56 protein-coding genes (2 of these 56 only partly in view) are annotated in these 57,671 nt (G+C 45.0%); 36 read left to right on the forward strand and 20 right to left on the reverse strand.

Translation table 11 applies throughout. The features are described 5' to 3' along the window. From B158_RS0102900 to apaG, 3 genes are all read right to left on the reverse strand, one after another. Positions 1-635, reverse strand: the 5' portion of a protein-coding gene (locus B158_RS0102900) for a YicC/YloC family endoribonuclease (protein ID WP_026309208.1). It extends 232 nt beyond the left edge of the window; 635 of the gene's 867 nt are visible here — the first part of the coding sequence; the start codon lies at positions 633-635; its stop codon lies off the left edge, out of view. Between the two features lie 125 nt (positions 636-760). Further along, positions 761-1,570 carry a symmetrical bis(5'-nucleosyl)-tetraphosphatase gene (locus B158_RS0102905; RefSeq protein WP_018623845.1) on the reverse strand — a complete coding sequence of 270 codons (810 nt, stop codon included), beginning with the start codon at positions 1,568-1,570 and terminating at the stop codon, positions 761-763. A 5-nt stretch (positions 1,571-1,575) separates the two neighbouring features. Beyond that, positions 1,576-1,953, reverse strand: a complete 378-nt coding sequence (gene apaG / locus B158_RS0102910; RefSeq protein ID WP_018623846.1) for a Co2+/Mg2+ efflux protein ApaG — start codon at positions 1,951-1,953, stop codon at positions 1,576-1,578. 216 nt (positions 1,954-2,169) lie between these two features. Between apaG and B158_RS0102915 the strand changes: the two genes are divergently transcribed. From B158_RS0102915 to B158_RS0102925, 3 genes are read left to right on the forward strand one after another with little or no spacing between them, the layout of a single operon-like run. Beyond that, positions 2,170-2,952 (forward strand): SDR family oxidoreductase, encoded by a 783-nt coding sequence (locus B158_RS0102915; RefSeq protein WP_018623847.1) that lies wholly within the window; start codon positions 2,170-2,172, stop codon positions 2,950-2,952. Positions 2,953-2,977: 25 nt separating this feature from the next. Continuing rightward, positions 2,978-3,406: an MAPEG family protein gene (locus B158_RS0102920; protein WP_018623848.1), complete on the forward strand. Its 429-nt coding sequence runs from the start codon at positions 2,978-2,980 to the stop codon at positions 3,404-3,406. Between the two features lie 2 nt (positions 3,407-3,408). Then, complete coding sequence (locus tag B158_RS0102925; protein ID WP_018623849.1) at positions 3,409-3,891, forward strand: FKBP-type peptidyl-prolyl cis-trans isomerase; 483 nt, start codon at positions 3,409-3,411, stop codon at positions 3,889-3,891. A gap of 82 nt (positions 3,892-3,973) precedes the next feature. On the opposite strand, the gene rph is transcribed toward B158_RS0102925, so the two are convergent. After that, a complete protein-coding gene (rph, locus tag B158_RS0102930) occupies positions 3,974-4,690 on the reverse strand; it encodes a ribonuclease PH (RefSeq protein WP_018623850.1) in 717 nt (238 codons plus the stop codon). Positions 4,691-4,962: 272 nt separating this feature from the next. Between rph and B158_RS0102935 the strand changes: the two genes are divergently transcribed. Continuing rightward, on the forward strand, positions 4,963-5,832 hold the full coding sequence (locus B158_RS0102935) for a DUF4382 domain-containing protein (protein ID WP_018623851.1): 870 nt from the start codon (positions 4,963-4,965) through the stop codon (positions 5,830-5,832). Between the two features lie 58 nt (positions 5,833-5,890). Here the strand turns inward: B158_RS0102935 and B158_RS0102940 are convergent, their stop codons facing one another. Together B158_RS0102940 and B158_RS0102945 are read right to left on the reverse strand one after the other, a co-directional pair. After that, on the reverse strand, positions 5,891-6,739 hold the full coding sequence (locus B158_RS0102940; RefSeq protein ID WP_018623852.1) for a hypothetical protein: 849 nt from the start codon (positions 6,737-6,739) through the stop codon (positions 5,891-5,893). A gap of 220 nt (positions 6,740-6,959) precedes the next feature. After that, positions 6,960-8,753: a choice-of-anchor B family protein gene (locus tag B158_RS0102945; protein ID WP_018623853.1), complete on the reverse strand. Its 1,794-nt coding sequence runs from the start codon at positions 8,751-8,753 to the stop codon at positions 6,960-6,962. 175 nt (positions 8,754-8,928) lie between these two features. On the opposite strand from B158_RS0102945, the gene B158_RS0102950 reads away from it, so the two are divergent. Then, positions 8,929-9,957, forward strand: coding sequence for an alpha/beta fold hydrolase (locus tag B158_RS0102950; RefSeq protein ID WP_018623854.1), 1,029 nt, complete (start codon positions 8,929-8,931; stop codon positions 9,955-9,957). A gap of 4 nt (positions 9,958-9,961) precedes the next feature. Here B158_RS0102950 and B158_RS0102955 read toward each other — a convergent pair whose 3' ends face one another. From B158_RS0102955 to B158_RS0102965, 3 genes are all read right to left on the reverse strand, one after another. Next, on the reverse strand, positions 9,962-11,155 hold the full coding sequence (locus B158_RS0102955; RefSeq protein ID WP_018623855.1) for an NAD(P)-dependent malic enzyme: 1,194 nt from the start codon (positions 11,153-11,155) through the stop codon (positions 9,962-9,964). A gap of 155 nt (positions 11,156-11,310) precedes the next feature. Further along, the gene (locus B158_RS0102960; RefSeq protein WP_018623856.1) at positions 11,311-11,910 is read right to left on the reverse strand and encodes an HvfX family Cu-binding RiPP maturation protein; all 600 of its coding nucleotides are present in this window, start codon (positions 11,908-11,910) and stop codon (positions 11,311-11,313) included. A 14-nt stretch (positions 11,911-11,924) separates the two neighbouring features. After that, on the reverse strand, positions 11,925-13,445 hold the full coding sequence (locus tag B158_RS0102965; RefSeq protein ID WP_018623857.1) for an FMN-binding glutamate synthase family protein: 1,521 nt from the start codon (positions 13,443-13,445) through the stop codon (positions 11,925-11,927). Positions 13,446-13,624: 179 nt separating this feature from the next. On the opposite strand from B158_RS0102965, the gene B158_RS0102970 reads away from it, so the two are divergent. Both B158_RS0102970 and B158_RS0102975 read left to right on the forward strand, forming a co-directional pair. Further along, the gene (locus B158_RS0102970; protein ID WP_018623858.1) at positions 13,625-14,275 is read left to right on the forward strand and encodes an RNA polymerase sigma factor; all 651 of its coding nucleotides are present in this window, start codon (positions 13,625-13,627) and stop codon (positions 14,273-14,275) included. After that, entirely contained in the window at positions 14,269-14,511 is a 243-nt protein-coding gene (locus tag B158_RS0102975) for an anti-sigma factor family protein (RefSeq protein WP_018623859.1), read from the forward strand. The genes B158_RS0102970 and B158_RS0102975 overlap by 7 nt, the downstream gene beginning before the upstream one ends. 17 nt (positions 14,512-14,528) lie before the next feature. Here the strand turns inward: B158_RS0102975 and B158_RS0102980 are convergent, their stop codons facing one another. Next, positions 14,529-14,849 carry an outer membrane protein assembly factor BamE gene (locus tag B158_RS0102980; protein ID WP_018623860.1) on the reverse strand — a complete coding sequence of 107 codons (321 nt, stop codon included), beginning with the start codon at positions 14,847-14,849 and terminating at the stop codon, positions 14,529-14,531. A gap of 123 nt (positions 14,850-14,972) precedes the next feature. Between B158_RS0102980 and fur the strand changes: the two genes are divergently transcribed. Together fur and B158_RS0102990 are read left to right on the forward strand one after the other, a co-directional pair. Continuing rightward, complete coding sequence (gene fur, locus B158_RS0102985; RefSeq protein WP_018623861.1) at positions 14,973-15,374, forward strand: ferric iron uptake transcriptional regulator; 402 nt, start codon at positions 14,973-14,975, stop codon at positions 15,372-15,374. A 319-nt stretch (positions 15,375-15,693) separates the two neighbouring features. Next, a complete protein-coding gene (locus tag B158_RS0102990) occupies positions 15,694-16,467 on the forward strand; it encodes a hypothetical protein (protein WP_018623862.1) in 774 nt (257 codons plus the stop codon). A 32-nt stretch (positions 16,468-16,499) separates the two neighbouring features. Here B158_RS0102990 and recN read toward each other — a convergent pair whose 3' ends face one another. Continuing rightward, complete coding sequence (gene recN, locus B158_RS0102995) at positions 16,500-18,158, reverse strand: DNA repair protein RecN (RefSeq protein WP_018623863.1); 1,659 nt, start codon at positions 18,156-18,158, stop codon at positions 16,500-16,502. 41 nt (positions 18,159-18,199) lie between these two features. Beyond that, complete coding sequence (gene nadK, locus B158_RS0103000; RefSeq protein WP_018623864.1) at positions 18,200-19,075, reverse strand: NAD(+) kinase; 876 nt, start codon at positions 19,073-19,075, stop codon at positions 18,200-18,202. Positions 19,076-19,229: 154 nt separating this feature from the next. On the opposite strand from nadK, the gene hrcA reads away from it, so the two are divergent. The 4 genes from hrcA to B158_RS0103020 all read left to right on the forward strand — a co-directional run bounded on the left by hrcA (position 19,230) and on the right by B158_RS0103020 (position 22,450). Next, positions 19,230-20,258, forward strand: a complete 1,029-nt coding sequence (gene hrcA, locus B158_RS0103005) for a heat-inducible transcriptional repressor HrcA (protein ID WP_018623865.1) — start codon at positions 19,230-19,232, stop codon at positions 20,256-20,258. A 58-nt stretch (positions 20,259-20,316) separates the two neighbouring features. Next, the gene (gene grpE / locus B158_RS0103010) at positions 20,317-20,952 is read left to right on the forward strand and encodes a nucleotide exchange factor GrpE (protein ID WP_018623866.1); all 636 of its coding nucleotides are present in this window, start codon (positions 20,317-20,319) and stop codon (positions 20,950-20,952) included. Positions 20,953-21,003: 51 nt separating this feature from the next. Then, complete coding sequence (locus tag B158_RS0103015; protein ID WP_026309210.1) at positions 21,004-21,651, forward strand: HutD/Ves family protein; 648 nt, start codon at positions 21,004-21,006, stop codon at positions 21,649-21,651. An 82-nt stretch (positions 21,652-21,733) separates the two neighbouring features. Continuing rightward, positions 21,734-22,450 (forward strand): YebC/PmpR family DNA-binding transcriptional regulator, encoded by a 717-nt coding sequence (locus B158_RS0103020; protein WP_018623868.1) that lies wholly within the window; start codon positions 21,734-21,736, stop codon positions 22,448-22,450. A gap of 56 nt (positions 22,451-22,506) precedes the next feature. On the opposite strand, the gene B158_RS0103025 is transcribed toward B158_RS0103020, so the two are convergent. Next, positions 22,507-24,399 (reverse strand): serine hydrolase, encoded by a 1,893-nt coding sequence (locus tag B158_RS0103025; RefSeq protein ID WP_018623869.1) that lies wholly within the window; start codon positions 24,397-24,399, stop codon positions 22,507-22,509. Positions 24,400-24,589: 190 nt separating this feature from the next. Here B158_RS0103025 and dnaK point away from each other — a divergent pair, with 190 nt between their 5' ends. Together dnaK and dnaJ are read left to right on the forward strand one after the other, a co-directional pair. Beyond that, positions 24,590-26,521, forward strand: a complete 1,932-nt coding sequence (gene dnaK / locus B158_RS0103030; protein ID WP_018623870.1) for a molecular chaperone DnaK — start codon at positions 24,590-24,592, stop codon at positions 26,519-26,521. A 357-nt stretch (positions 26,522-26,878) separates the two neighbouring features. Then, positions 26,879-28,009 carry a molecular chaperone DnaJ gene (gene dnaJ, locus B158_RS0103035; RefSeq protein WP_018623871.1) on the forward strand — a complete coding sequence of 377 codons (1,131 nt, stop codon included), beginning with the start codon at positions 26,879-26,881 and terminating at the stop codon, positions 28,007-28,009. A gap of 78 nt (positions 28,010-28,087) precedes the next feature. On the opposite strand, the gene B158_RS0103040 is transcribed toward dnaJ, so the two are convergent. Together B158_RS0103040 and purE are read right to left on the reverse strand one after the other, a co-directional pair. Beyond that, on the reverse strand, positions 28,088-29,239 hold the full coding sequence (locus B158_RS0103040; protein ID WP_018623872.1) for a 5-(carboxyamino)imidazole ribonucleotide synthase: 1,152 nt from the start codon (positions 29,237-29,239) through the stop codon (positions 28,088-28,090). Then, a complete protein-coding gene (gene purE / locus B158_RS0103045) occupies positions 29,236-29,721 on the reverse strand; it encodes a 5-(carboxyamino)imidazole ribonucleotide mutase (RefSeq protein ID WP_018623873.1) in 486 nt (161 codons plus the stop codon). Before purE ends, B158_RS0103040 begins: the two co-directional genes overlap by 4 nt. Before the next feature lie 295 nt (positions 29,722-30,016). Here purE and B158_RS0103050 point away from each other — a divergent pair, with 295 nt between their 5' ends. From B158_RS0103050 to greA, 6 genes are all read left to right on the forward strand, one after another. Then, positions 30,017-32,011, forward strand: coding sequence for an OPT family oligopeptide transporter (locus tag B158_RS0103050; RefSeq protein WP_018623874.1), 1,995 nt, complete (start codon positions 30,017-30,019; stop codon positions 32,009-32,011). Continuing rightward, positions 32,011-32,631: an arylesterase gene (locus B158_RS0103055; RefSeq protein ID WP_018623875.1), complete on the forward strand. Its 621-nt coding sequence runs from the start codon at positions 32,011-32,013 to the stop codon at positions 32,629-32,631. The genes B158_RS0103050 and B158_RS0103055 overlap by 1 nt, the downstream gene beginning before the upstream one ends. A 30-nt stretch (positions 32,632-32,661) precedes the next feature. Beyond that, entirely contained in the window at positions 32,662-33,465 is an 804-nt protein-coding gene (gene dapB, locus B158_RS0103060; protein WP_018623876.1) for a 4-hydroxy-tetrahydrodipicolinate reductase, read from the forward strand. 615 nt (positions 33,466-34,080) lie between these two features. Beyond that, on the forward strand, positions 34,081-35,259 hold the full coding sequence (carA, locus tag B158_RS0103065) for a glutamine-hydrolyzing carbamoyl-phosphate synthase small subunit (protein ID WP_051082496.1): 1,179 nt from the start codon (positions 34,081-34,083) through the stop codon (positions 35,257-35,259). A 14-nt stretch (positions 35,260-35,273) separates the two neighbouring features. Continuing rightward, positions 35,274-38,498, forward strand: coding sequence for a carbamoyl-phosphate synthase large subunit (gene carB, locus B158_RS0103070; RefSeq protein WP_018623878.1), 3,225 nt, complete (start codon positions 35,274-35,276; stop codon positions 38,496-38,498). After that, complete coding sequence (greA, locus tag B158_RS0103075) at positions 38,495-38,977, forward strand: transcription elongation factor GreA (protein ID WP_018623879.1); 483 nt, start codon at positions 38,495-38,497, stop codon at positions 38,975-38,977. The genes carB and greA overlap by 4 nt, the downstream gene beginning before the upstream one ends. Here the strand turns inward: greA and B158_RS0103080 are convergent. Beyond that, complete coding sequence (locus B158_RS0103080; protein ID WP_018623880.1) at positions 38,974-39,555, reverse strand: helix-turn-helix domain-containing protein; 582 nt, start codon at positions 39,553-39,555, stop codon at positions 38,974-38,976. The two genes, greA and B158_RS0103080, sit on opposite strands and share 4 nt — an antisense overlap. Before the next feature lie 148 nt (positions 39,556-39,703). On the opposite strand from B158_RS0103080, the gene B158_RS0103085 reads away from it, so the two are divergent. From B158_RS0103085 to B158_RS0103095, 3 genes are all read left to right on the forward strand, one after another. Further along, a complete protein-coding gene (locus B158_RS0103085; RefSeq protein ID WP_018623881.1) occupies positions 39,704-40,213 on the forward strand; it encodes a hypothetical protein in 510 nt (169 codons plus the stop codon). 176 nt (positions 40,214-40,389) lie between these two features. Next, positions 40,390-41,337 (forward strand): YbgA family protein, encoded by a 948-nt coding sequence (locus B158_RS0103090; RefSeq protein WP_018623882.1) that lies wholly within the window; start codon positions 40,390-40,392, stop codon positions 41,335-41,337. 28 nt (positions 41,338-41,365) lie between these two features. Continuing rightward, positions 41,366-42,745 (forward strand): cryptochrome/photolyase family protein, encoded by a 1,380-nt coding sequence (locus tag B158_RS0103095; RefSeq protein ID WP_026309212.1) that lies wholly within the window; start codon positions 41,366-41,368, stop codon positions 42,743-42,745. A gap of 33 nt (positions 42,746-42,778) precedes the next feature. On the opposite strand, the gene B158_RS0103100 is transcribed toward B158_RS0103095, so the two are convergent. Continuing rightward, positions 42,779-43,375 (reverse strand): chalcone isomerase family protein, encoded by a 597-nt coding sequence (locus B158_RS0103100; RefSeq protein ID WP_018623884.1) that lies wholly within the window; start codon positions 43,373-43,375, stop codon positions 42,779-42,781. Beyond that, complete coding sequence (locus B158_RS0103105; protein ID WP_018623885.1) at positions 43,356-43,844, reverse strand: nuclear transport factor 2 family protein; 489 nt, start codon at positions 43,842-43,844, stop codon at positions 43,356-43,358. The genes B158_RS0103100 and B158_RS0103105 overlap by 20 nt, the downstream gene beginning before the upstream one ends. A 263-nt stretch (positions 43,845-44,107) precedes the next feature. Between B158_RS0103105 and B158_RS0103110 the strand changes: the two genes are divergently transcribed. The 8 genes from B158_RS0103110 (at position 44,108) to B158_RS0103145 (ending at position 52,253) form a co-directional block, all read left to right on the forward strand. Beyond that, the gene (locus B158_RS0103110; protein ID WP_018623886.1) at positions 44,108-45,019 is read left to right on the forward strand and encodes an acyl-CoA desaturase; all 912 of its coding nucleotides are present in this window, start codon (positions 44,108-44,110) and stop codon (positions 45,017-45,019) included. Further along, positions 45,016-46,287, forward strand: coding sequence for an NAD(P)/FAD-dependent oxidoreductase (locus B158_RS0103115; RefSeq protein ID WP_018623887.1), 1,272 nt, complete (start codon positions 45,016-45,018; stop codon positions 46,285-46,287). The genes B158_RS0103110 and B158_RS0103115 overlap by 4 nt, the downstream gene beginning before the upstream one ends. Continuing rightward, the gene (locus B158_RS0103120; protein WP_018623888.1) at positions 46,280-47,173 is read left to right on the forward strand and encodes a DUF1365 domain-containing protein; all 894 of its coding nucleotides are present in this window, start codon (positions 46,280-46,282) and stop codon (positions 47,171-47,173) included. Before B158_RS0103115 ends, B158_RS0103120 begins: the two co-directional genes overlap by 8 nt. Further along, entirely contained in the window at positions 47,166-48,485 is a 1,320-nt protein-coding gene (locus tag B158_RS0103125; protein ID WP_018623889.1) for an SAM-dependent methyltransferase, read from the forward strand. Before B158_RS0103120 ends, B158_RS0103125 begins: the two co-directional genes overlap by 8 nt. Beyond that, the gene (locus B158_RS0103130; protein ID WP_026309341.1) at positions 48,464-49,030 is read left to right on the forward strand and encodes a DUF2878 domain-containing protein; all 567 of its coding nucleotides are present in this window, start codon (positions 48,464-48,466) and stop codon (positions 49,028-49,030) included. The genes B158_RS0103125 and B158_RS0103130 overlap by 22 nt, the downstream gene beginning before the upstream one ends. Continuing rightward, complete coding sequence (locus tag B158_RS0103135) at positions 49,021-49,794, forward strand: DUF1295 domain-containing protein (protein ID WP_018623891.1); 774 nt, start codon at positions 49,021-49,023, stop codon at positions 49,792-49,794. Before B158_RS0103130 ends, B158_RS0103135 begins: the two co-directional genes overlap by 10 nt. Positions 49,795-49,837: 43 nt before the next feature. Continuing rightward, complete coding sequence (locus B158_RS0103140) at positions 49,838-50,872, forward strand: SAM-dependent methyltransferase (RefSeq protein WP_018623892.1); 1,035 nt, start codon at positions 49,838-49,840, stop codon at positions 50,870-50,872. An 82-nt stretch (positions 50,873-50,954) separates the two neighbouring features. Further along, positions 50,955-52,253, forward strand: coding sequence for a sensor histidine kinase (locus B158_RS0103145; RefSeq protein ID WP_018623893.1), 1,299 nt, complete (start codon positions 50,955-50,957; stop codon positions 52,251-52,253). Positions 52,254-52,272: 19 nt separating this feature from the next. Here B158_RS0103145 and B158_RS0103150 read toward each other — a convergent pair whose 3' ends face one another. Then, entirely contained in the window at positions 52,273-52,959 is a 687-nt protein-coding gene (locus tag B158_RS0103150) for a response regulator transcription factor (protein WP_018623894.1), read from the reverse strand. 47 nt (positions 52,960-53,006) lie between these two features. Then, the gene (gene yhbY / locus B158_RS0103155) at positions 53,007-53,303 is read right to left on the reverse strand and encodes a ribosome assembly RNA-binding protein YhbY (RefSeq protein WP_026309214.1); all 297 of its coding nucleotides are present in this window, start codon (positions 53,301-53,303) and stop codon (positions 53,007-53,009) included. 92 nt (positions 53,304-53,395) lie between these two features. Here yhbY and rlmE point away from each other — a divergent pair, with 92 nt between their 5' ends. The 4 genes from rlmE to glmM form a co-directional block, all read left to right on the forward strand. Continuing rightward, positions 53,396-54,016, forward strand: coding sequence for a 23S rRNA (uridine(2552)-2'-O)-methyltransferase RlmE (rlmE, locus tag B158_RS0103160; protein WP_018623896.1), 621 nt, complete (start codon positions 53,396-53,398; stop codon positions 54,014-54,016). A 147-nt stretch (positions 54,017-54,163) separates the two neighbouring features. After that, on the forward strand, positions 54,164-56,089 hold the full coding sequence (gene ftsH, locus B158_RS0103165) for an ATP-dependent zinc metalloprotease FtsH (RefSeq protein ID WP_018623897.1): 1,926 nt from the start codon (positions 54,164-54,166) through the stop codon (positions 56,087-56,089). A 51-nt stretch (positions 56,090-56,140) separates the two neighbouring features. Further along, complete coding sequence (folP, locus tag B158_RS0103170) at positions 56,141-56,956, forward strand: dihydropteroate synthase (RefSeq protein WP_018623898.1); 816 nt, start codon at positions 56,141-56,143, stop codon at positions 56,954-56,956. A 23-nt stretch (positions 56,957-56,979) separates the two neighbouring features. Next, on the forward strand, positions 56,980-57,671 hold the 5' portion of the coding sequence (gene glmM, locus B158_RS0103175; RefSeq protein WP_018623899.1) for a phosphoglucosamine mutase. It continues 649 nt past the right edge of the window; 692 of the gene's 1,341 nt are visible here — the first part of the coding sequence; its start codon is at positions 56,980-56,982; its stop codon lies off the right edge, out of view.

The raw sequence follows: 57,671 nt of genomic DNA on the forward strand, positions 1-57,671 counted from the left end.
TTCTGCGCCAGGAAAACCAGCTCCTGTTCGAGACGCTCTGGATCCAGCTCGACTTCTGCTTCTTTAAACCGGTTGAGTAATTTGTCGCGCTGCCATTGCATGACCTGTGGCATCTGCTCGGACACTTTATCCACTTCAACACCAATGCCAGCCAGGCGCTGCTCAATCATTTCAGCTAGTGCTGCTCCTTCACGTTCGCGAACCGTGATCAGTTGCTTTACGGCTTCTTCGAAGGCGTTACGTACATCCTGCTCCATGGTATCCGTATCCGCTTCTTCCTGTTGCAGAATGCCAGGCCAACGAAGCAGTTGAGTCAGGTCTGGGGATTGGTTGTCCTGCGCCAGAACCTGTAATTCTTCATGAGCGGTCAGCAGCTGTTGCGCCATTTCCTGATCCAGCTTGATCTTGCCCGCACTTTTCGAGTCCATTTCAACGCGCAGCGTACAATCGAGCTTGCCACGACTGAGTTGTTTGCGCAGTACTTCACGCAGCGAGAACTCAAGATGACGGAAGGTTTCCGGCATTCTGAAGTTTGGTTCAAGGAATCGCTGATTAACGGATTTGATTTCCCAGGTTACGTTGCCCCACTCAGTCGCCACTTGTTGGCGAGCGAAGGCTGTCATGCTTCTAACCATGTATCTTAATGACCTTTTGCAGTATGTTCGGCTCAATTTACGAGCGAAAGCCCAATATTATGGGCGAAAAAGGCAATTGTACCGATCTTTGCGAGGATTGGCGATAGGGTATCCGAGAGGGCAAACTATAGCGCTTTAACACTAAAGCGCTTTTCATCTTCCAGACGAAGGGCAGTCAGCTTGTTGCCCCAGACGCAACCAGTATCGAGAGCGTGTAAGTTAGCTATCGGGCACTTGCCATTCAATGCCGCCCAATGGCCGAATACCAGCCTGGTTTGGTGGCCGATTTCAGTCATTTCGTACCAGGGGAATAGTCCTTTTGCCTGCTTTCCCGGCGAAGATTTACTCTTGAAGTCCAGGGTGCCATCGTGATGGACAAAACGCATTCGGGTCAGAGCATTAGTTATGAAGCGCAGACGTTCGATACCTTCAAGCTTATTGCTCCAGAGTGCTGGCTTGTTACCGTACATGTGTTTGAAGAAGTCTTTGGCACTAGCTTTTTTATTTAACACCTCTTCCAACTCATAGGCGCAGGCAAGTGTTGTTTTCAGCCCCCATTGTGGTGGCACCCCGGCATGAGTCATAAGTGCGTTCAGGTTCTTGTCGTAAATCGCCATCGGCTGTTTGCGCAGCCACTTCATCAGTTGCTTGATGTTGGGGGCAGCGAATATGGCATGCAGATCGCTTTTCTTAGGTAGTTTGGCTTTGGTGTAAAAGCTGGCGAGCATGCTTAAATCATGATTGCCAAGAACCACCTGACAAACATCCTGATGCTCATAGACGAACTGCAACACATCCAGTGATTTGGGGCCACGATTAACCAGATCACCTGCTAACCATAGAGTGTCGTGTGCTGGGTTAAATTGAATCTTTTTCAGGAGCAGGCGGAATTCATCATAACAACCTTGAATATCGCCGATTGCATAGGTCGCCATAAAATCTAATGAAGTGCTCCGGGCGCGGCCAGGCTAAATACTGGAATCGGGGTATCAAATTGGGTGCCGCTATCGGTTTCCATCTGATAGCTACCCTGCATGGTACCAATAGGAGTATTAAGCACTGCACCGCTTGAGTATTCGTAACTTTTTCCGGGTGCAATGTAGGGCTGTTCACCAACAACACCCTGACCTTTGACTTCGGTCACTTCGCCGTTGGCATCGGTGATCACCCAGTGGCGGGCATTCAATGTCGCACCATGTGAGCCAGTATTAGTGATCTGGATGGTGTAGGCAAAAACATAGCGTTCGTTCTCTGGCTCGGACTGTTCTTCAATATATTGCGTCTGAACGCTAATCTGAAATTGATATTCTTGAGTCATTATCTATTCTGTGTCTTATTAATTTACGAGAATGTGAAAGTACGAATGAGCAATGTGGGATTACTCTTTATAACTGCATTGTCTATGGTTCATGGGGATGGCGCAACCCTCGATCAAGAGTTCCGTTGCCCTTGTGGAGGGATTTGCCGATGTGAAAGCTATAAGCCTGTGCTAATATTCGAGCAATTCACTGTGGTATTAGAAGAGTAGTAAACAATGAGTGATCTGAAAGATAAAACGGTAATGGTTACTGGGGCAAGCTCTGGATTTGGTCTGGCCTGTGCAAAATCATTTGCTCAAAAGGGTTGCAAAGTCATTGCAGCAGCCCGTCGGAAAGAACGATTAGATGATTTGAAACAGGAGCTAAAGCAGGAGCTTGGCGAAGATAGAGTATTTGTTCTGCCATTGGACGTGACATCGGAAGAGCAGGTTAACTCCATGTTTGATGCCATTCCTGAAGAGTATTCTAAAATTGATATTCTGGTTAACAATGCAGGTTTGGCATTGGGGCTTGAGCCTGCGCATCAGGCTGATTTAACTGACTGGAACCGCATGGTGGACACCAATATCAAAGGCCTGTATCTGATGACCCGGAAAATTCTGCCTGGCATGGTCGAGCGTAAATCGGGGCATATCATCAATATCGGTTCAATTGCAGGTAATTATGCTTACCCTGGTGGTAATGCATACGGTGCAACCAAGGCATTTGTTAAACAGTTCAGCCGCAATCTTCGTGCTGATTTACTGGGCACTCAGGTGCGCGTCACTAATATTGAGCCCGGCCTTGCTGAAACGGAATTTTCCTTGGTGCGCTTCCATGGCGACAAAGATAAGGCAGACAATGTCTATAAAGGTGCCAACCCACTGACTGCTGAAGATATCGCAGAATCGGTGTTGTGGGCTGCTGAGCAACCACAACACGTCAATATCAATAGCATCGAGTTAATGCCAACCTCGCAGGCCTGGGCTGCGTTGGCGATTGATAAAGTGCTTGGTTAAGACTCCTCAAAAGTAAGGAATTAAAATGATACAACCAATCATACTACCACTGGTTGCGATGGTTTTTTTAACACTGATCGTTGCCATTGTGATGTACCGTCGCCGCGTTAGCTACATGAAAGCTGAACGAATTCATCCACAGAAGGTACACTCAAGAAAAGGTGGACTTGAGCATTTCGCCGACACTCGCGCGTCGGATAATTACATGAACCTGTTCGAACTACCTATTCTCTTTTATACCGCTATTTTTACCATCATGCTGACCAATAACAGCTCGACCTTGATGGTGGCATTAGCTTGGGCTTTCGTTGCTTTTCGAATTGCTCACAGCGTCATTCATTGTACCTACAACAAAGTCATGCACCGTTTTACCGCATTCATTTTAAGCTTTATTACGCTGACAGCTTTGTGGCTAGTGTTGGCATCTAACCTGATTTTAGGAACTCAATTTTAATTATGAATATTGAAAAAAATACCGTTGTTGAATTGGACTACAAATTAATGGATCAGGAAGGGCAGGTTTGGGAAAGCTCTGCTGAAGGTGGGCCATGGGTTTATTTACATGGTTATGGTGAAGTGATGCCTGGACTGGAAAAGGAACTGACCGGCAAAGCCATTGGCCAAAAGGTTAAGGTCGAACTACCACCAAATGAAGCTTACGGTGAATACGAAAATGATTTACGCACAGAAGTCCCGCGCGAAGCTTTTGCCGAAGTTCAGAATCTGTGTGAAGGTATGCGACTGGCGGCAGAAAGCAGTGATGGAGTACATGCCGTAGTGGTTCGCGAGATTCACGACGACAAAGTGGTGATCGATGCCAATCACCCTTTGGCCGGCCAAACCGTTAAAGTTGAAGTAAAAATTCTGTCGGTTCGCAAAGCCTCAGATGAAGAAGTGGCACATGGTCACGTCCATCATCATGGTCATTGTGGGGAGTAGGAAGATTATTATTTGAATGAGTTGGTAGGGGCAGGCCAATGTGCCTGCCCAGTATTTTGTCAATATCAGTGTGATTTGAATACTAAACCGCAACAGACTTGCGTTGCAGGTCAAAAATTTCACGAATACCCTGTTTGCCTAATTCCAGCATTTGCATCAATTCATCACCAGAGAAGGTTTCGCCTTCGGCAGTGCCTTGGATCTCAATAAAGCCACCATTTTCATCCATAACCAGATTCATATCGGTTTCGGCCGATGAGTCTTCGATATAATCCAGATCAAGAATTGGGGTACCTTTATAGATGCCTACCGATACTGAGCCAACCATATGACGAAGAGGGTTGGTTTTAATCATGCCTTTTTTGCGCATATGGAATAATGCGTCATGAAGGGCAATGCTGGCACCAGAAATTGAAGCGGTACGAGTGCCGCCATCGGCTTGAATGACATCGCAGTCGACATAAATAGTATTTTCACCCAGCTGACTAAGATCCACTGCTGCGCGCAGAGAGCGACCAATCAAACGCTGAATTTCCAGCGTGCGCCCGCCCTGTTTGCCTCGGGAAGCCTCTCGGTCCATACGAGAATGGGTTGAGCGTGGCAACATACCGTACTCAGCAGTGACCCAGCCCTGACCTTTGCCTTTTAAGAAGCGTGGAACACCTTCAACCACACTGGCATTGCAAAGCACTTTGGTTTCACCGAACTCGATCAGAACAGAGCCTTCTGCGTGTTTGGTGAATTGGCGTGTGATGGTAATTGGACGAAGTTGATTGCTAGTGCGGCCACTCGGTCTCATGTGAATCCCTATATTTGGATGGAGTTAAGTGGCGCAATTATACGAAAAAGCCAGTGATATTCCTATGGTAAAAGGAATAAGGTTTGGGCTCAAAGTAGACTATAACAGTGATATAAGTTTTTGTTTTGTGAGGTTGATTGTCAGTATTTTTGACATTGCTCACAGTTTTAGTAGCAAGCAAGGCGGGCTCTGTCGGCTTTGCGATTTGTATCACAATGTATCCAAATCTGTTGCGCTAACCTAGCCCTCACTCAAAAGTGGAGGTAAATAATATGAAATTTAAACATGGCTTAGTACTAGCCAGTGTTTTATTAGCGTTGGCTGGTTGTAAATCAGAGGACCCTGACAAGGGTAAATTGGCTGTTGCGATCACAGATGCTCCAGTAGACGGTGCGGAAGCGGTCGTGGTTGAGTTTACTGGCATAGAGGTTCAAGGACCAGGTGAACGCTTGAATTTCGATTTTGATACGCCAAAAACAATCGACTTACTGCAACTTACAGGTGATGAATCACTTGAGCTAATGCCTGAGACAACTGTTAATGCGGGCCAATATCAATGGATTCGTCTGAAAGTGAACGCCAATCAGGGTGTGACTGACTCGTATATCGATATTGATGGTGCTCGTTATTCGCTTTATGTACCTAGCGGTGCGCAAACTGGTTTGAAGCTAAATCGCCCGTTTACTATCGCAGCTGGTGGTATAACAGACTTTACGATTGATTTTGATTTAAGAAAATCAGTACATGAACCACAAAACGGTAGCGGCGACTATTTCCTGCGCCCAACCTTGCGTATCGTAGATAATTTAGAGGTTGGCCATATCAATGGCTTAGTTGACGAAACTCTACTCAATGCAGAAGGTTGTTCGGAAACCAGTGGTGTATACCTGTTTGCTGGCTACGATGCCGAAACAGATGACATCGATGCTAATGAGCCAGAGCCAATTACAACGACAACCGTTGAGATGAATACTGATGGTTTGTATGAATATGAGATTGGTTTTGTTCAGGCCGGTGATTACACTCTAGCGTTTACCTGTGAAGCAGCTAATGATAATCCGGAAACGGACGATACCATTAACTTTAGTGTTACACAGAATGTTACTGTGACTGTGGATGAAACGGCAACCGTTGACTTCTAGTTAGTAGCTGTAACTATTGAAAAGGTCGGTATTTACCGACCTTTTTTTATGGCTAGTTCTAATGGTATTGTGAGTTAGGGGAGCCTCTGAGCAGCCCACGTCCTGAGCGGTAGATGAGCCACAGGAAAAACAGTGGAAACAGAATCGTTTGCACTATAAAAACGGTGATTAGCTCAATCACATTCTGACTGGCGCGTTCGGCTGCGTCCTGATATGCCTGAATTTGCTTTTTAATATCCAGCTGGCTTATCGCATTACTAAACCACTCTTTTGCGCCTTGATAGGCAGACTTTTCCTGTTGACCTGCGGCATCCTGTTCTGGTGTATTGTTCTCAATGGTCTGGCTGACCCCCTCTAACTCCGTAGTCGCCTGCTGGTAGTTAGTTGCCAGAAATAACTGATAGAGTCCTTCGTTAGTTAGCGCCATGGCTGGTGTGGCAAATCGAACCAATATTAGAAATATAACGGTTTTATGCCATAGCGGGTGCAGGCCTTTTGGATTGTTTCTTTTTAGGATCAGCATGACGCCATAAATGAGCCAGAAGCCGATCACCAAATAGTTAAACAGGTCCCAGGCGGAAATGGATAGCAGAAGTTTTTGTACGCCGATGGCGGATGCGGCCACCAGCATCACCAATGAAAAGCGTTCGATAAGGTCATTCACCGGATCAAGAATTTCTCCAGGTGACACATTTAGCCCAACCCCCGCTGGCTGCATGGCAATTTCAGCCTCCTGGGCCACTGAAATAAGCCCATTGAGAGTGCGGGCAACTGCAAAAGAAATTAAAGCACGTTTTAAGGCTTGGTCGGCGTATTCTTCGCCGAAATGATCAAGAGCCTTGCTACCAGCTAATAATGAAGCCAGCAATAAACCTAAAATATAAATAGAAAGATTGAGTTTTTTCATAGATTTACCTCGCTATGATGAGAATATCCTAGCAAGAGGTCATGCAGAATTCCTTAAAAAGCTTTAGGGATTGAGCAGCAGTTTTGATTTGAGAAAAGCAAAGAGCAACTGGGGCCGCGCTGCTACCCATCCTGCCAGAGGTTTGGAGGGGTAGGATTTCCAGCAATGGATAGCAGCATAATGCGGCGCTTCCCAGACTTGCTCCTCCTTGAGGAGATGGTTACTGCGGCATAAGTTTCCGTCTTAAGCCGAACAGTGTTAGTCCTAATAAAAGCCATAATGACGTGGAACCACCGCCGCCACCGCCAGAATCAGGCTCAGGCTGGGGCACTGGTGGCGGTTCTGTGCCACCAATCTGGCTATTATCTTTCAAAACAAATAGACCATTGGAAATATCGCTAACCAGAATATTGCCACTGGGCAAATAGGGATAAGCGCCCCAAGCTCCATCAAACTGTGGATCGTTTGCTTCTGGAATTGGGTAGGTATCAAAGAAGCCAATTTCTTTTGGAGTCGCAGGGTTTGATACATCGAGTATGGTTAAACCGCGCTTATAGTTGGACATATAGTACTTATCACCTAAGGTGAAACCATTATGATCGATGGCTGGAGTGGACCCAACATAAGAGCCAACGACGCGGGGCGAGGTAAGATCTTGAATATCCATGACGTAAAGTGTTGTGTTTACGCCACGATTGCGCTCATCCAGTTCGTCTTGAACAAAGACATAGTTTTTGTCATCTGAATACCAACCAGAATGGGTATAACTGGCACCAGCATAACTGGTGCTGCTAATTTTGAAGGGGGCAGACTTGTTGGTGGTATCCCAGATATCAACGGTGTTCTCATTGAAATCAACGAAAATCTCGCAAGGATTATGTCCATCAGAACACTGTGCCGTTCGAGCATCATTGATGATCAAATTAGTTGCATCATGCACATAGCCGGCAGAACTTGGGGTTGTGACAAGTGCTGGATTGACCGGGTCACTTAGGTCAAACACTCGGTAGGAGCCGTTATCAATATTGGAACCAGCGATGTACAGGTAGGCTTCATGGCCATCTAGAGCCGTGCCATTAGCATAGTCGATGTTGCCAAGGTAAACATTATGGGCTGTCTGGAAAACATTGATGGTATTAACCAGCTCAATAGATTCTGGTGCGTTACTCAAGTCGATGATTTGTAATCCGCCCTGGCCTTCGGTAGTGACGTAGGCATAGGCTTTGTATTGTTGGGCAGCATCGTCGAAATATTGATAGACTTTAACGTCACGCCAAGTGCTATTTGCGCCAGTTACCGTATCTACCTCGACCGGATTAACCGGATCACTGACATCAATTAATACCGTACCGTTGAATAGTCCCATCACTGCATATTCACGGTTATTGTTCAAATCCACATAACCCCAGATATCATTTGCACTGGAGGGGCTTGAGCTTAACTGACTTAATGGAAGGTGTGACTCTAGATCGACGTTGTAGCAAGGATATTCACCTGCCTGACCACCTGAACAGGTTAATTGCTTTTCAACGCTGGTGGTGATTTTCTGATAGCGATCGAGTAGCTTGAGGTATTCGGGCTTGAGGCGCTGTTCAGGAAGCCCCTTAGCGTCCTGCAACAAATGAAAACCTTTGCTATCTAATTTTTCGCGGTACTCGGCAGGTATGCCAGTAATGGTTGTCAGGTTCTTTTCAGGATTTTGTTTGGCGAACTGGTCCTTGGTAGAAAAGCCACCTTTCACTGCCACCATGTCATTCAATAAATAGAAGATATCCATCTCGCCGGCATGGTAAGTGCCTGATGCGACATAGATCTTATCGCCTTTGCTGGATTGATTAACCGCATAAGCAATGCTGGCGCAAGGCGCTGAAGGTTTGGAACAATCACCCTGATCGGTGCCGTTGGCTGCAACATAACGCACCGGATGCGAGCCGCTATGGGCCGAAACTGGTGGGTGCAGTAAAGAGATGAGTACTAACCCAAGACTTCCTGTGACTGTAATTATTGATTTCATGTGAGCTACCCCGCTTCTATCATGTCAATTTATCGGAGAAACTTTATCCGTACTTACGACAATATCACATTAAAACAATTAGACGCTGAACAGTTACAATCTGTTACAGAAATCTGCATTAAATCAGAGGCTTAGTACATAGAATGATGACTGGAACAGAAGTTCGGAGTTGCCCATGGTGCGCGTCATATTTTTAGTTATGTTTGTACAGTTAGCAGGACCGGTTATAGCAGCAAATGAATCAACCGATAAAGCAGAGGTTTTACCCCAAGGCAGTGAACTGATAAATCTTAATGGTCACAGTCTGCACATTCGGAAATTAGGAAATCCTATAATTTCAAAGCCTTATCTATTGTTATTATCGGGTCCAACCGATAACTGGCATAGCGATAGTGGCTGGTGGGCGTTAGCGCAAAATGTGCTGGCAGAAGATTATTACACGGTTGCCATAGACCGTGCCGGGCACAGCTGGTCAGAACCCGTTGCTAAACCCTCCTACCAACAGTTTGGCAAAGACGTATCAAGTTATATCAGACAACAGCGAGAGCCGGTCATTATTGTGGCTTTCGCAAGTTCAAACTTGTCACTGCACATGGCAATGCAAGATACAGAAGCAACTCAATACATCAAAGGTGCGGTACTGATTGATCCGGATGTATTGACTGACCACTCCATTAATCATTATTCAACAGAAACTGAGCGCTATCGTGAAGGTTGGCAAGAGATAGAGCAGTACATAACATCGGGTCAGTACGATGAAAATATTCAACAGAAAATTATTGCTGAGAAGGAACATTTAAAAACGATAATTCCGGAAGCGTTTGAAAACCATATGGACTGGGATTATTACGAAGCCGTAGAAGCGATTCGAAACACCAGAAGTTTTCAGCTGGAGAAATTTCGAGAAACAACTCATTACCGAAACGATCTATTGCAAGCGAAAAAACATCCTTTGCCGGAAAGTTTACCGCTGGTAGTGATCGATAGTGATTTTGAGACGGCTTATTTGCCCAAGATTGAGGATGAATCAGTGAAAGCCTCTATCGTCCAATGGCGAGATGAAGGAAGAGATTGGTTTTTTAAATTAGCACAGAATAGTCAATGTGGTGCTTACTGGCCACTAGAAAGTCAGGAGCACTTAATTATGATGGAACAGCCCGAGCTTATCACTCGGGCTGTAGAGAAATTGCTGCTATGTGAATAATGAATTAAAGCGGACGCTGAACGCCATCTTTGATGGCTTGTTCTCTAACTGCTTCGGCAACTTTCTGCGCCACATTGCGGTTTAGCGGATCAGGTAACACATGGTCTGCTGCCAGGTGATTTACCGCATCAGCTAACGCATAAGCAGCGGCAATTTTCATGGCTTCGGTAATCCGTGTTGCGCGTGCTTCAAGAGCGCCGCGGAATATCCCCGGGAAAGCCAAAACATTATTAACCTGGTTTGGGAAGTCACTGCGACCCGTGCCAACCACTGATGCTCCGGCGGCTATAGCTTCATCAGGCATGATTTCTGGAATAGGATTTGCCATTGCCAGGATAATCGGGCCTTGGTTCATCAGCTTGATATCGTCACCAGTCAGCAGGTTGCCTTTTGATACGCCGATGAATACATCGGAATCTTTCAAGGCATCAAGCAATTTGCCACTGCGATTGTGACGATTGGTATAAGCCAGAAGCTTTTTCTTCTCGTCGTTTAAGTCGGAACGATCAGGCGAAATGATACCCTGTGAATCACAGACCAGTACATCCTCGACAGGAATACAGGCGGCTTCATCATGACCCACGCAGCGCAGCAATTTGGCAATTGCGGTTCCAGCTGCTCCAGCGCCATTAATAACCACTTTAAGTTCTTTAATGTCTTTACCAGTGACTTTGCAGGCGTTGATTAAGGCTGCCAGCAACACGATCGCGGTGCCGTGTTGGTCGTCATGGAAAACTGGGATGCCAATATCCTGCAAGGCTTCTTCAATTTCGAAGCACTTGGGTGCAGCAATATCTTCAAGATTGATACCACCAAACGTTGGTGCGATGGCTTTAACCGCAGTGATAATTTCAGCAGCACCTTTGGCATCAAGCACTAACGGCACACCGTCAATATCGGCAAATTCTTTAAACAGAATGGCCTTGCCTTCCATCACCGGCAAGGCTGCTTCCGGACCAATATTGCCAAGTCCCAATACTGCCGAACCATCCGATACGATGGCTACTGAATTACCTTTCATGGTGTAGAGGTAACTGGAGTTTTTGTCTTTTGCAATATGATTGGAAACAGCGGCTACACCCGGAGTGTAGGCAATGGAAAGGTCTTCACGGTTTTGCAATGGGACCTTGCTTTTGATAGCCCATTTGCCACGTAAATAACGATGAATATCTAAAGATTTTTTGAAATAGTCGCTCATAAGTTAGCTTGGTTCGCGATAAATGGCTGCAATGATACGCTTATTGTAAGGTATTTGTGGTCGGATTAGCAGGTAATGATCGTGATAGTGGGTAATAAATCAGATCAATGCAAAGACTGGTTATTTATTGATCTTTGCACTGACCTGTATATAACTTAATTTGTCTGCTGTTTCTTGGGAAAGATTTTGCTCAACCAGTAGTCAGCTGAGAAGTAACGCCCAGCTCCGGTAAAGAACAAGGATAGCAACACGATAAAGTAAGTTGCTGCAAATTCGATACCATTTTGCAGGATTACGATATTACCCTTTTCGGTTAACCAGCTGTAATTACCATGGTCTTGCAGAATAGTTCTTGCCCTGGCCAGTCGTTCTGAAATTTCAGGATCGGTTGATTGGGCAATCGCAAACCAGCCGTTATCCCAATGCACAGCAAAAATAGCGACCAGCATGGTTATCATCAGTGGGATGGTAATCCAGCGAACAGCCAGACCAACCAGTAGTAAAATAGCGCCGACTGTTTCGGTACTCGCTGCAAGAAAGGTCATCACTTCAGGAAAAGGCAATCCTAATCCCCATTCGCTATTGCCAAACCAGTTAGCTGTACTCTCAAAATTGGCAAATTTGCGGGTTCCTGCTTCCCAGAAAGGAAAGAATAATAATAGACGAAACATCAGAGGGGGTAACCCATCAAGGTGCTTGACTGAGTTACAGACTGCCCCAGTAAAACTGTAGTACTTATCCGCTAGCGTTTGCATTGATTAGCTCCTGTTTATAGATTCTTGGTCGGAATCTTGTTCTCTTGATAAGGATGAACCTTATCAATTGGAGTCGAAAGGCCGGATTCTGTTACAACCCGCATGTGGTGACGTTTAAGCTGACGTGGCTCCTTGACGCCGCAGGAGTGCGCAATCATGCCCACCGCTTTCACCATATTCTTGTGATAATGATGAACGCGGACTGATTTGTCTGTGATGTCGAGCCCCTTTTGTAAATCCGGATTATGGGTGGTGACACCGGTTGGGCAGGTGTTCTTATTGCATTGCATGGCCTGAATACAGCCAAGCGCAAACATGAAACCGCGTGCAGATAACACAAAGTCGGCACCCATCGCCAAAGCCCAGGCGACCATGGATGGGGTAATCATCTTTCCTGAGCCAATGACTTTGATACGATTGCGGAGCCCTTGCTGTTGCAAAATATCAATTACCATCGGTAAGCTCTCTTTTAGAGTCAGGCCGACGTAGTCAAACAGCGGCTGCGGGGCAGCGCCAGAGCCTCCGTCTGCACTGTCGATAGTGATGAAATCGGGTGCGAATTCAATACCTCGTTTATGAATTTCGGCGCACAGTTCATACAGAAAATGCTCGCTACCCAGCACAGTCTTAAAACCAACCGGCTTGCCAGTAATTTCGCGGATATGATTGATTAAATCCAATAAGTCACCGACGGTATGAATTTCTCTGTGACCGTTGGGACTGATGGAGGCTTCGCCTGCTGGAATGCCACGAATTTTTGCAATTTCTTCGGTGACTTTCTCAGCAGGAAGGATTCCACCTTTGCCAGGCTTGGCACCTTGGGCCAGCTTTAGCTCAATCATTTTCACTTGAGGATGCTCGGCAACTTCCTTGAGCTTATCATCACTCAACTTACCCTCAGCATCTCGAACCCCATACTTTGCAGTGCCAATCTGAAAAACCACATCGCCACCACCGGTTAAATGATAAGGAGAAAGACCGCCTTCACCGGTATTGATCCAGCAACCGGCTCGAGCCGCGCCTCGTGCTAAGGCTTCCACTGCGACTTTAGAAAGGGCTCCGTAACTCATGCCGGAAATATTGAAAAAGCTTTGTGCCAGATAAGGCGTACGACAATAGGGACCAATCATGACGGGTGGCGCTTCTACCGCATCCTCCTCCTGCGTCGGAAACTGATCATTCATAAATAGAACGGTACCCACCTGGTTTAAATTGCGGGTGGAGCCAAAAGCCTGAGTGCGACTGATATCTTTCGCCGCGCGATAAACCCAGGAGCGCTCAGCGCGATTAAAAGGCAGCTCCTCTCGATCCATGGAAAAGAAATACTGGCGGAAGAATTCGCCAAGGTGTTCGAACCAATAGCGGAAACGACCAATCACTGGGAAGTTGTGGCGAATGGCATGTTTCTTCTGGGTTGAGTCAATGATGTAAAAAACAATGATTGTCAGAAGCAGTAAGATAATCGCGACCACGAAGAGTCCGGCTATCCACTCCATAGTGGTTTTGACAAACGACATAAAACCTTCTGATTGCATAGTAGTCCTTTGGCTGATTTGCGATAGGCGCTGACAGGATGAAGTATTCAATATACTATTGATAATGAAAACTGCAATTGCCAGCTAAATGTAATAACTTGGAATATTGTTACTCTAGTACCGTTATTACTGTGTGAATGATTGCGGATAGTTGAAGTAGAAAGCAAAAGAATGGCCCAATGAATCATAAAGATCGATCCACAACCCAAGAACTACCAGAAGAGTCTGAGCTCGTTCAGAGGCTTATTGCCAATGATCAGCAGCTGTTTATGGCTGTAGTCAAAGCCTGGCACCCGTCGCTCTATGGTGTTGCTGCGGCTATTGTAGGACACTCAATTGCCGATGAAGTGGTGCAGGAAGCATGGGTCTCCGTTATCAAGGCACTGCCAAAGTTTGAGGGGCGCTCTACACTAAAAACTTGGGTCACGCGAATTGTGGCAAATGAAGCCAAAAACCGATATCGCAAAGAATCTCGCTCTGTATCTATGGAATCTGTGGATGAACACTGGGCGACCGACTCAAGAATAGCGACCGATCCACGTTTTGATAGCAGTGGACACTGGAATCAACGAAACCCAGCATGGGATATCGGCTCCCCCGATGAACTACTGGCTGCAAAAGAACTGCAGGATTGTGTGGATAAACATCTAAGTCGTTTACCAGAGCAGCAGAAATACATTATGGAGCTGCGAGATACAGCCGGAATGGAATTTGAAGAAATTTGTAACATTCTGGAGGTTAGTTCATCCAATGCCAGAGTGCTGTTGCACCGGGCTCGCGATAAAATTCAGCAGGTAGTGGCAAAATTTCAGAGGACAGGCGAATGTTAAGTTGCAAACATCTGGTCGAGCAGGCCAGTGACTACATTGATGACCAAATGACTATGGGCAAAAAAATCCAGGTCAAAATGCATCTGTTTGTCTGCGTGAGCTGTCGCCGATATTTAAAGCAACTGAAACTGACCATCGCAATGTTGGGCCGTAGAAATCAGCATGATGCGCCTGAAGCCATGTGCCATCATTTACTGAAAGAGTATCAAAAAACCCTGCCGAAGCAGGGTTCATGAACGAATATATTTAAAGCTTATTCTTCAGTTTCAGGCTTGATAGTACCTTCCATTGATCGCAGAACATCACCGTTAAAGTGCAGAATCAGACGCTCTTCACGCTTCTCGCCGCTTGATGGCACCATGTAATACAGATAGTACCAAGTGTCTGAATTAAGATTGGTGTTTAATGCAGGATTCCCTAAAACATAGGAAATCTGATCCTTGGTCATGCCAGGTTTAATCTTATTCACTTCAGACTGTTCAAGGATATTTCCCTGCTGGATGGTGGGTTTATAGACACAAGCACTTAATAAACTGAAACAAAGCAAAAGCGCAGATAGAAAAATAGTTTTCATGAAAATCCTGATAGTTAGTGTTTTTTGCTGAAATCACCATTCACAAGTATACTGAATGGCTTTTCATAAATTCTTGGCATAGTATAATCATTTTGCCGCGCAAATCTATTGGAGGATGAGTTTTTGGAAAATCAGCAATTAAAAAAAGCCGGATTAAAGGTCACCCTACCGAGGGTTAAGATATTACAAATCCTGGAAAGTTCCGATGATCGTCACCTCAGCGCGGAAGACGTCTACAAACTATTGCTCGAAGCCGGAGATGATGTCGGCCTTGCAACTGTCTATCGAGTTCTGACCCAGTTTGAGTCAGCAGGACTGGTCACTCGCCACAACTTCGAAGGTGGCCATTCCGTCTTTGAAATTGACGATGGTGAGCACCACGACCACATGGTCAATGTTGATGACGGTACCGTCATCGAATTCTTCAGCGAAGAGATTGAAGAATTACAGCACAAGATTGCTGAGAAGCATGGTGTGGAGATCGTAGACCACAGTCTCGTCCTTTACGTCAAAAACAAAAAATAACCTTAAACTTGTCTTTTCTTTCGATAACTTTGTTAAAAATCTCTTCTAGGCTAGTCATTTACAGGTTGTAATCTCCTAGCCTCTCATCATTTTTTGCCTCGTTCTCGAAAGAAAGTCCTGCGTTTAAGACTATGAATGGACAGTCGCCTCCGATTTTTCGCCACTTACGCCTTGCTCTTGAGTCCGATTGTAAAATCTCCCTTAATTGATTGATTTTTGTACAGTTGTAAGTATGCTTATGGCTACTTTGGTGTCGATTTGATGCCTGTAGCTTGTGCTTGTCTGGGGATGGACTAAACAACTAACAAGGAGTTTTACCATGTACAAGCAGTCTCTCATAAAGCTCGCGATCATCGCGTTCTTCGCTTTATTATTAAATCCATTAATTGTATTTGCCGCGGAGGAAAAACCACCTGAGCTGGTTAATATGTGGGTGATGGAAGTAGATTCTGATAATTTTGAAAAGTTTGAAAAAGGATTCAAGGAACACATCAAGGATAGGGTCAAGGCCGGTGATAAATTTAACTGGCAAGTCTATACGCCTCACACTGGCTCAAATATGAATAGCTACATTATTCGTGCCTGTTGTTTCAAATGGGCTGAGATGGATGATTACGCTAAATGGGCGAATGACTCAAAAATCATGGATGGATGGAGTAAAGGGCCGGGTCAATATGTAGAGAAGTACCATCATCAATACAGTTGGATTGATATGAAAAACAGTCATTGGAAAGATGGTGCTAAGTATAAGTATGTTGGTGTCACAAAATACTATCTCAAACATGATGCAAAGGATGTTGATAAATCCGTTAAAGAAATCAGCGATCTGGCTAAAGATATTAAATGGGATATGAGCTGGAGCTGGGAATCTGATGTAACTGGTAAGGGTGATACTCTGTATGTTGCGTTTGGGTTTGAAAATTTTGCTGCCATGGATCCGTCTGGTCCAAGTTTTGGTGAATTAGCAGAAAAGCATCTGGGATCAAAAGAAAAGGTTGATGAGATTTTTGACCGTTTTGCAGAAAAATATAAAGGTACGCACTACGAGATTTATCGTCATAGGCCTGACCTGTCGATGCCATCAGACAAGTAAGAAAGTGAAAAGAGCGGGATTGCCGCTCTTTTTTATGCTGTTTTGAGAAGTTCTTTGGCGTGTTGGCGAATGGTGTCTGTAATTTCGATACCGCCTATCATGCGGGCAATTTCTTCGATGCGCTGAGTTTCGCTGATTTCTAGCAGCTGGGTTTGAGTGGCTTTTTTGTCCTGCGACTTGCTGACCTGCAGGTGGTGATGCCCTTGAGCGGCAACCTGAGCCTGATGAGTGACGCAAAGGATTTGTGCTTTTTTGCCAAGTTCGGCCAATAACTTTCCGACTATTTCTGCAGTACCACCACCAATACCAACATCCACCTCATCAAATATCAAAGTCGGTAGCTGGGTCGTTTGAGCATTAATGACCTGAAGAGCCAAACTGATGCGAGACAATTCACCGCCGGAGGCGACTTTGCGCAATGGCATCGGTTTCTGGCCCGGGTTGGTGCTGACCATGAATTCAGCGGTTTCAAGACCTGTGCTTTTGAATGAGCTTGCATCCTGTTGATTAAAAGCGACTTCAAATACGCCATTACCCAAGCCAAGTTGCTGCATTAATTTTACCACTTCCTGGTTAAGCTTTTTGGCTGCGGCTTGACGTTTGGAGCTCAGAGTTTTTGCAAGTTCTTGATAATGCTTTTCTAGTTTGTTCAGTTCCTTTTCCAGATCGTCGAACGTTTGCTCATCGCCTTCTAGCTCTTCCAGTTCCTGTTGTAACGCCTGTAAGGTCTGCGGCAATTCTTCCATACTGACCTGATGCTTGCGTGCCAGATCGTGTAGCGCTGCAATCTGCTGATCCAGTTCATGATAGGCCTGTGGATCGATATCCAGGCTTTCCAGATAGTCGCGCAGTTCGTGACTGGCTTCATCGATTTCGACCAGTGCCGATTGCAAAAGGTCATGAGTATTTTTTAGGCCTTCATCAACCGCCAGCATGTCGCTGATCTGGTGAACGATTCGTCCAAGGTTCGAAGAGAGGTTATCCTCATCTTCGCTTAAAGCGGACAGGCTTTGCTGACCTTTTTCTAACAGACGGCTGGCGTTAGCGGCTCGCTTATGTTCCAGTTCAATATCAGCGGCTTTATCAATCGGTGCCTGCTCCAGCTCCTGCAACTGAAAGCTGATTAAATCCTTGCGATCATTTTTGTCTTTTAAAGCAGTTTGAAAGGCTTTTAGTTTTCCGGAGATGCTACTAATTTTGCTGGCGACTTTGGCCAGTTCGGCGCTTTGTTCGGTGAGTCCTGCGTAGCGATCAAGTAGCTGTAGATGTACTTGTGACTTAAACAGGGATTGATGTTCATGCTGGCCATGAATATCGACCAGAAAATCGCCGAGTTCGGAGACCTGCGCCAGATTTACCGGCTGACCATTAACGAAGGCCTTGGAACGACCATCATGGTTAATAACCCGGCGCAGAATGCAATGGTCATCATCATCCAGCATCTGTTCTTCCAGCCAGTCTTTAACGTGTGGCAACTGCTGGATATCAAAGTAGGCGCTGATTTCAGCGCGCTTGGCGCCATTGCGCACCACGCCGCTGTCGGCGCGTTCGCCGAGCGCGTAAGACAGGGCATCGACCATGATCGATTTACCGGCACCGGTTTCCCCGGTAATGACGGTCATGCCGGATTTCAGGTCGAGATCCAGCTGGTCGATAATGGCGAAATCTTTGATATGAATACTGGTTAGCATAGCGTGTTGTCAGTTGTTATAGCCGATGATACAAGCCCGGTTTAGAGCTTTGATCCCCAGCCTAATTTGGTTCTGAGTAAGCGGAAGTAATCATAATCTTTTGGATGTAATAACCACAAGTCTTCTTTGCGTTTACGCACACAGATTTTCTCACCGGGTTGCACCGGAAAGCGGACCTGCCCATCGCAGCTCAAGCGCGCTTCATGGGGATTCGATTTGCTGAAAACGATCTCTACTTTGCTGTCTGCGTCTATTGCAATCGGGCGGCTGGACAAAGTGTGCGGAAACATGGGGACTAACGAGATGGCATTAATCGAAGGCGATAAAATCGGCCCGCCAGCGGATAAAGAGTAGGCGGTGGAGCCGGTTGGCGTTGAGATAATGAGACCATCGCCGCGCGCGCTGTAAACGAATGAGTCATCAATGTAGACTTCAAACTCAATCATGCGCGAAATTTCACCGGGATAGAGCACGATGTCATTGAGTGCATCACTGTATCGATCATCGCCATCGATGTTAGCCTCCAGCAGGAAGCGGCGTTCTTCGGTGTAATCACCTGCCAGAATTTCACTGACTTTTTCAGTGACCTGCTGCGGCTGGATATCCGTCAGGAAACCGAGATAACCGCGATTCACGCCTAACAGCGGTTTATTGTATTGTGCCATCAGGCGCGAGGCATACAGCATACTACCATCACCACCGACCACAATGATGAGGTCACACTCTTCACCCAGAGTTTTCCAGTCGCACTGAAAGTCTTGCGGCACTGACAGGTCATTGGCTACGGTTTCTTCAACTCGCACCGAATATTGCTCCTGCTGTAAAAAGGAGAATAGGGTGACAATGGTTTCGCCAACTTCGTGATGTTTTGGCTTGCCCATGATGCCAATGGTTGCAAAATTCAGATGTGACGGCATGATAAGTAGTCAGTAACTTGTAATTGTCATATTGAGCCACATTTAAGAATATATGGAGCAAATAGGCAAGCCGTCTGCCATAATTTGTGGTTTTATCGATAGGGTATGCCTCTATGCCTTGCTCTTACTGGGAATTTTGAATTGATTAGCAACTATGTCTAAATTTGATCAGCGCGCACAAACACTGATGAAAGCACTGGTGGAATCCTACATTGCCACCGGCCAGCCCGTGGGCTCGAAAAAGCTGCTTGAGCAGACTGGATTGGCGGTCAGTCCGGCCACGGTGCGCAATGTGATGCAGGATCTGGAAGCCATGGGCCTGCTAACGGCGCCACATACTTCCGCCGGCCGAATTCCGACCGCGCAAGGCGTGCGCGTATTTGTCGACCAGTTGCTGACGGTTTCTAATGTTGAGGAAGTTTATTTGCAGCAATTACAGCAGCAATTGGGGCGTGCATCAGAAACCGGTGAAATGCTGGCCAGTGTTAGCCGTATGCTGTCCAACATGACCAATATGGCGGGGCTTATTCGCGTGCCAAGCCGAGATGTTACTCGGGTTAAGCATGTAGAATTCCTGCCTTTATCACAGAACAAGATTCTAGTGATACTGATTCTGGACGACGGTGAAGTTCAGAATCGAGTCATTCAGCTGGATTCAGAAGTGTCGCGCGATGAGTTGCAACAGGCCTCCAATTACGTGAATCATCATTTCGCTGGCAAAGAGCTGAATACGGTTCGACAAGAGCTGTTACAGGAGTTGAAAAGTGACCGTGCACAGATGGATGCGATGATGGCTTCGATGATGGAAGTCGCCGAAAAAGGCTTTTCCAAAGACGACAACGATGACGAAGTGCAGGTGACCGGCAAGTCTCAGTTACTGAATTACACTGGCGATATCTCCGACCTGAAGTCTCTGTTCGATGCTTTTGCCGAAAAAACTCAGATGCTGAGCTTGCTGGATAAATGCTTGAGTGCCGATGGGGTACAGCTCTTTATCGGTGAAGAATCGGGGTATGATGTCTTCTCACAATGCAGCGTGGTGGGTGCGCCTTATTCGATCGAAGGCAAGGCAGTTGGAGTGTTGGCAGTAGTAGGGCCCACTCGAATGGCCTACGATAAAGTGATACCCATGGTCGATATCACGGCCAAATTAATCAGTTCAGCCTTGAAAAAGGGCAGCTAAACCCTAATATATCCGCCAATTACGAATTTCATTGAACGCATAGTCGGAGAGAGTGCTAATGTCTGAAAAAGACAATAAAAATCAATCGGTTGAAGAACAGCTCGATGAGAAGCTTGAAGAAATTAAGAATGCTGCTAATCAAGAAGCGGCTGAAGCTGAACAGAATGAAACCGAGCAACCAACAGTGGATGCCGGTCAGGTATTTGAAGATATGACTGAAGAAGACCGTCAGATTGCCGAACTGGAAGCTGCTCTGGAAGCTGCTCGCCAGGAAGCTGCCGACAATAAAGATTTAGCGCTCCGCACTAAAGCCGAAGCGGAAAATATTCGCCGCCGCGCAGAAAACGATGTAGTCAGCGCGCGCAAATACGCGATTGAGAAATTCGCTGGCGAACTGTTGGCGGTAGTTGACAGTATCGAGCAAGGCTTACAGCTCAAAGCAGAGAATGATGAAAGCAAAGCGATTCAGGATGGCATGGAGCTGACTCTGAAAATGATGCTCTCAACCCTCGAGAAATTTGGGGTTGAACAATTGAACCCACTTGAAGAAGTGTTCGACCCGCAACTGCACGAAGCCATGACCATGGTGCCAAGCCCAGATCATGAATCGAATACTGTAATTGATGTCTTCCAGAAAGGTTATACGCTGAATGGGCGTTTGATTCGTCCGGCGAGAGTGGTTGTTGCTCAGTAGTTGACTAACTTTCTGGTCAGCTTTAGCTGCTGAAAAAACTAAGGATATTGATTGTTTACCATAATACCTCCTCAACGGTTCAAGCAGATCCCTTGGAAAAATGGCAAAGGAATGACCACTGAATTAGCAATCAGTGATGGTGGAGATGTAAACGATTTTGACTGGCGGCTGAGCATTGCTGGTGTGACTGAAGATGGCGCTTTTTCAAACTTTACAGGTATACAACGCTATCTATTTTTACTTACCGGAAATGGCATCAAACTTACCCATCAGCCCAGTCCTAAGTCTGATAATGCTGAACAGGTAAGCTCTCACTGCTTGTTAGAACCCTTAGATTTAGCCACTTTCGATGGTGGCTTCATAACTAACGCTACTTTAACTGATGGTCCTATCACTGACTTTAACCTAATGGTGAAGCAAGGTGCTTTTGAAGTTTATACACAAGTACTAACAGATATTGGGCGGATAGAAGACTTTCCACTAGCAGATGTTAATTTTGTCTATGCAGTTAACGGCGATTGCCAAGTGAGCGGTCCACAACAAGAAGCTACTCCAGAAAAGATACTGTTACAATCAGGTCACTTGTTGAAAATAGAGCCGAAGATATCGCATTCAGATAAGCAATCAATTGATGTTGATGGTAAACAAACCATTGTGGTTGCGTTGAAAAAAGTTTGCACCAACCCCGCAGAGGAGTAAACTTCGGTGCTTCAAGCAGGGCGCAACTGTGTAGCGCCACGACTAATTAACACCAATATATTTTAAGTAAAAGGTATCAATAATGGGACGCGCTTTCCAGAACCGCAAAGAATCTATGGCTAAAACCTCGGACCAAAATGCCAAGGTTTACAGTAAATACAGCCGCGAAATCTATGTTTGTGCCAAACAGGGCGGCGTTGAGCCAGAAAGTAACTTGGCCCTACGCAGCTTGATGGACCGCGCCAAACGGGATCAGGTTCCGGCGCACGTTATCCAAAAGGCTTTGGATAAAGCGCAGGGCGGTGCTGGTGAAGACTTCGCCGTAGCGCGTTATGAAGGTTATGCGCCGGGAAATGTGATGGTGATTGTGGACTGCCTGACCGACAACCCAAACCGTACCTTTGGTGAAGTACGTCAGTGCTTCGTTAAGACCAAATCCAAGATTGGTACTGAAGGCAGCGTCATGCACATGTTCGACCACAGCGCGATTTTCGTCTTTAAAAGCGATGATGAAGAAGGCGCACTTGAAGCTTTAATGATGGCTGACGTAGACGTCACTGACATCGAACACGAAGAGGGCAAAATCACCGTCTTTGCTCCGCAAACCGATTATTTCAAAGCCAAGCAGGCGTTACAGGAACACTTTGGCGATATTGAGTTTGAAGTGGACGAAATTCAATTTGTACCTAAAGTCATGACACAAATTTCAGGTGAAGACCTGGAAATGTTCGAGAAATTCCTCGACATGGCCAATGACCAGGACGACGTGCAGAACATCTATCACAACGCTGAATTCTAACCATAAAAAAGGGAGGCTTGGGCCTCCCTATTACTTTCAGTACCACTTAATACACGTTACTTTGTTATTTCATTAACAATATCAGTTACCAGTTGTTGATATCCTGAACCACGAGTATTGGCACCAAGTGCTATGACAAGATCAGTATCAGGGTATATTCTTAAGTAGTTCCTTCCACCAGTCTGGTCTCCTGCCTTGGCGTACCAATTGATGGCAGCTCCATCTGTACCCGGATTTACCGCCCACCCATTAGCATATCGGTTTCCACCTCTACGCTGACCATCTGGTGGTGTAATCATATCGTTCTTCTCACTTTCACTTAAAAGCTTTCCTTTTTCCAGTGCTACTCCAAATCGTGCAATATCATAGACACTGGCTTCCATACCACCACCACCACATTTCCACTCGATACTTTTGGCTGATACTTTCTTTAAATTACCATCAAAAATACTACTTCTTTCTGAACGGTTTTTATCCAGATCTTCACACTGAATATCAATTCCGAGAGGGTTACTGATGTAGGTTGCTAATAGGCTGTTGAAAGATTTGTTGGCCTTACGTTCATAAGCATTGGCAGCGATGGTATAGCCATGTGTTGAATAATATAAATCACCTACGTCAGCGCTAAAGTCTTTCTTATAAAACTTTTTTACGCCATTCCACATACTATTCTTATCTGACAAGTTAATATTGGTTCCGTCGTACCCATCGCAGTTGTCATCATAATGACAAACACCTGAGCGAATAGACAGCAGTTGCTCAAGTATGTATTGATGGTCTGAAGGTAGAGCGGATACATAATCTCTTATTGGGGTATCCAGCTCTAAAATATTTTTACGCTCTAATATATGCCCCAATGTTCCTGTAATAGCCTTACTAACAGATGCTAGTCGATATAAGGTTTTTGAGTGAGCATGCTTGCTTGTACCTTTGTCGGTATAACCCCAGCCTTTCATAAAGCGGTATTTTCCATCTTGATATATGACAAGAGAAAAGCCTTGGGCAGGGTTATCTTTAAGGTAATCATCGACCAGCTTCTCGACAGCTGCTTTGTGCTTCCATCGGGTTCTTACCGGATTATTTTCAATCCAGACACCGGCATAGCGAGTGCCTCCTTTACCTGAATAGACCTCAATGTCTTCAAGTCGATAGCCCGCGTCGCGATACTTTGCCCAGTAACTATGAAAGTTGTCGCTGTCCATATCTCTACGAGCAGCCCACCTTAGAGAATTGCGTGGTTTAACCCAAATGGTGGCAAAGTACAATTCGGACTTATACTTATAGGCGTTTGTATCATACAGGCGGTAGCCTTTATCACTCATATCTTTGAAGTGGGAAGAGAAGTCTTTCTGTTTAATATTACGCTTTATCGACCAGCCGATATTGGCATCATTTTTAACGAATATTCCTGAAAAGCGTAATTTGCCGTTGACTACATAACCGTCAACATCAATAGGCATGCGACCCTTGCTTTTGTTTTCACGGTATTTTTGGTTGAATTCATCGCTGGTCAAATTTCGATAACTAGCCCAGGACGTTACAGAATCCTTTATCCATATTCCTGCATAGTACTGTTTGTTTTTATAGGTATAAGACTCAAGATCAATTGGACGATATCCCTTATCTTTGTACTCATTCCATTTTGCAGAAAAGCCATCGTGGGTAAGCTGGGTATGGATAGCCCAAGGAACACGAGCGTTATCTTTTCTCATAATCAGAGAATAAGATCTTTGTCTTCCACCATCAATTTCAACATCGATAGGCCGGTAGCCTTTTGCTTTATATTCGTTCAGGTATTGATCATAGGTGGATGTCGAAAGATTGCGCCAAGATGCCCATTCCAAAGGCCCATCAGGTTGATCCAATACATCTGCAGAACTAATGAATGAAGTGCAAAAAAGGCATGAAAAAATGATAAGTGAACTCTGTAGACGAGCAAAAATAGACATTATTACCTCCTTGTAAAATTAAAATGCCAACCCCAGAATACTCCTGAAAGCTAAAAAGGCAACAATTTTCGCTATTTCCTTGTTTCCACTCTATTAACCCCAAAAAAAGTAAGTTGAAGGGGTTGATCTCTAAAACCCGCCCCCCATATATGTTTCAAGCAAGTTTTAACGTTATTTTTGGAGTAGTAACATGGCCAAAATCATTGGTATTGACTTAGGTACAACAAACTCATGTGTTGCCGTTATGGACGGTGACAAGCCACGCGTTATCGAAAATTCAGAAGGAGCGCGTACAACCCCATCTATTATTGCCTTCACTGATGGCGAGACTTTGGTCGGCCAGTCAGCTAAGCGCCAGGCGGTAACGAATCCGCAAAACACCTTGTTTGCTATTAAGCGTTTGATCGGTCGTAAGTTTAAAGACGACGTCGTTCAAAAAGACAAAGGTATGGTGCCATACAAAATTATCGAAGCTGATAATGGCGATGCTTGGGTAGAAGCCAATGGCAAGAAAATGGCTCCGCCACAGATTTCTGCTGAAGTTCTTAAGAAAATGAAGAAAACAGCGGAAGATTTCCTGGGCGAAGAAGTCAAAGAAGCGGTAATTACAGTTCCTGCTTACTTCAACGACTCACAACGTCAGGCCACTAAAGACGCTGGTCGTATTGCAGGTCTTGATGTTAAGCGTATTATCAATGAGCCAACAGCTGCAGCCCTTGCCTACGGTATGGACAAAGAACGCGGTGACCGCACGATTGCTGTTTACGACTTAGGTGGTGGTACTTTCGATATTTCAATCATCGAAATCGCTGAAGTAGATGGCGAGCACACCTTTGAAGTATTGTCGACTAACGGTGATACTTTCCTGGGTGGTGAAGATTTCGATATGCGCGTTATCGAATACTTGGCAGCTGAGTTCAAGAAAGATTCTGGTATCGACCTGAAGGGCGATGCATTAGCCATGCAGCGTTTGAAAGAAGCGGGCGAAAAGGCAAAAATCGAATTGTCTTCAAGCACGCAAACAGAAATCAACCTGCCTTACATCACAGCTGATGCAACAGGTCCTAAGCACTTAAACTTGAAATTGACTCGCGCTAAATTAGAAGCGTTGGTTGAAGACTTGATTGAGCGCAGCATGGAGCCAGTAAAGCAGGCGCTTAAAGATGCTGGTCTATCAACTTCTGAAATTAATGACGTCATTCTAGTGGGTGGCCAAACCCGTATGCCTAAAGTACAGGAAGCGGTAGCTGGCTTCTTCGGCAAAGACCCACGTAAAGACGTTAACCCAGATGAAGCGGTTGCCGTAGGTGCTGCGATTCAGGGTGCGGTATTGTCTGGTGATGTTAAAGACGTATTGCTACTGGACGTAACACCACTATCGCTTGGTATTGAAACCATGGGTGGTGTAATGACTCCGCTGATTGAGAAAAACACAACGATTCCAACCAAGGCATCGCAAACGTTCTCAACAGCAGAAGATAACCAGACCGCAGTTACCGTTCACGTCTTACAAGGTGAGCGTAAAATGGCTTCTGAGAATAAGTCACTGGGTCGCTTTGACCTGGCGGACATTCCTCCAGCGCCACGCGGTATGCCGCAAATTGAAGTGACTTTCGATATTGATGCGAACGGTATCATGCACGTATCTGCGAAAGACAAAGCAACCGGTAAAGAGCAATCGATTCAGATTAAAGCCTCTTCAGGTTTGAGCGACGAAGAAGTCGAACAAATGATTAAAGATGCTGAGGCGCATGCTGAAGAAGATAAGAAGTTCCAGGAGCTGGTCGAAGCGCGTAACCAGGCTGATGGCTTAGTTCACGCAACTCGCAAGTCGCTGAAAGATGAAAACATCACTTTCGAAGATGGCGAGAAAGAAGCTATCGAGAAAGCTGCTGAAGAGCTGGAAGAAGCTATCAAAGGCAATGATATTGAAGATATCAAAGCTAAAACTGAAGCGTTAAGTCAGGCATCAGCCAAGTTAGCAGAGCGTATGTACGCTAATGCTCAGGCCCAAGCTGAAGCTGGCCAACAGGCTGGTGGTGAGCAGGCGCAAGGTCAAGGCGCTGCTGATGATGTGGTCGACGCGGAGTTTACTGAAGTTAAAGACGAAGACAAAAAGTAATTTCTAACTAGCCCTTTTTGCTTCTGACTTTGTTGCAATGTTGGTTTCGATGCTCAGGCACTATATGTGCATTCCGCGTCTCAACCAACATTGCGTCGCGTCAGAACCCAAAAGTTCTTAGTTAGAGAGTGCTAGAGATTAAAGTTAGATATTAAGGCGAAAGTTATGTGAAATCTCGCCTTGCTCTCGAACCAAAAATTTCTGCATATTGGGAGCTTGCATTTAGCTTTGAGTCGAAAATGGAACAACGATAACGCAGGATAGGACCCTTTGGGATACCGTCCTGCGTTTGCTGTGGTGAGCTGTTTAAGTCAGCCAGAGTTCATCAAAAGAGATAAACAACCAAAGTAGTTAAGTATGTCAAAAAGAGATTATTACGAAGTATTGGGTGTATCAAAGTCCGCCGATAAAGCCGAGCTGAAAAAGGCTTATCGCCGTTTGGCTATGAAGAATCATCCGGATCGTAACCCTGATGACAAGGAAGCCGAAGCGCGTTTTAAAGAAGCCAAAGAGGCCTATGAAGTTCTAACTGATCCACAAAAACGTCAGGCTTATGATCAGTATGGTCATGCCGGCGTTGATCCGAATATGGGTGGTGGTCATGGTGGATTCCATGGCGCTGACTTCGGCGATATTTTTGGCGATGTGTTTGGTGATATCTTTGGTGGAGGTCGCCGCGGAGGCGGTGGTCGTCGTCAGGCTCGAGGCTCTGACTTACAGTACAACATGGAAATTACTTTGGAAGAAGCGGTAGCCGGTGTAACCAAGACTATTCGCATTCCAACCATGGTTAACTGTGAAACCTGTGATGGTTCAGGTGCTAAGGCTGGTACGGGCACAGCAACCTGTAGTACCTGTCATGGTCAAGGTGCAGTGCGTATGACGCAAGGCTTTTTCTCGGTGCAACAGACCTGTCCCGATTGTCGCGGTACTGGCCAGATCATTAAAGATCCTTGTACTGACTGCCATGGTCAGGGACGCGTACAGAAAACCAAAACCCTACAGGTTAAAATCCCTGCCGGCATTGATACAGGTGATCGTATTCGTTTATCTGGCGAAGGCGAAGCGGGTGGTCCAGGTGCTGCAACGGGTGATCTGTATGTACAGGTGCATGTTAAAGAACATCCAATATTTGTTCGTGATGGCGCCAACCTTTACTGTGAAGTTCCGGTTAATTTTGTGACGGCTTCGCTGGGCGGTGAGATTGAAGTGCCCACATTGGATGGTCGAGTGTCACTAAAAATTCCGGCCGAGACACAAACCGGTAAAATGTTCCGCCTCAAAGGCAAAGGTGTAAAAGCCATGCGCGCTGGCTACACAGGCGATCTGATGTGTCGTGTGGTATTGGAAACTCCGGTCAGCTTAAGCAAAGAGCAGAAAGAACTGTTGAAGCAATTTGGTGAAACTTTATCGAGCGGCAAGAACAGCCCAAAAGAAAAAGGCTGGTTCGATGGGGTGAAAAAGTTCTGGGAAAATATGACCAGTTAACATGATTGCTTTATGGAATAAAAAGCCCGCTATTGAGCGGGCTTTTTTGTGGCTAGCATTTAGAACTGAATAAACTACTCAGGAGTCGCCATAAATTGCTTCGAGTGTCTGACTTAATTTGGACTCGACGGTCGATAGCTCAGCATCATTAATATTGATATGACCCACTTTACGACCAGGTTTGACCGATTTGTTGTACCAATGAACCTGCAATTCGCAATCGCGCATCTGTTGTTCGCTGGGCGTCTCACCGAGTAAGTTAATCATTGCAGAATAGCCTTTGTTCGGAGCTGGAGCGACGAACTGGCCACTGATGGCGCGGATATGATTTAAGAATTGCGAAGTATTACAACCTATCTGCGTCCAGTGTCCACTGTTGTGTACGCGAGGTGCAATTTCATTAATTAGAAGTTCTTCACCTTTCAGGAAAAACTCAATGGTCAGGACACCAATATAATCAAGCTGTTCCAGCATCGCAGTGGCAATGGTCTGAGCCTGTTCAATAACAGCCGGACTCAGGTCTCTGGCAGGTGATATGCTGTAATGCAGGATACCGTTTTTATGAACATTTTCGGTAAGGCTGTAATGCATGACATTGCCATGACGATCGCGGGCAGCAATCATTGAGACTTCTTTATCAAAGGCAATCATGCTTTCGGCAATTAAATCTTCATCAGGCCCAGCCTCTTCAACAACCGGCTTGGCCTCTTCAAAATTGCTGACACGCCATTGCCCTTTCCCATCATAGCCCGTTGAACAGCGCTTGATGATCAATGGCCAACCCAGGCGCTCGCCTGCTTCAGCCATAGCTTCAACGGTATCGGTAGCAGCCCATGGCGCTACTTTAAATCCCAATGATTCAGCAAAACTTTTTTCACTTTTGCGATTTTGTGAAACGCCCACTGCATCGGGATTCGGGTGGACTGGACAAAATTGTGTAAGAGCTTTTAATAGCTCAGTATCTAAATCCTCTTTTTCAACGGTTATGACATCAGGCTTGCCCAGTAACTGATAAATTTCTTCAGCAGACAGTTTGGAATAATCGGTTTGTACCAGATGGCCTAAATGATTGACTGGTGATGGATCATCGCTTGCTTCACACAGAAAGGAAAAACTGAAACCCATCGGAATGCCGGCAAGTGCCATCATTCGAGCAAGCTGGCCAGCGCCAACTATGCCGATTTTGTACTCGGGTGAGCTAACCAGTTTTCCGCCAGTGGTTGTGCTCATCGAGCAACCTCCTCAGCAACTGAAGCCGTCTGGTTTGCTCTCCAGTCTTGAAGCGCGCTTCTAAGCTCAGGATCCTGCAATGCCAATATTTGGGTTGCCAATAAACCGGCATTAAAAGCTCCGGCATCACCAATCGCCTGACAGGCAACGGCCACGCCTTTTGGCATTTGAACCATAGAAAGGAGACTGTCCATGCCTTTGAGCTGCTTGCTCGACATTGGAACGGCGATTACTGGCAACCAGGTCATTGCTGCGGCCATACCCGCCAGGTGAGCAGAACCGCCAGCACCAGCGATAATCACTTCAATACCACGGTCAGCAGCATCATCACAAAATTCATACAAACGCTTTGGCGTACGATGGGCGGAGACAATTTTTGTCTCGTAAGGTACTTTTAGCTCATCCAGTACCGTTGTCGCATGTTGCATGCTGTTCCAATCGGACTGAGAGCCCATGATGATGCTGACTTTAGGGGAACTCATGTTTTTCTCCTAACTGAAATGTAATGTGTATACCAGGCCGCAAAATATGTTCGTCCAGAAGACTTTGACAGGAACGTGCCTGTAGGCCGCCAAACAGGGGCATAAAGATACCATATTTGGCCAAAAAAGTACCTCGCTGTTTATTGATTTATCTAGCTTTTAGTCGCTTTTTGACTGCTGGAAGCCTCATTTAGTATCCATTAAACACCTAACCAGCCAGTTTCTGATTTGACAGAGCAGTTAGCCGTCTATTTAATAAGCCACATATCAATGAAGGCTTTGAGAGGAACCACCCTTGCCACAGAAGAATAAAGGCTTAGATGCCAAAGCATATGTCCCTTTAAAAGAGGGAGAAACCTATAAGCCGTATGTTCCGGCCGAAGAGAATATCGCAGAGTTTACATTTAAGGCGGTTGGGCTTGGGATTCTATTTGGCATCATATTTGGAGCAGCTAATGCCTACCTGGGGCTCAGAGCGGGCCTGACCATCAGTACCTCGATTCCGGTTGCGGTGATGGCGGTGGCGGTATTTAAGATTCTATCCAAGTTCGGTATCGGTAGCACGATTCTGGAAACCAATATTGCGCAAACCACCGGATCGGCATCTAGTTCGCTGGCCAGTGGCGTAATCTTTACCTTGCCGGCACTCTTCATGTGGGGGGTTGCACCTGACTTGTTACAGATGACCATTCTGGCGATGAGTGGTGGTGTGATAGGTATTCTGTTCATGATTCCGCTGCGTAAGTTTCTGATTGAGCGGGAACACGGCAAGCTGCCATACCCTGAGGGTACGGCCTGTGCGGAAGTGTTGGTCGCCAATGAAGTCGGTGGTAATAAAGCGAAATACATCTTTTATGGAATGGGGGCGGCAGCGCTTTTTAAGACGCTGACTTCCTGGATTAAGGTCATTCCTGATTATGCGGCGGTAAAAATCCCTTTCCTGAAAAAAGGTGCCATTGGCATTGATCTGTCAGCCGCCTTATTTGGTGTGGGTTATATTCTGGGTCCTCGTATCGCATGGGTCATGGTTGGCGGCGGTCTGCTGTCAGCGATTATTATCATTCCGGCAATTGCCTACTGGGGCGATACCCAGACCACGCCTTTCTTTCCTGAAACCGTTAAGCTGATCTCAGACATGTCGACCGGTGAAATCTGGTCACGCTATGTGCGCTATATCGGTGCTGGAGCGGTTGCGACGGCGGGAATCATTACTTTGATTAAAAGTGTTCCGGTGATGCTGGAAAGCTTTAAAGTCGGTGCCAAGAACATTGCCAAACAGGTAGATGAAGAAACTCATACTTCAAAAGCAGACGTTGCCAAAGAGCCGCGCACCCATCAGGACCTACCGATTAAGGTCGTCTTTTTTGGCATTCTGGCTGTAGTGTTGATGCTGACCTTTATGCCTGGTGTCTTTGGTGCAGTGGGTGGCATTGATACCCGTTTACTGGCGGCTATCTGTGTTGCCGTGTTCGCGTTCTTTTTTGTAACCGTTGCCTCGCGCATTGTGGGTTTAGTTGGTGTTACTTCTAACCCAACTTCCGGCATGACCATTGCTGCTTTACTAGGGACAGCCACAATATTCCTGGCAATGGGCTGGACCGATACCAGTGGCAAGGCTGCGACTCTGATTGTCGGTTGTGTGGTAGCGATTGCTGCATCCATTTCTGGCGATACTTCGCAGGATTTGAAAAGTGGTTATCTATTGGGGGCGACCCCTCGCAAACAGCAAATGGCTGAGCTAATAGGTGTTTTGACCTCAGCAACCTTTGTCTGTTTATCAGTTCTGTTACTGGCCGAAACTTTTGGTTTTGGTAGTAAGGAATTGCCAGCGCCTCAGGCAACACTGATGAAACTGGTGATTGATGGCGTGTTGGAGCAGAACCTGCCTTGGTTACTGGTGGCAATTGGTGTTGGTATTGCGATCATCTGCGAGCTGGTGAGAGTGCCATCACTACCGTTTGCCGTAGGAGTCTACTTGCCGCTATCGACCATGACACCTATTCTGATTGGTGGTCTGATTCGTCATTGGGTTGAGTCGAAAACTAAACGTGATGATGAAAAAGAAAGTCGTCGTGAAAAAGGTATTCTATTGGGCAGTGGCTTTGTTGGCGGCGAAGGTCTATTGGGCGTTGCCATTGCGGCGATGGCCTTTATTGAGGGTAGAAAGCCGGATGGTATCGGTACCGGCTGGATCGGTAGTGATGTGATGGCGATGATCCTGGGTGCCATTTCCTTCACCTTGCTAGTGATATGGTTCATTAAATTGCTTAAGAAAAGAGACGTGGCTTAATGAAGTTGTTTAAGCAATATCTATTCATACTTGCTGTATTGGTTGCAGGGCTGCTGTTAAGCGCCTGCAACGAACCCAAATTAAAGCCTTTGAGTTCTGGAGCAACCATTGTTGCCTTTGGTGATAGCCTGACGGAAGGGATTGGCGCATCTGAAACTGCCAGTTACCCAAGTCAGTTAGCGCAGATGACTGGCCTTAATGTCGTTAACGCTGGAATTTCAGGCGAAACCACAGACCGCGGGTTGGCGCGCTTTGAGGATGTGCTGGAACAACACAATCCTGAGCTGGTGATTTTATTGGAAGGCGGTAATGATATCTTGCGTAATCACAACCAGATCCAGACCAAGCAGAACCTGTCAGAAATGATTGGTATAGCCAATCGGCGCAATGTACAGGTGCTGCTGATTGGTGTACCAGAGAAAAATCTGTTTTCTGCGGTAGCCGATTTTTATGATGAGCTCGCCGAACAACATCAGCTTGCTTACATGCGAGGCGAGCTGTCCGACTTGCTGAAAACATCAAAATATAAATCCGATCAGATTCACTTGAATGCTCAGGGCTATCGCGTATTGGCCGAAAAAATAGCCGAGACACTCGAAGCGGAAGGCGCTATAGAGTAACCGACAAGTTGGTAACAGGAATAAGATGAAATGACACCGATTATAATTAATGCCTGCACCGGAAGAATGGGGCAGGAGTTATTAAAAGCCGCAATTGACGATAGCCAGGTTGAGATCGTTGGCGCAATGGCTCGTGAGCAACATAAAAAACTGGGCACCGATATTGGTTATCTGGTGGGCAAGGAGCCGCAAGGAGTTTTTGTCGGTGACGACCTATCCGTAACCTTAAATGAGCGAAAGGTTCTGATAGATTTCAGTCTGCCTGACCATTCAATTGAAACCTTATCTCATGCGGTGAGTGCTAACTCACCTGTGGTTATAGGAACTACCGGGTTTAACGAGCAACAAAAGGCAACTATTAGCGAAGCCGCAAAAAGCATTCCGATTGTGTTTGCGGCTAATTATAGTGTGGGCGTTAACAGTCTACTGGGGCTGGTCAAGCAAGCGACGAGATTGCTGGGAGATAAGGCAGACATCGAAATTTTTGAGGCGCACCACAAGTACAAGAAGGATTCGCCATCGGGTACAGCTTTAGCTTTAGGCGAAGCAGTTGCAGACACCAAAGGTCAGGATTTAAATGATGTCGCAGAGTGGGCACGACATGGTATTGGTGAGCGTGAAACTGGTGCGATTGGATTTTCAGTAATGCGCGCTGGTGATATCGTTGGCACTCATGAGGTGGTGTTTGCTTTAAATGGCGAGTTGGTGACATTGCGACACGAAGCGCAGACCCGTCAATGTTTTGCTCAAGGTGCGATTGAGGCGGCCAAATGGCTGCTCGGAAAGCCCGCTGGACTCTATGATATGCAGGATGTTCTAGGGTTAAACGATTAGAAAACGCTACCTGTTCAAAAAACACACAATCAGATGTGCATTACGGTTAAGAGATCGTCCATAGAGTTTGTGCGAGATCTCTCAAGGATCTGTAATCCAGCACCGTAAAATGAGTCAGAAAATGTGCTTTTTATGCTACAGATTTTATCTAGTTTGTTGATTTGAAAAGACTTTTTATTGCAATGCAGGCCTGACATCATGTCAGGCCTTGTTGTTATTGCAAAAAAAAAGAGTAGATTAACAAGTGTGCAAGGGACGCACGTAAGGAAATCCAACCGAAGGACATGGTGACACACGGAAGTAGCAGGGAGCACCTAAGGGGCATGAGGCCAACTGAAAATGGGCGGTTTATCCGCCCTTTTTCTTTTTGCACAGTTTTTATTTAATGCTCCAGGGCATTCCACTGTATCGATATAACATTAAAATAAAAAAATCCCATAAAATGGTCGTTAGAGTGACTAATATTCAACATCCCAATCTCTAGTAACTAAAGTCCACTTAAATAGACTTGCCCACCCAATTCCACTATAATGTGCGGAATTTGCCAAAATTTCACCAAGTAAACAATTTGCTGGACTCATATTTTTGAGCCCAAATTTTTTGCGCCCAAAAAAAATGGAGGTTTCTTTGTTAGAACAAGAGTCTCAACTGCTGCTAAGACCCGCCCAGCAGCCCGCCATTTTAGTTCTTGAAGATGGTAGTGTTTTTCATGGAGTTTCAATTGGTTACGAAGGACATGCAGTAGGCGAGGTGGTTTTTAATACCGCCATGACAGGATATCAGGAAATTCTAACTGACCCTTCCTACGCCAAGCAGATGGTAACCCTCACTTACCCTCACATCGGTAATACCGGTGCTAATTCCGAAGATGTTGAATCGACCAATATTTGGGCTGAAGCATTAATTATTCGTGATCTTCCACTCCTTCACAGCAATTATCGAAGCGATGAATCTTTATCAGACTACTTAAAGCGCCATAAGAAAGTTGGCATTGCCGATATCGATACCCGTCGCTTAACCCGAATTCTACGTGATAAAGGTGCTTTGAGTGGCTGTATCATTGCGGGTGAAGCTCCGGATACTGAGAAAGCATTGGAGTTAGCTAAAGAGTTCCCGGGTTTGAAGGGAATGGACTTGGCTAAAGTCGTTTCAACCAAAGAAACGTATCAGTGGCAAGACAGCACCTGGTCTCTTGAAGAAGGCTACGGCAAGCTTAAAGAAGCTAAGTTCAAGGTCGTCGCTTATGACTATGGTGCCAAGCACAATATTCTGAGAATGCTGGTTGAACGCGGCTGTGACTTAACCGTTGTTCCGGCACAAACTCCTGCCAGTGAAGTTTTGGCGATGAATCCTGATGGTGTCTTCTTATCTAATGGCCCAGGTGATCCGGAACCATGTGATTACGCCATTAAAGCGATTCAGGAAGTTTTGGAAACTAACATTCCTGTATTTGGTATTTGCCTTGGCCACCAGTTATTGGCATTAGCAAGTGGCGGCAAGACAGCAAAAATGAAATTCGGTCATCATGGCGCCAACCATCCAGTACAAAATGTTGAAGATGGCACGGTCATGATTACCAGTCAGAATCATGGTTTTGCGGCAGATGAACAGTCGCTACCTGATAACCTAAAAGCAACTCATCGTTCCCTATTCGATGGCACCCTGCAGGGTATCCACCGCACGGATAAACCTGCATTTAGCTTCCAGGGTCACCCTGAAGCAAGTCCCGGTCCACACGATGCTGCACCATTGTTCGACCACTTCATTGAATTGATGGAACAACACAAAGCCTAGGAGACGATTGAGACATGCCAAAACGTACTGACATAGAAAGTATTCTGATTTTAGGTGCTGGCCCAATCATTATTGGTCAGGCCTGCGAATTCGACTATTCCGGCGCACAGGCCTGTAAGGCACTGCGTGAAGAGGGTTACCGAGTTATTCTGGTCAACTCTAACCCGGCAACTATTATGACTGACCCGAATATGGCTGATGTGACCTACATTGAGCCGATTCAATGGGAAGTGGTTGCTAAGATTATTGAAAAAGAAAAACCTGACGCGATTCTGCCAACCATGGGTGGTCAGACTGCCTTGAACTGTGCATTGGATTTGGCATCACGTGGCGTACTGGAAATCCACGGCGTGGAAATGATCGGCGCAACTCGTGAAGCCATTGATAAGGCAGAAGACCGTGAGCTGTTTGCCAAAGCGATGTCAAAAATTGGTTTGGATCAGCCTCGTCAGCAGGTTGCACACAGCTTGAAAGATGCTTGGGAAGTACAAAAAGAAGTGGGTTTCCCCTGTATCATTCGTCCTTCTTTTACCATGGGCGGAACCGGTGGTGGTATCGCGTATAACAAAGAAGAGTTCGAAGAAATTTGTTTACGCGGCTTGGACTTGTCGCCAACCAATGAGTTGTTAATTGATGAGTCGTTAATCGGCTGGAAAGAGTATGAGATGGAAGTGGTTCGTGACAAGAACGACAACTGCATCATCATCTGTTCTATCGAGAACTTTGACCCAATGGGTGTGCATACCGGTGACTCAATTACAGTTGCACCGGCACAGACTCTGACCGATAAAGAATATCAGCGTATGCGAGACGCATCCTTGGCTGTATTGCGTGAGATTGGTGTTGAAACGGGTGGTTCGAACGTACAGTTTGCGATTAACCCTGAGAATGGTCGTATGACCATCATTGAGATGAACCCTCGAGTATCACGTTCATCGGCACTTGCCTCTAAAGCAACGGGTTTCCCAATCGCAAAAGTGGCTGCAAAACTTGCAGTGGGTTATACCCTGGACGAGTTACAGAACGAAATTACTGGTGGCAAGACGCCTGCTTCGTTTGAGCCAAGTATTGACTATGTGGTTACTAAGATCCCTCGCTTTAATTTCGAGAAATTCCCGAACGTAGACAAGACTCTAACCACGCAGATGAAATCTGTGGGTGAGGTAATGGCGATTGGTCGTAACTTCCAGGAATCACTGCAAAAAGCATTGCGTGGTCTTGAGGTTGGTTCTTCTGGTTTTGAACCTAAGTTGGCGGAAGATGATGAAAGCTGGGTTGATACCTTGCGTCAAAACTTGCGTGTACCTGGTTCTGATCGTATCTGGTACATCGGCGATGCGTTCCGCAAGGGTTGGTCACTGGATGAAGTTTTCGAGCTGACTGGAATCGACAAATGGTTCCTGATTCAAATTCAGGAAATTATTCATATCGAAGAGAACCTTAAAGATAAGTCATTCTCTGAATTAAACGCAGACTTGATGCGCCAGATTAAGCGCAGAGGCTTCTCGGATCAGCGTCTGGCCGACATCTTCGCAACCAGCGAAAAAGAAATCCGTAAACTGCGAAAAGAATTAGGCGTTCTGCCTGTCTTCAAGCGAGTGGATACCTGTGCGGCTGAGTTCGCAACCAGCACCGCCTATATGTATTCAACCTACGAAGAAGAGTGTGAAGCTAACCCAACTGACCGTGAGAAAATCATGATCTTGGGTGGTGGACCTAACCGTATCGGTCAGGGTATTGAGTTTGACTACTGCTGTGTGCATGCTGCATTCGCTATGCGCGATGACGGTTATGAAACCATCATGGTTAACTGTAACCCAGAGACAGTTTCAACCGATTATGATACGTCGGACAGATTATATTTCGAGCCATTAACACTTGAAGATGTATTGGCAATTGTTGATATCGAAAAGCCAAAAGGTGTGATTGTTCATTATGGCGGACAGACACCACTGAAACTGGCCCGTGATCTGGAAGCTGCTGGCGTACCAATTATCGGCACATCACCTGATGCAATTGACCGCGCAGAAGATCGTGAACGTTTCCAACGCGCGATTAATCGTCTAGGTTTATTGCAGCCACCAAACCGTACCGCTCGCAACATGGAAGAAGGTGTTCGTCTGGCAGAAGAAATCGGTTACCCACTAGTTGTTCGTCCTTCTTATGTACTGGGTGGACGTGCTATGGAAATCGTCTATAACGAAGACGAGTTGCGTCGTTACATGAATGACGCGGTAAGCGTTTCAAATGAATCACCTGTACTGTTGGATCGCTTCCTTGATGATGCTATTGAAGTGGATGTTGATGCTATCTTTGACGGTGAGAATATCCTGATTGGCGGCATCATGGAGCATATTGAGCAGGCGGGTGTTCACTCGGGTGACTCGGCATGTTCGATTCCACCATTTAGCTTAAGCAAAGAAGTTCAGGACGAATTGCGTCGCCAGATGTTGGTAATGGCCAAAGAACTTAAAGTTCGCGGTTTAATGAATGCACAGTTTGCTATTCAGGGTGAGAGAATTTTCATTCTTGAAGTAAATCCACGTGCTTCACGTACCGTACCGTTTGTCTCTAAAGCAACTGGCACGCCAATGGCAAAAGTTGCAGCGTCAGTAATGGCGGGTAAAACGTTGGCTGAAACAGGTTACACCAAAGAAATTATTCCACGATATTTCTCGGTTAAGGAACCAGTTTTCCCATTCAATAAGTTCCCGGGCTCTGACCCAATTCTTGGTCCAGAGATGAAATCAACCGGTGAAGCCATGGGTGTTGGTAAAACATTCGGAGATGCTTTCTACAAAGCAAAACTGGGTGGTGGTCAGGCTGTTCCAGATTCCGGTCAGGTTATCATCAGTGTCCGCGAAGCCGATAGAGTTGGATTACCAGCTGTGGCCCGTTCGCTGGCTGAACAGGGTTTCGAACTGTTGGCAACTGGTGGTACTGCTCGTGCTATTCGCGAAGCAGGCATTCCATGTCAACGCATCAACAAGATGTTTGAAGGTCGACCACACATTGTTGACTACATCAAAAACGGTGAAGTGGATTACATCATTAATACTACTGAAGGTAAGCAGGCAATTGCCGACTCATTCCTGATTCGTCGTAGCGCTCTACAATATAAAGTGCCATACACGACGACGTTGGCGGGTGCAGTAGCATCCTGCGCAGCGATGAAAGAGAATGGTCGTGGCCAGATTCACTCAGTACAAGAACTACATACACAGGTAGATGAACGATGAATCGAGTACCTATGACAGTCGAAGGTGCTGAAGCCCTTCAGGCTGAGTTAAATGAACTAAAAAAAGTAAAAAGGCCGCAAGTTGTTGCGGCCATCGCTGAAGCACGTGAGCATGGTGACCTGAAAGAGAATGCAGAATATCATGCAGCGCGCGAACAGCAGGGTTTCATCGAGGGTCGCATTCAGGAGATTGAAGCCAAGCTTTCAAATGCTCAGATTGTTGACGTTAAGAAAATGACCAACAACGGTAAGGTGATCTTTGGCTCAACGGTTATCTTGATTAATTTGGATGATAACAACGCTGATGAAGTCCAGTATAAAATTGTTGGCGATGATGAAGCGGATATCAAGAAAAACAAACTTTCCATTAACTCGCCAATTGCGCGCGGATTGATTGGCAAAGAAGAAGGCGATATTGCGAATATTCAAACACCAAAAGGTAGTGTTGAATATGAAATCGCTGAGGTTTTATATATTTAGTTTTTTCTATTTAGATACAGCCCTACGATTGTTAGGGCTGTCCCAACAATAAAAAGCAATAAACCTATTACGTAAAGTAGTTTGTTCCCAAAAGGGGAAATGTCCCTCTCTCCAATCAAGACGTATCCAACTTTAGAATTAAGCACCAGCTCCTCAAACTTCTCACCACGATAATCATCAGTTACCAGATAAGTTGGTGTAACAATATCAGGGGCGATACCTGGTAAGATCTGATAGGTATAAGCTGTATTACTTGTAAATAATCCAAACCATGCACTAGAAAATAGCAAGCCAGCTAAAAGTATACAAAGTATAGAGCCACCAACAAGCTTCTTTAATGATATGACATTTAAATTAGGGACATGGGAGCTATCGGAGTAGTTTGCTAATGGTGCTAAGGTTTTCAAGTCGCAGCCATATGCATTGCTGATAGCAGAAAGGACTTCAAAGGAAGGGACTGCTTGACCATTCTCAAGTTTCGACAAATAGGATTGTTGAATGCCGATTTGTTGCGCAGCATGGCCTTGAGTCCAGCCAAGATTATGGCGTAAATGTCTTAAAGTATGATGTTTTATCATTTAAGAATAGTTTGGTTCTTGTAGTATTCATTATGCTACATAATGGATCATATTCCTCAAGGAATATTAAGAATATCATGGATATATTATGAATAACCTCGTTGTTGCAAGGATACTGGACGGGCCGTTTAATTAATTGGAGTTACAAATGAAATATTTAACAAGCCTAATTCTAATGCTATCAGTTCTTTATTTTATGCCACAGGTTGGCATGGCTGATGATGGGGAAGATAATGCTGCTAAGCAGTATCTGGGGGTGACGACAAAAGCATATATAGCAGATGAGTTTTTAAATCTGGCCAATATTCGTCAGTATATGAACGACGGGAACCTAGTTACATCAAATTCAATCATTGTCGGAATTGGTAGCGATGGGGCAATAAAAATTCATCAAACAGAAGATGCAGCAGACTATACTTTAGAGGTCAGTATGAAAGCTGTTAATGAAAAGCAGTATGGCGTGCTGTGGATGGTAACTAAGAAAACAGACTCAGAAGAAAAGATATACGGTAGTAGTACCGAGGAGTATCAGTTACAGCCAGTTGGCAAGCCTCTTATTTTTAGTGTAGAGCTGGATGGTAATCAAATGATATTCGACTTAGTGACGAAAGTGGACACAAAGGCAAATTTAATAAAAATGTTCGCTAGAGCGAACTAACGGAAACTTTTCATCAAGTGTATAAGGCCTCTAGCGAGGCTTTTTTGTGGCTATTATAATTTGATGTTAATCTCATAGTTGCAATACTAAATAATGAGGTTGCTATAAGACAGGAGAAAGGATAACGCTTATAGGGTTTCACAACCCTTTCACATGGAGTTAGGAATAATCCAAAAATGAGCAAAATAAAGATAGCCATTAGCTCGTGCCTGCTTGGAAATAAAGTCAGATTTGATGGTGGACACAAGCAATCTAAATACTGTTTAAATGTACTCAGCGACTGGTTTGAGTACACTCCTGTATGTCCTGAAATGGGCATAGGATTACCTACACCAAGACCACCCATACACCTGGTACGAGTCGGCGAAGAAATTCGCGTCAAAAAAGTCGATGACCATAGCCTGGATGTCACGGATGAGTTACGTGAGTATGCTCATAAAACTATGCCAAGGATACATGATGCCTGTGGTTATATTGTGATTCGGAACTCTCCAAGCTGCGGCATGGAAAGAGTTAAGGTCTATCATGAGAATGGCAACCCAGCGGGTGAATCTTATCGTGGAGTCTATATTGACGAAGTTATGAAATTACACCCAAACTTACCAGTTGAGGAAGAAGGTAGGTTGCAGGACCCCAGGCTGCGTGAAAACTTCATCACCAGGGTATTTGCTTATCATGACTGGAAGCAATCTGTGATGAGTGATCCGAGCATGAAAAAGCTAATCGATTTCCATAGCCGATATAAATATCTGGTCATGGCCCATAGTTATCAGGCTTATAAAGATCTTGGGCGACTGGTTGCCAATACAGAGCAAAAAGAGTTGGCACAACTGTTGAACGAGTATGAAGATAAACTGATGCTGACGCTTAAGAAAATTGCATCGAGTAAATCGCACACGAATGTTCTTTATCACATACTAGGCTATTTAAAGCGAGATCTGACTTCCGCTGCCAAACAGGAGTTGGTAAAAGTGATCGAGCAGTATCGTAAAGGAATCGTGACACTGGTTGTTCCTGTAACTTTGATCAATCATTATTTAACTCAGTTTGGATCAGACTATATCAAACAGCAGGCATACCTTGACCCGCACCCTTTAGAGCTTGGATTACGAAACTACCTGTAAAAATCAAACTTTAAAAATTAGTGAGTTTATGAGCAAAGAAATTAATCTTGTATGGTTCAGAAATGATTTAAGAGCAGGCGATAATCCTGCTCTTTTTTATGCTGCTGAACAGGGCACTGCTATTGGAATTTATCTGGAGACTGAGGAACAGCGTAAGGCTCATGATGATGCAGCCTGCAAGATTGGTTTTATCAATGACAACGTCAAAGAATTGAGAAAGCAACTGAACCAACTCAACATCCCACTACATAGTTTTAAAGTGACTGACTATGCTGATTCGGTTGAGAAATTAGAGATGTTAGTCGATCAGTTCAATGCCAAAGGTGTTTATTTCAATAATGAGTATCCACTAAACGAGAAAAACCGTGACAACCAGGCTGAAAAAATACTTGAGGAAAAAGGATTAGAAGTAAAGCGGTTTGATGGTGATATTATTATTCCGCCTAATAGTGTTGCTACTGGTAAGGGTGAGCCTTATAAAGTGTTTACACCATACAAGAAAGCCTGGATCGAATTTCACAAAACTCAAGGCACTTCACCATTACCAATACCTGAAAAGCAGGACTTCAAAATTGATGAGCAACATGATTATGATTTTGCTCAAGAGTACCGTGATGACTTATGGCCTGCGGGAGAACAGGCGGCAAAGGAAAAGCTGAATGATTTCTTGCCAAAGGCTGGATATTATAGAGAGCGAAGAGATATCCCATCGGTTAAGGGAACCAGCATGCTATCTCCTTATCTGGCGGTCGGTGCCATCTCGGCAAAGCAATGTATTAGTAGCTTGTTGGAGTGGCATGAAGGTGATGAAGAAGCTTTCTATAAAGATACCTGGTTATCAGAAATCATCTGGCGCGAATTTTACCGACAAATCATTATTGATAATCCTGAGATCAGTAAACATAAAGTATTTAAAAGAGATGCAAAGGAAGTATGGGATGGTGAGCAGGAACTATTTGACTTGTGGTCACAGGGCAAAACCGGATTTCCATTGATTGATGCGGCAATGCGCCAGCTACTGCAAACAGGTTGGATGCATAATCGTTTAAGAATGAATGTCGCCATGTTCCTCAATAAATTGTGTCTGATAGATTGGCGCCAGGGAGAAGCTTTTTTTATGCGCCATTTAATAGATGGAGATTTTGCTTCCAATAATGGCGGCTGGCAGTGGTGTTCTTCAACCGGTGCCGACGGAGCACCTTATTTTAGAATCATGAGCCCGAACACTCAGTCGCAACGTTTTGATCCTGAGGGTAAATTTATTCGTAAGCTAGTGCCGGAGCTTGAAAGTTTAAGTGATAAAGACATTCATTGTCCAAGTAGTGAGCAGAGAGAAAAGCTGGGATACCCTCAGCCTATCATTGACTATAAGGAAGCGAGGAAAAGAGCTCTTGATCTGCTTAGCTAAATAGTCCCATAAATTGCTCAATGAAGGCGGCGATTAATTCAGCGCTTTAATCTTATCGCGTAGGTCTTCGAAGTCGCTGTCCATTGATTCGTCGCCAAACCAGATATTGAGATAAGGCAAGGCGCAACTTGAGTTGTCGGACTGGGCAAGCTGCTGATTGTTGAGATACAGATCAAGGCCCTGCTCAGGGAGTACAAAAAGATCGTAATAATCTCCGTCGGAAACGTCCTCATAGACAGTGTTAAACTCATTGAAGTGAATCAGGCACTTGTCTTTTTCCTGTGGCTTAAGGTTGTCTTGTAAAAAGTCATCAGCACCTTCAGTGAACTGGTTACCAGTTACATCGCGTAAATAGGAAAATCTAAGTAACTTCGGCTGCTCATCAAATATGTCTGCAGCTTGCTTGCAGTCAGGATAGTAGACACCCACATCAACCACATCAAATAGTAGTGCTTTGGTCACCCGTTGTTTAGCACACAGCTGATAGTCGGTCTCTTGATAACGAACGCTAGGCTCAAGCTTAGCCTGGGCCTGGCCAGAAATAATAAGCAAGCTCAAGCCCAGCAATGGGAAGCTGAGCTGAAGCAGCAGTTTTCTCACGGACAGGGTTTTACAGGCGGTTTTGCACATAATTAACAAAGAATCCTACAATTGGTAAACGTGAATAGAAACCTTCGGCACCATCCCAGTAATCCTGGTGAAGAACAATCTTGCCTTCTTCGTTAAAGCGAAGCTGAGTCATACCAATAGACTTGGAGTCGATTTTCTTGCCAGCGGCAGAGAACTTCATATGCATCACCCAGCGCAAGTAATAGTCAGTTTCGGATTTGGCGACATCAATGATTTCTACGGTAGTCACTTCAGTTGCTTCCGCTGTTTCAGGCATATACTTCAAGAGCTCATCGATATGACCAAAGGTTTTAAAAGTGTCATTAAAATAGAATTGCTCGGCATACAACTGGCGGATAACATCTTCTTTAGTACCAGCCTTGAAGTCGCCAAATAAGGTTAGAAAAGCCTTGTCCGGGGACTCTACCGTTTCGGTCGGAGGCATCTTACTGGCAACCTGCAAAAAATTCTCTACGCGTTGATTATTCATCTCGCTCCTCGAATGACTACAGCCAGAAAAAGTTAAGGCTATAGCAAAATATAATAAATAACGGGAAATCATCATAAAGCACTGCTAGAGTAGAAGACATGATGCCACTGTAGCTCCTGACTCGTAAAGATTCTGTGAAGGTTTTGCAGAAACTAAGCAGGGTAAAATAATTTAAAGAGTAGCGGCCTGGCCGTCTATTCAGCTTCACAGGGATTTCACAAGAATAAATCTAGGATTATGAAAAATGCCAGGCAACTTAAACTATGAAAATGAAACAGTGGTTTGATAACAGTCAAATCAATACGGATACCAATCAACCTGAGCAGCTTGAAGGGGTTGATTGGCCACGAGTTATTCCATACATAGGCTTGCACTTAGTCTGCTTATTTGCGTTTGTAACCGGTGTATCCTGGACAGCAGTGATTATCTGTATTGCTGCTTACCTCATTCGAATGTTTGCGATTACTGCTTTCTATCATCGCTATTTTTCACATAAAAGTTTTAAGACCTACCGGTGGGTCCAGGCTGTATTTGGTTTCCTCGGTGCCTCAGCTACACAGCGTGGACCATTATGGTGGGCGGCACATCACAGGCATCACCATATTTATGCTGATACTGACGAAGACGCGCACTCACCAAGGCATGGCTTTTTAAAGAGCCACATGTTGTGGTTTCTCAACAAGAAAAACTTCCCCACCCAGGAAGGCAGAGTCAAAGACCTTGCCAAATACCCAGAGCTTCGCTGGTTAGATAGATTCGATATTTTCCCGCCAATCATTTTCGCTGCTTTAATCTTTGGCCTTGGGGTATATCTGGAAATGTTTCACCCTGAACTGGGTGCAGATCGCTGGCAGGTACTGATCTGGGGATTCTTTATTTCAACCATACTGTTATCGCATGTCACCTACTGCATCAATTCGCTGGCGCATCGTTGGGGCAGCAAGCGCTTTGAGACCAATGATGATAGCCGTAATAATTTTTTACTAGCTCTTTTGACGTTAGGCGAGGGCTGGCATAACAACCACCATTTTAGTCCGGGTTCAGTAAAACAGGGATTTTACTGGTGGGAAATTGATCTGAGTTTCTATGTTCTCAAAGCGATGGAAAAGTTGGGATTGGTATGGGATTTGAAATATCCCAATAAAGAATTAATAGCTTTAAAGGCAAAGTCATGAAAGTTGCAGTAATTGGCGGCGGGATTTCTGGATTGACCGCTGCAGAGCGATTGGCCTCAGAAGCCGATGTAACCCTTTTTGAGCATGCCAGCAAACTAGGTGGACACGCAGACACTCAATACATTGAAGTTGACTCTAAAACTGGTGGTAAGAAGAAAATAGCGGTTGATACTGGATTTATTGTCTTCAACCCAGAAAACTATCCAACATTTTATGGATTGCTACAAAAGTATCAGGTTCCTTATAAAGACAGCGATATGAGTTTTGCTGTGTCTAATAAGCTAACTGGCCTTGAGTATAACGCCGGAACCTTAAATGGTCTTTTCAGCCAACGTAAGAATATAGTCAGGCCAAAATTTTATCGGATGCTGCGAGATATCTTTCGCTTTTATCGGGAAGCGGGAGAGTTGCTGGAGTCTGACAGTGAACAAGGCGATATCACCCTCGGAGACTATCTGAGAAAGAATAACTACAGTCAGCAGTTTATCGACGAGCACATCCTGCCGATGGCCTGTGCGCTGTGGTCTGGCGATAGCCAGGTGATTCTTGATTTTCCGGCACGTTATCTCGTGGCCTTTATGAATAATCACCAGATGATGCAGGCATTCAATCGGCCAATCTGGAAAACCATTGAAGGCGGATCAAAGGCTTATGTTGAAGCGATTGCTAACAGTGCAGGATTCCAAGTGAAATTAGGCTGCCCAATTAGCAAGGTGATTCGTAATCATGAAAAGATCTGGCTCCATACGGCTGAGGGCAAAGAGGAATTTGATTATGTGATCTTTGCCTGTCATAGCGACCAGGCGCTAAAAATGATTGAAGGTGCCAGCGAGGCTGAAAATCAGATCCTGGGAGCGATTCGCTATCAGGAAAATCAAATCATTTTGCATTCAGACAGCAGTTTATTGCCAAGTAAAAAACGCGCCTGGGCCAGTTGGAATGTGATAATAGATGAAAAAACTCGTCAGGAGTGTACAGTAAGTTATTACATGAACTTACTGCAGTCATTGGATACCCCGACGCCAGTTATTGTTAGCCTTAACATGTCGGAACGAGTGAACCCCGAACTGGTATGGAAAGAGGTGACCTACCATCACCCTGTCTATACTCAGGCGACAATTGATGCTCAACAAAACAAACACCAGATTCAGGGGCAGAACAGAAGTTATTATTGTGGTGCCTATTGGGGCTGGGGCTTTCATGAAGATGGTGCAAGAAGCGGACTGGAGGCTGCAGAACAACTTCTGAAGGATGCAGGATATGCTTAAACAGGGATTTATGGTTGGGGAGATTCGACACCGTCGTTATCGCCCCAAGCCCCATGAGTTTACATACGAAATGTATTGGAGCTTACTTGATCTGGATAAGCTCGAAGAGACTTTTGCTAAAAGTAAACTGTGGTCGCTGGAGAGATGGAATCTGATTTCCTTCCGCAACAAGGACTTTCACCAAAACTCTAACCTCAAAGAAAACAACCTCAATGAAAACGGTATCAAAGAAAAAAACATCCAGAAAATAACCAAAACCAGCATAAACAAACAATCGATCCAGGAGACTATTCGCCAGCATACTGGCAAAAGCTTTTCTGGCAGAGTTTTTATGCTTTCCCACCTGAGATACCTGGGGTTTAACTTTAACTCTGTTTGCTTTTATTTTTGTTATGAAAATGACAATTTGAAGTATATCGTTTCTGAAATCACAAATACCCCATGGGGAGAGCGCCATAGCTACCTGCATCGATGCGATGAAGGAAAAAAAGGTTGCAAAAGTACAGACAACCTTTATCAGTTTGAATTTGATAAAGCATTTCATGTGTCGCCATTTCTAACCATGGATATGCATTATCAATGGCTGTTTAAGGTTGAGGATGACCAGTTGCGAATTCATATGGTAGTAAATCAAAAGAACACGAATCACAAATTCTTTGACGCCACCTTCACAGCTGATTTCATACCATTGACTCAAAGCAATATGCGAAAGCTTGTTCTAAGCAGACCGTTGCAACCCTTGAAGATGGTCGCTGCAATCTACTGGCAAGCTTTAAAATTATGGTTAAAAAAGATCCCCTTTGTACCTCACCCTAAATTTAATAAAGATTCTCATAGCGGTGAAGTCGAGGCAGAAACAGGCAAGAGGAACCAGGGTCGTGAATGATTTTACTGAAAAGCAGGCCATAACCGGCAAACAGCAGGAACAGAGTGAGTCTGTAAAACTTCCCCTGTCTGAAAAGAAACAAGTGTCAGGTTTCGAGAAGTTGATTCGTAGCCAGGTCTTGAAAGCCTTGAGTGGTATAAAAGGCGGTCAGATCATTATCAGTGATCCTGTTGGAAAGCAATTCTGTGGCACCGCCAATGCTCAATCTGACTTGTGCGTTACCATCAGTATTAGTCAGCTAGACTTTTATCGCCAGGTAGCGATGCACGGTAGTATTGGTGCCGCTGAGTCCTACATGAAAGAACAGTGGTCAACCGATGATTTAACTGGCTTAGTTCGCCTATTGGTCATCAACCGGGACATCCTGGATGAGATGGAAGGCGGTCTCGCCTGGTTGAAAAATAGTATTTTAAAGCTATGGCATTTCTTTAATCGGAACAGTGTTGAAGGAAGCCGCAAAAACATATCCGCGCATTATGATTTAGGCAATGACTTCTTTAAGTTGTTTCTGGATGAGCACCTGATGTACTCATCCGCAATTTTTACAGAGCAGGCCAATACTCTGGAATTAGCTTCTGAGTTGAAGTTAAAAACCATCTGCGAAAAACTGGATCTTAATGCAAACGATCGCCTGGTTGAAATTGGTACTGGCTGGGGCGGATTCGCCATTTATGCTGCTAAGAACTATGGCTGTCATGTAACAACCACAACCATTTCTGAACAGCAATATCAGCACGCCAGACAGCGCGTAAAGGAAGAAGGCCTTGAGAGTAAGATAACCATTCTTAAGGAAGACTATCGCAAGCTGGAAGGTCAGTTTGACAAGCTGGTTTCAATTGAAATGATTGAGGCAGTAGGCCATCAATATCTTGATACTTACATCAAGCAATGTAGCGCTCTATTAAAACCTGATGGAATGGCTTTGATTCAGGCAATTACTATCGAGGACTCTCGATATAAACAAGCGTTAAAGTCAGTGGACTTTATTAAGCGTTACATTTTTCCTGGCAGTTTTATTCCATGTGTATCAGTAATTGTGGATTCAGCAAGAAAATCCTCAGATTTGCGACTTATCAATTTAGAAGACTTTGGTGATAGTTATGCCAAAACATTAAATGAATGGCGCAAACGTTTCTTTGCGCATATTGAAGCAGTCAAGGCGCAAGGATTTGACCAGTCATTCATTCAGATGTGGGATTTTTATCTGTGTTATTGTGAAGGTGGCTTTATCGAAAAAGCCATCAGCGATGTACACCTACTGTTTGCCAAACCGGGCAACAAGAGGCAGCAATGGTTAGCACTACAAAGTTAAATAAAGTACTGAATTTTGTACTGCTTCAAACGCTGTGGTTTGCATTGGTTGTAGGTGTTGTTTATGAACACATCCTGTTAGGTCTCGGTTTGTTTGTGGTCTTTGCCATATGGCAGCTACACCCACTGAATCGGAAACAGACTGATATCAAGCTTGCAATCACACTGGCAGTTTTGGGATTTGTATTGGACAGCCTATGGCTACAACTTGGACTCATCAGTTATGAGATGCAATGGCCATATCCCTTTGTTGCTCCACTATGGATAGTTATGTTGTGGTTTGCATTTGGCCTAACCATAAATCACTCACTGGCCTGGATTTTTGATTACAAAATAGTGGGGGTTATCATTGGTGGTCTTGGCGGTCCAATCTCTTACCTGGCAGCTGAAAAGTTCGGTGCGGTGACTTTAAACAATCCGGTTTCAGCATTTGCGGCACTTGCCTTTGGTTGGACGATGGTCATGGTATTGATTGTCACAGTATTTTCCCCCTCAGCAGGTCAGAAGCAGGAAATAACGGGCAAGAGAGAAGCATCATGGAATTAGATGTCGCGATAATTGCTGTTGCATTGCTATGTTTTGTCGGACAGCTGATAGCCTGGTTGTGGCAGTTCCATACTAAAAATACCGATATCGTGGATATTACCTGGGCCCTGCTAATTGTAATTGGCGGATTGATTTATGTAGCCATGGCCGAAGGAAGTGGCTTTCATCGTTATATTGTTTTGTTGATTCCAATTGCCTGGTATGCCCGATTGGCCTGGCATCTTATTGATAGATATCAGGTCGAGCATGAAGATGGGCGCTATCAACAACTTCGCGCACACTGGTCCGAAAATACTCAAAGCAAACTGTTTGTCTTTTTCATGTTTCAGGCAGTACTGGCATTTGCATTCAGCTACCCCGTTGCTGTCATTGTATCCAGTCATCAAGATTTCGACATATTTGATGGAATTGGTATTGCCATAGCTGTTTTGTCTTTTATTGGTGTGACCTTGTCTGACTATCAGTTGCGACAGTTCAAGAGAAGAAAAGATACGAAAGGCAAAGTTTGTAATATCGGTCTGTGGCGCTATTCACGTCACCCTAACTATTTCTTCGAATGGACTCACTGGTTTGCCTATCCGTTGATTGGCTGGCACGCCGAGCAAGGATGGCTGTTGTGGATTTATCCTGTATTAATGCTGCTGTTTTTGCTGAAGTTAACTGGCATTCCATTTAACGAACAGCAAAATATTCGAAGCAAAGGCGATGCTTACCGAGAGTATCAACGTCAGACCAATAAATTTTTCCTGGGCCCTACGAAATAGTATGTCGACGCCCATTGATATTGAATAAAAGCGGAGAGCTTAAATGATTGCACAAGCTATTAACTTAATTGAGAAAGGATTGCTTCCTGATCGCCTGGTGCGCCTGGGTATACGTAAGCTCTGCGAGCAACGCCTGACCGAAGAATCAGCGTATGACTGTGAACAACAGGCTGAGCGTTACCACGCATTTCTGCAGGAATTGAAATCCTCTGAAGTAGCCATCAAAACTGATAAAGCGAATGAACAGCATTACGAAGTTCCCGCACAGTTTTATCATTATTCGCTGGGAAAGAATCTCAAATACAGTAGCGCCTATTGGCCTGAGAATGTTAACAATCTAGACGATGCTGAGCAGGCGATGTTGGATCTATACGCTAAACGTGGCGAATTTGTAGACGGTCAGGATATTCTGGAGCTGGGTTGCGGATGGGGCTCTTTGACACTCTATTTAGCAGCAAAGTATCCGAACAGCACTATTACCGGAGTATCAAATTCGAATTCGCAAAGGGAGCATATTCAACAGCAGGCAAAGGAACGGGGGTTAACGAATATCACCATCATTACTCAGGATATCAATCAATTTGATCCTGGCCGTCAGTTTGATCGAATCATTTCGATTGAGATGTTTGAGCATGTAAGAAATTATGAGGTGCTATTTGAGCGAGTCAGTCAATGGCTTAAAGATGAAGGTAAAGTATTCCTGCATGTGTTCTGTCACCGCTACCTGATGTATCCATTTTTAGAAGATGGTGACGATAACTGGATGGGACGCTACTTTTTCAGTGGTGGCCAGATGCCGGCAGCTGATACCTTTTTGAATTTCCAGCAGAAGCTGCAGCTAGAGCGTCGCTGGCTAGTTAATGGGCAGCACTATGAGAAAACCTCAAATGCCTGGCTTGAAAACATGGATAAACACCAAAAACAAATCATGCCACTGTTCGAAACAGTCTATGGAAAGGATTTCGCTAAAATCTGGTTCCAACGTTGGCGCATTTTCTTTATGGCTTGTGCCGAGTTATTTGGTTATGCTGACGGTAATGAGTGGATGGTTGCTCACTATAGATTCGCTAAGAAATGATCATGTTGAAAAATTATTAACTTTGTAGAAATGGTCAATAAGGAAAGCGATTGTAGTTTTGGGAAGTGATGAAGGAAGGTCAATGACACAAAAACGTCGTGGCATACATTATAAAATCATTAAGGCTATGGCAATTCAGTTGTTGCTGATTAGTGCTGTAACTTTATTAGGTGTCTATGGTGCGGCTAAAGTTGTTGAAAATGTTCTAATTAAACAGGCGCTCGAAGGTGAAGCCGATTTCTTCTGGAAGAACTATGAGAAAAATCCTGATTTTAATTTACCCAGCACCCTCAATTTAACGGGGTATATGTCATCTTCCCAACCATCGGATGATGTTCCAGATTATCTCGAGTCTTTGCAGCCTGGATATCAAAGAGTGGACTTCAATCATAGGCAGCCATTAGTCCATATTTCCGAACAATACGGTAAGCGTCTGTATCTGGTCTTTGAAGAAGGACAGGTTGCCCGTTTGTCATTTTATTTTGGTATTGCGCCATTGGCTTTCGTGCTGTTAATCATCTATTTGCCTGCCTGGATAATGTATATGCTTTCTCGAAGAGCCATATCGCCGGTGGTGAAGCTGTCACGACTAATGGACAGTGTTGAGGTTTCTGAGCGCGCCGATCTCAAAATGGATTTCTCTGACATTGAAAAGAATGCAGATGCTGAAGTGATGACGCTTTTGCAGGCCTTTGATCAATATGCAGAGAGAGTTAATGAGTATGTGACTCGTGAAAAAAACTTTACTCGTTATGCTAGCCATGAATTACGTACTCCATTGGCGGTTCTTAAAGGCTCAATCTCTTTATTGGAAAAACAGCAGCTCAACGACTCGCAATTAAAGGTCGTCTCGCGCATGAAGCCAATGGTTAAAGAAATGGAGGATTTGCTGGAAGCACTCTTCTTGCTCTCGAGAGACCAGGAACCAGATATCTCCGAAGAGCCAGTGAATGTTAATGCAGTTGTTAAGCAGCACTTCACCTCTATTGAACGACTATTCGCAGACAAGAATATTGAAACGAGTCTTCACAGTAATGTGCAGCTGAAAATGCGAATCTCAGAGCGACTGCTAGTCATTTGTCTAAATAATATTATCTTTAATGCCTTTAATTATACCGAGCAGGGAACGATAGAGGTCTTTATTGGGCGGAGCTTCATTCGAGTTTCTGATACCGGAATTGGCATGGACGAAAGAAGCTTGCAGAGAATTTTTGAGCCTTTTTATCGCGCTAACCGTGAGCAGGAGCAGGTCAAAGGGTTTGGACTGGGCATGGCGATAGTTAAACGGATCTGTGACCAGATGGACTGGCGCATTTCAATTGATAGCCAACCCGGAAAAGGCACTCAAATTCAGCTAACACTGAAAGAGCATGATAAATAAAAAACTACTCTTCTAAAATTTATTCTTCTGGAGGGGTTATTTTAATACCAAGCCCCGGTACTGTTTGTAACAGTTGTTCCGGAAATGGCTTGTCGATAACTTTGCGTAGGTTGTACAGATGACTTCTAAGAACATCACTATTCGGAACCAGATCACCCCATAGCTCACGCTCAAGCTCTTCACGAGTCACCACTTCGGGCGATTTGCGCATCAATAATTTCAGGATGTGCAGGCCAGTTGGAGAAAGTTTTAATTTCTTACCCTGACGTTTAACCTGTAGTGTTTTGGGATCAAGCTCAAGATCATGAATCACCAATGGTTTAGAATCCAATTCACCTTTATGGCGACGAATAATAGCGTTGAGGCGTGCATCCAGCTCTTCAAAGTCAAAAGGCTTAATCAGGTAGTCGTCGGCACCAGCATCAAAACCATCAAGCTTATCTTTCAACTGGTCACGTGCGGTCAGCATTAGAACAGGAATATCGGACTGGACTTCCTGACGAATACGCTGACAGATAGTAAAACCATCCATGCCAGGCAACATCACGTCTAGGATCAGGGCATCATACTGATTGGTTTTGGCAAGATTAAGGCCAGAAATGCCATCCATTGCATAATCCACAATATAGCCACAGGCCTCAAGATATTCGCCAGTTGTAGCTGCCAACTCTTTATGATCTTCGACCAGTAGAATGCTGTAAGCCATAATAATTCCAAATAATTAAGAGCAAACCATACGTTAGCGGAATTTGATTATTTAGGCAAAATGATTTTTGGATTGGCAGACTTTCGGTAAATCGACAGATTATGGCCGATGACCTGAACTTTCGCAGCCTTGGTTTGCTGGCAGATATGGTCAATCATTGCCTGCTTATCTTCACGTTCTTCGGCTCGCACTTTAATCTTAATAAGTTCATGGTGATTAAGGGCGATATTGATTTCTTCCAGCACGTTCTCGGTAACGCCATTGGCGCCAACCATGACTACTGGTTTGAGGCTGTGGGCCTTGCCGCGCAGGAACTTTAGCTGGTTGTTACTTAATTGAGTCATTACATCTTTCTGATAGTGATTATTAGCGGTCATTTTACCTGAAAAAAGGTACAATAGAGACTTATTTGAGGAAAAAAGACGCATATTTATTTATGTCACGAAGTAAAAGCAGCCACCGTTGGATGAAAGAACATTTTGACGATCCTTACGTCAAAAAGTCACAAAAGGATGGTTACCGCTCCAGAGCGGTCTATAAGCTGGAAGAGCTCGATCAAAAATATAAGCTGTTAGGCAAAGGCGTTACTGTTGTCGACCTTGGAGCAGCCCCTGGTGGCTGGTCGCAATATGCTGCATACAAGATGGGGAATCAGGGCAAAATCTTTGCTCTGGATATACTGGAAATTGATCCTTTGCCCGATGTGGACTTTATTCAGGGCGATTTTCGTGAAGAAGCAGTGCTCAATCAGCTTTTGGATAAAATTGGCCAGCGCAAGGCAGACCTTGTTTTATCGGATATGGCCCCCAATATGAGTGGTGTAGATGCTGTCGATCAACCAAGAGCTATGTATCTTTGTGAACTGGCTCTGGAGTTGGCTCAGACAGTGCTGACAAAAGGCGGGAACTATGTGGTCAAAGTCTTCCAGGGAGAAGGTTTTGATGAGTATATCCGTCAATGTCGCCAGCTGTTCAATAAAGTATTAATTCGTAAACCCGATGCGTCCAGAGGGCGTTCACGCGAAGTTTATGTGGTTGGTTTAGGATATAAGGGTTAGGTGCTGCAAGTTTATACAAAAAGCACGAATCGGATAGCAGTGTTTGTTACGTTTTGTTAAGCTTCAGGGCTTTCGTAAGTGACAAAGCATGGCATAATGTGTGGTCATTATTAAAGGCAAAGCGTTGCCAAGATTGAGGTTCAGGTTTTGAACGATTTAGTAAAAAACATTCTATTTTGGGCCGTAGCAGCGGTCATCTTGTTTATTGTTATAGACGCCATTCAGGAGCGTCAGACAGACAATAGCCAGGTCACATTCTCGGAATTTGTTAGCCGTATCGAAGCTAAGGAAGTAGACGATGTGGTAATCAACCCAAACAATAATCTTGTGACCGGTAAAGATTTGAACACCAATAGCGAAATTAATGCTGAAATTCCAGCCGGCGGTCACGAAAAACTGAATGATTTATTGTTAGCAAACGATATTAACTATTCGGGTAAGAAGCGCGAGGGCGGTGGTTTCGGTACCTTCCTGTTAAGCTTTGGACCAATCCTGCTATTAATTGCCGTCTGGATCTATTTCATGCGCCAGATGCAAGGTGGCGGTAAGGGCGGCGGCGCTTTGTCTTTTGGTAAAAGTAAGGCCCGTATGCTCAGCGAAGATCAGGTTAAAACTACATTTGCTGACGTTGCTGGCGTTGAAGAAGCCAAAGAAGAAGTTGGTGAGCTGGTCGATTTCTTGCGCGACCCACGTAAATTCCAGCGTCTGGGCGGTAAAATTCCACGTGGTGTTTTAATGGTTGGTCCTCCGGGAACCGGTAAAACGCTTCTGGCTCGAGCTATTGCAGGCGAAGCCAAAGTGCCTTTCTTCACCATTTCGGGCTCAGATTTCGTAGAAATGTTCGTGGGTGTCGGTGCTTCGCGTGTGCGTGACATGTTTGAACAGGCCAAGAAACACGCGCCCTGTATTATTTTCATCGATGAGATTGATGCGGTAGGCCGTCATCGTGGTGCCGGTTTAGGTGGTGGTCACGATGAGCGTGAGCAAACCTTGAACCAGCTACTGGTCGAAATGGATGGTTTTGAAGGTGGCGAAGGCGTTATTGTGATTGCTGCGACTAACCGTCCTGATGTACTGGATCCAGCTTTATTGCGTCCGGGGCGTTTCGACCGTCAGGTTGTGGTTGGATTACCAGATATCAAAGGTCGTGAGCAGATTCTTAAAGTTCACATGCGCAAAGTACCGATTGGTGATGACGTTGAGCCTGGCGTGATAGCTCGAGGCACACCTGGTTTCTCAGGCGCCGATCTGGCCAACCTAGTTAATGAGGCAGCACTTTTTGCCGCGCGCGATAATCAACGCATTGTTGGCATGGAGCAATTTGAAAAGGCAAAAGATAAGATTCTGATGGGTACTGAGCGTCGCTCAATGGTGATGACCGAAGAGGAAAAGCTTAATACTGCCTATCATGAAGCGGGACACGCAATCGTTGGCTTGAAAGTACCAAGTCACGATCCGGTGTATAAGGTGAGCATTATTCCTCGTGGCCGTGCCTTGGGTGTAACCATGTATTTGCCAGAGCAGGATAAGTACTCACTATCTAAAGAAGCACTGGAAAGTCAGCTATCTTCCTTGTTTGGCGGTCGAATTGCCGAAGAGATCCTTAATGGACCAGATAAAGTTACCACTGGTGCATCAAATGATATTGAGCGCGCAACCAGCTTAGCCCGTAATATGGTGACCAAGTGGGGACTTTCGGATAAGTTAGGTCCACTTTCTTACGCTGAAGATGAAGGCGAGGTATTCCTCGGTCGTTCAGTGACTCAGCACAAGAATATTTCGGATGAAACAGCACGTGCAATTGATGCTGAAATTCGTGACATCATCGATCGGAACTACAATCGTGCTAAAACTATCTTGCAGGATAATATGGATAAACTGCATGCGATGGCGGATGCCCTGATGAAGTATGAAACTATTGATGCGAATCAGATTAAGCAGATTATGGACGGTGATGACCCAAGCCCTCCGGCAAATTGGTCGGATAAAAAAGGCCCAGGTGGAAACGGTGGCTCAGGACCTCAACCTGAAGCGCCAAAAGATTCACCAGTGACAGAACCATCTGTTGATTAAATAAAAAGGGCCTTTCTGGCCCTTTTTTCCATTTTGCCGTAGATAAAGACCATGAAAGATTTATTCAAATCAAACGCTCCTCTGGTGATGGGTATATTGAATACCACACCGGATTCATTTTCTGATGGTGGCAATTATGTGCGAAAAGATATTGCCCTGAGACGTATTGAGGCCATGATAAGTGAAGGCGTCGATATCATTGATGTAGGTGGCGAGTCTACTCGGCCGGGAGCACAGGCAGTTTCTGAGAGTGAAGAGCTGGACAGGGTCATACCCATTGTTGAAGCGGTTGTAGCAAGCGGGATGCCGGTTTCTGTTGATACCAGTAAAGCCAAGGTAATGAAGGAAGCTATTAGTGCCGGTGCTACAATGATTAATGACGTGCGTGCATTGCAGGAAGAAGGTGCGATAGATGCGGTGTCCGCAGATGGTAAGATATTGGTTTGCCTGATGCACATGCAAGGACAGCCCAGAAGTATGCAGCACAATCCACAATACGATGATGTTGTAACGGATGTAAAAGCATTCTTGTTAGAACGAGTTGCCGCTTGCCAGAAGCGAGGGATAGAATCAGGACGGATTTGTCTCGACCCTGGCTTTGGATTTGGTAAGACTTTGCAGCACAACTGTGAACTGATGAAGCATTTAGACAGTTTTAAAGAACTTAATTTACCACTGCTAGTCGGTGTATCAAGAAAGACAATGATTGGTAATATTCTTGATGCTGATGTAAATAGCCGAGTAAATGGTAGTGTTGTGGCTGCTATGTATGCTTTAACTAAAGGTGCAAAAATTCTGCGTGTGCATGACGTAAAACCTACGGTTGAAGCAGTAAAATTATTTTGCGCATTTGAGCAAGGCAAATAAACAACAATAAGGAACTTATTAGAATGAGCGAGAGAAAATATTTTGGTACCGATGGCATTCGAGGTACGGTTGGACAGTTCCCTATTACACCTGAGTTTGTGCTTAAACTTGGTTGGGCAGCGGGTAAGGTTCTTGGTAAGAAAGGCAAAATAGTCATAGGTAAAGATACTCGAATCTCTGGCTATATGTTTGAGTCGGTGCTTGAAGCCGGCCTCACTGCCGCAGGCGTCAACAGTTTCCTGGTAGGTCCTATGCCAACACCTGCAATTGCATATCTGACGCGTACATTCAGAGCCGATGCGGGTATTGTCATCAGCGCATCACATAACCCTTTCCAAGATAATGGAATTAAATTCTTTTCATCAGAAGGCACCAAGCTACCTGATTCAGTCGAGCTGGAAATTGAGGCTTTATTGGAACAGGAGATGACATCTTTACCATCCGAGCAGTTAGGAAAGGCTTATCGAATTGAAGATGCTGCAGCACGTTACATAGAATTCTGTAAGGCGAGTGTGCCAAATGATTTTAATCTCGACGGCATGAAAATTGTATTGGATTGCGCTAATGGCGCCACCTATCACATTGCTCCTTATGTGTTTAAGGAGTTGGGTGCCAAAGTCATAAAAACTGCTGTAGAGCCTGATGGCTTAAACATCAACCGTGATTGCGGAGCAACTCACCTTGAGCCACTGGCAAAAGTTGTCATTGAGCATCA

Source organism: Kangiella aquimarina DSM 16071 (assembly GCF_000374105.1).
Lineage (GTDB): Bacteria > Pseudomonadota > Gammaproteobacteria > Enterobacterales > Kangiellaceae > Kangiella > Kangiella aquimarina.

Bases quoted from the DNA above. Each gene is read 5' to 3' on its own strand.
- B158_RS0102905 (WP_018623845.1), bottom strand. From the start codon at position 1,570: ATGGCGACCTATGCAATCGGCGATATTCAAGGTTGTTATGATGAATTC.
- apaG (WP_018623846.1), bottom strand. From the start codon at position 1,953: ATGACTCAAGAATATCAATTTCAGATTAGCGTTCAGACGCAATATATT.
- B158_RS0102915 (WP_018623847.1), top strand. From the start codon at position 2,170: ATGAGTGATCTGAAAGATAAAACGGTAATGGTTACTGGGGCAAGCTCT.
- B158_RS0102920 (WP_018623848.1), top strand. From the start codon at position 2,978: ATGATACAACCAATCATACTACCACTGGTTGCGATGGTTTTTTTAACA.
- B158_RS0102925 (WP_018623849.1), top strand. From the start codon at position 3,409: ATGAATATTGAAAAAAATACCGTTGTTGAATTGGACTACAAATTAATG.
- rph (WP_018623850.1), bottom strand. From the start codon at position 4,690: ATGAGACCGAGTGGCCGCACTAGCAATCAACTTCGTCCAATTACCATC.
- B158_RS0102935 (WP_018623851.1), top strand. From the start codon at position 4,963: ATGAAATTTAAACATGGCTTAGTACTAGCCAGTGTTTTATTAGCGTTG.
- B158_RS0102940 (WP_018623852.1), bottom strand. From the start codon at position 6,739: ATGAAAAAACTCAATCTTTCTATTTATATTTTAGGTTTATTGCTGGCT.
- B158_RS0102945 (WP_018623853.1), bottom strand. From the start codon at position 8,753: ATGAAATCAATAATTACAGTCACAGGAAGTCTTGGGTTAGTACTCATC.
- B158_RS0102950 (WP_018623854.1), top strand. From the start codon at position 8,929: ATGGTGCGCGTCATATTTTTAGTTATGTTTGTACAGTTAGCAGGACCG.
- B158_RS0102955 (WP_018623855.1), bottom strand. From the start codon at position 11,155: ATGAGCGACTATTTCAAAAAATCTTTAGATATTCATCGTTATTTACGT.
- B158_RS0102960 (WP_018623856.1), bottom strand. From the start codon at position 11,910: ATGCAAACGCTAGCGGATAAGTACTACAGTTTTACTGGGGCAGTCTGT.
- B158_RS0102965 (WP_018623857.1), bottom strand. From the start codon at position 13,445: ATGCAATCAGAAGGTTTTATGTCGTTTGTCAAAACCACTATGGAGTGG.
- B158_RS0102970 (WP_018623858.1), top strand. From the start codon at position 13,625: ATGAATCATAAAGATCGATCCACAACCCAAGAACTACCAGAAGAGTCT.
- B158_RS0102975 (WP_018623859.1), top strand. From the start codon at position 14,269: ATGTTAAGTTGCAAACATCTGGTCGAGCAGGCCAGTGACTACATTGAT.
- B158_RS0102980 (WP_018623860.1), bottom strand. From the start codon at position 14,849: ATGAAAACTATTTTTCTATCTGCGCTTTTGCTTTGTTTCAGTTTATTA.
- B158_RS0102990 (WP_018623862.1), top strand. From the start codon at position 15,694: ATGTACAAGCAGTCTCTCATAAAGCTCGCGATCATCGCGTTCTTCGCT.
- recN (WP_018623863.1), bottom strand. From the start codon at position 18,158: ATGCTAACCAGTATTCATATCAAAGATTTCGCCATTATCGACCAGCTG.
- nadK (WP_018623864.1), bottom strand. From the start codon at position 19,075: ATGCCGTCACATCTGAATTTTGCAACCATTGGCATCATGGGCAAGCCA.
- hrcA (WP_018623865.1), top strand. From the start codon at position 19,230: ATGTCTAAATTTGATCAGCGCGCACAAACACTGATGAAAGCACTGGTG.
- grpE (WP_018623866.1), top strand. From the start codon at position 20,317: ATGTCTGAAAAAGACAATAAAAATCAATCGGTTGAAGAACAGCTCGAT.
- B158_RS0103020 (WP_018623868.1), top strand. From the start codon at position 21,734: ATGGGACGCGCTTTCCAGAACCGCAAAGAATCTATGGCTAAAACCTCG.
- B158_RS0103025 (WP_018623869.1), bottom strand. From the start codon at position 24,399: ATGTCTATTTTTGCTCGTCTACAGAGTTCACTTATCATTTTTTCATGC.
- dnaK (WP_018623870.1), top strand. From the start codon at position 24,590: ATGGCCAAAATCATTGGTATTGACTTAGGTACAACAAACTCATGTGTT.
- dnaJ (WP_018623871.1), top strand. From the start codon at position 26,879: ATGTCAAAAAGAGATTATTACGAAGTATTGGGTGTATCAAAGTCCGCC.
- B158_RS0103040 (WP_018623872.1), bottom strand. From the start codon at position 29,239: ATGAGCACAACCACTGGCGGAAAACTGGTTAGCTCACCCGAGTACAAA.
- purE (WP_018623873.1), bottom strand. From the start codon at position 29,721: ATGAGTTCCCCTAAAGTCAGCATCATCATGGGCTCTCAGTCCGATTGG.
- B158_RS0103055 (WP_018623875.1), top strand. From the start codon at position 32,011: ATGAAGTTGTTTAAGCAATATCTATTCATACTTGCTGTATTGGTTGCA.
- dapB (WP_018623876.1), top strand. From the start codon at position 32,662: ATGACACCGATTATAATTAATGCCTGCACCGGAAGAATGGGGCAGGAG.
- carA (WP_051082496.1), top strand. From the start codon at position 34,081: ATGGAGGTTTCTTTGTTAGAACAAGAGTCTCAACTGCTGCTAAGACCC.
- carB (WP_018623878.1), top strand. From the start codon at position 35,274: ATGCCAAAACGTACTGACATAGAAAGTATTCTGATTTTAGGTGCTGGC.
- greA (WP_018623879.1), top strand. From the start codon at position 38,495: ATGAATCGAGTACCTATGACAGTCGAAGGTGCTGAAGCCCTTCAGGCT.
- B158_RS0103080 (WP_018623880.1), bottom strand. From the start codon at position 39,555: ATGATAAAACATCATACTTTAAGACATTTACGCCATAATCTTGGCTGG.
- B158_RS0103085 (WP_018623881.1), top strand. From the start codon at position 39,704: ATGAAATATTTAACAAGCCTAATTCTAATGCTATCAGTTCTTTATTTT.
- B158_RS0103090 (WP_018623882.1), top strand. From the start codon at position 40,390: ATGAGCAAAATAAAGATAGCCATTAGCTCGTGCCTGCTTGGAAATAAA.
- B158_RS0103095 (WP_026309212.1), top strand. From the start codon at position 41,366: ATGAGCAAAGAAATTAATCTTGTATGGTTCAGAAATGATTTAAGAGCA.
- B158_RS0103100 (WP_018623884.1), bottom strand. From the start codon at position 43,375: ATGTGCAAAACCGCCTGTAAAACCCTGTCCGTGAGAAAACTGCTGCTT.
- B158_RS0103105 (WP_018623885.1), bottom strand. From the start codon at position 43,844: ATGAATAATCAACGCGTAGAGAATTTTTTGCAGGTTGCCAGTAAGATG.
- B158_RS0103110 (WP_018623886.1), top strand. From the start codon at position 44,108: ATGAAAATGAAACAGTGGTTTGATAACAGTCAAATCAATACGGATACC.
- B158_RS0103115 (WP_018623887.1), top strand. From the start codon at position 45,016: ATGAAAGTTGCAGTAATTGGCGGCGGGATTTCTGGATTGACCGCTGCA.
- B158_RS0103120 (WP_018623888.1), top strand. From the start codon at position 46,280: ATGCTTAAACAGGGATTTATGGTTGGGGAGATTCGACACCGTCGTTAT.
- B158_RS0103130 (WP_026309341.1), top strand. From the start codon at position 48,464: ATGGTTAGCACTACAAAGTTAAATAAAGTACTGAATTTTGTACTGCTT.
- B158_RS0103135 (WP_018623891.1), top strand. From the start codon at position 49,021: ATGGAATTAGATGTCGCGATAATTGCTGTTGCATTGCTATGTTTTGTC.
- B158_RS0103140 (WP_018623892.1), top strand. From the start codon at position 49,838: ATGATTGCACAAGCTATTAACTTAATTGAGAAAGGATTGCTTCCTGAT.
- B158_RS0103145 (WP_018623893.1), top strand. From the start codon at position 50,955: ATGACACAAAAACGTCGTGGCATACATTATAAAATCATTAAGGCTATG.
- B158_RS0103150 (WP_018623894.1), bottom strand. From the start codon at position 52,959: ATGGCTTACAGCATTCTACTGGTCGAAGATCATAAAGAGTTGGCAGCT.
- yhbY (WP_026309214.1), bottom strand. From the start codon at position 53,303: ATGACTCAATTAAGTAACAACCAGCTAAAGTTCCTGCGCGGCAAGGCC.
- rlmE (WP_018623896.1), top strand. From the start codon at position 53,396: ATGTCACGAAGTAAAAGCAGCCACCGTTGGATGAAAGAACATTTTGAC.
- folP (WP_018623898.1), top strand. From the start codon at position 56,141: ATGAAAGATTTATTCAAATCAAACGCTCCTCTGGTGATGGGTATATTG.